Below are 57,671 nucleotides of genomic sequence, written 5' to 3'. Positions count from 1 at the left end.
TGGAAGAAGGCATCAAAGCTGCACAAAAAGACGCGGTTCAGTTTGCTCATTATGGCAAACCAGAAGCCGAACGGGAAGCAATGAAAGAAGCGGATCGTCTGACTAAGGAGTTTGATCAGCATCCGTTAGTAATCGCCTATCGTGAACAACTTTATGAAGCCAATGATCTGCTTCAGCATCTGACCACAATGATCCAAAAAGAAGTCAATGCAGCCTTAGAAGCAGATGAAGTTACAGGGGAGGGAGCGCAATAATGCCTCAAAAAACGAAGAACACACCAATGATGGAACAATATTTGGCGATCAAGGACCAATATAAAGACGCCTTTTTATTTTACCGATTAGGGGATTTTTATGAACTCTTCAACGAAGACGCGATCAAGGTTTCGCAGTTGTTAGAGCTGACCTTGACCAGTAGAAATCGGAATGCAGACGACCCGATCCCCATGTGCGGCGTACCGCATCATTCTGCTCAGGGCTATATCGACACCTTAGTCGAACAGGGCTACAAGGTTGCTATTTGTGAACAAATGGAAGACCCGAAGCAGGTAAAGGGCATGGTCAAACGGGAAGTTGTCCAATTGATCACACCAGGAACACTGATGGAAGGCAAAGGTATCGAAGCCAAAGCCAATAATTTTCTGACTGCTGTTACCCAAGTCAAAGACAAGTTCGGTTTTGCTTACGTTGATCTTTCAACCGGTGAATTAAAAACAGCGCTACTGCATGATGAAGAAGCCGTAATGAATGAAGCGACGGCTTTACAAACAAAAGAAATTGTTTTAGGCAGTGAAATCCCTGAAGGTTTGCAGAAAAATCTTGCGGAACGACTTGGCTTGGTCTTTTCAAGGCAGGAAACGATCGAGGACAATGCGGAATTCAGCTTTCTGACCGCCGATATCACAGATGAATTAGAAAAAGAAGCGACTGGCAAACTACTGACGTATTTATCTGTCACACAAAAACGCAGCTTAGGCCATATCCAAAAAGCAGAAGAATACCAGCCGGAGCATTTCTTGAAGCTGGACTATTTCTCAAAAACCAACTTGGAATTGACTCGTTCGATTCGAACAGGCAAAAAGCAGGGCACTCTTTTGTGGCTGTTGGATGAAACAAAAACCGCGATGGGCGGTCGATTATTGAAGCAATGGATTGATCGTCCATTGATCCAAAAGCGTCAGATCAACGCACGTCAAGCGATGGTTTCTTCCTTATTGAATGCTTATTTTGAACGGATGGATCTGAATGAATCCCTCACAAAGGTTTACGATCTGGAACGTTTAGCTGGTCGAGTGGCCTTTGGCAATGTCAATGGCCGTGATCTGATCCAATTGAAAACTTCTTTGATGCAGGTACCCCAGATCCGTCAGTTATTGACTGGCATCAACCAAGGCGAGTGGAATGATTTATTGGTGGATATGGAACCAATGGATGATTTAGTGGATTTGATTGAAAAAGCGATCAAGGACGAAGCGCCGCTGCAAATTACTGAAGGCAATGTCATTAAGGATGGCTACAACGAGCAGTTGGATCAGTACCGTGAGGCTATGACCAACGGGAAAACGTGGTTGGCAGAATTAGAAGCACGTGAACGTGAAGCTACTGGAATTAAAACACTAAAAGTCGGCTACAATCGCGTATTTGGTTATTACATTGAAATTACGAAATCCAATCTTGCTAACTTAGAAGAGGGCAAATATGAACGGAAACAGACTTTAACCAATGCGGAACGCTTTATTACGCCAGAATTGAAGAAATTAGAGACCTTGATTTTGGAAGCCGAAGAAAAATCTGTTGCGCTAGAATATAACCTCTTCCTAGAAGTTCGCAATGAAGTTAAAAAGGCCATTACCCGCTTGCAGAAACTTGCAAAAAGCTTGAGTGCGACAGATGTCTTGCAAAGCTTTGCGACTGTCAGTGAACGTTATCAGTATGTACAGCCGACGATGGAGGTTGGGACACATAACCTGCAAATCAAAGAAGGTCGCCATCCGGTCGTGGAAAAGGTTCTGGGACATCAGGAATATATTCCAAATAGTGTTCACATGAGTCCTGATGAGATGCTCCTGCTGATTACTGGACCGAATATGTCCGGTAAAAGCACCTACATGCGTCAGCTTGCTTTGACAGTAATTATGGCGCAAATGGGCTGTTTTGTTCCAGCGGAAAGTGCCGAACTGCCGATTTTCGATCAAATCTTTACCCGCATCGGTGCCAGCGATGACTTAATCGCCGGCCAATCGACATTTATGGTGGAAATGATGGAGGCCAATCAGGCACTGCGTCACGCGACACCAAACAGCTTGATTTTATTCGATGAATTAGGACGGGGAACAGCGACGTATGATGGGATGGCGTTAGCACAAGCGATTATTGAATATATCCATAAAAATGTGAAGGCCAAAACGCTATTTTCAACCCACTATCATGAGTTGACGGTGTTAGAAGAAAGCCTGCCTCAATTAAAAAATGTTCACGTTGGCGCGGTCGAGCAAAACGGCGAAGTCGTCTTCCTGCACAAGCTGATGGATGGACCCGCAGATAAAAGCTACGGGATTCATGTCGCGAAAATCGCTGGGATGCCCACCGATCTGCTTTCTCGCGCAGCGACGATTCTATCCGCTTTAGAATCTGATGCGCCTGTGCAAAAAAATGCGGAGATTGTTGAAGAAACCGAGCAGCTTTCGTTATTTAGCGAGGTGTCAACTGCTGAACTTGGTGTAGTCGACAGTATCAAGAAAGCCAATCTACTTGAAATGAACCCGATGGAAGCATTAAACTTCCTATACGAGTTACAAAAACGGATTTAAACAAGGGGGAATTCGATGGGAAAGATCCAAGAATTATCCGAACGCTTAGCCAATCAGATCGCCGCAGGAGAAGTCGTCGAACGTCCTGCCTCAGTCGTCAAAGAACTGGTTGAAAACGCAATCGATGCAAAAGCAACACAGATCGATATTTTGATCGAAGAAGCAGGCTTGAAAAAGATCCAGATCGTAGACAATGGCGAAGGCATCAATCAAGACGATGTTGAGAATGCCTTTAAACGTCATGCCACAAGTAAAATCCATAACCGCGATGATTTATTTCGCATTCGGACATTGGGGTTCCGCGGGGAAGCATTGCCGTCGATCGCCTCTGTGTCTGAGATGACTTTGGAGACTTCGACTGCTGATGAAACACAAGGGTCGTACCTTTTCTTAAAAGGCGGAAAAATTGAAGAACATCGTCCAGCTTCCTTACGGACAGGAACAAAAATCACCGTAGAAAACCTGTTTTTCAATACGCCTGCGCGTTTAAAATATGTGAAGTCGCTGCAAACGGAACTGTCGAATATTGGAGATATCGTCAATCGAATGGCCTTGAGCCATCCTAATATCGCCTTTCGTCTCGTCCATGACGGTCACAAGATGCTGAGCACCAGTGGTACAGGAGATTTAAAACAAACTCTGGCTGGTATCTATGGAGTAGCCACGGCGAAAAAAATGCTGAAGGTCGAAGCGAAAGATTTGGATTTCACGTTGAATGGCTACGTGTCGTTACCAGAAGTGACGCGTGCAAGTCGCAATTATTTATCGGTAATCATCAATGGTCGCTATATCAAAAACTATGCACTGAACAAAGCGATCATTAATGGTTATCAGTCAAAATTGATGGTGGGACGATATCCAATTGCGGTGCTTGAGATTACGATGGACCCGCTGTTAGTCGATGTAAATGTGCATCCAACCAAACAGGAAGTTCGTTTATCCAAAGAAAAAGAATTGATGGAGCTAATCAGCCGCGGAATTGCTGAAAGTCTGCGCCAGATCAATTTGATTCCTGATGTCGGTGAAAATCCCAGCTTCAAACGCAAGGTCGAAAAAATCCACACGGAACAAATGGACTTGCCATTAGAGGAGCAGCCGAAGAAAAAGAGTGATTTGAACTATGATCCTAAAACGGGAATTTTTTACGTCGAACCGAAACAATCAGAATCAGTTGAAACCCCGGTACCGCTAAAGGAAGAAATCGTTGAAAAAACGATGGCTGTTCCACTTGAAACCGAACAAGAGAAAACGGCGATCGTGGAAGAAACCCCGGAACCGCTGATTGAAGAAGAGGTCCCGACAGAAGAGCAAGTATATGAGGAAGCGGCTAATACCGACCATCCTGAATTTGATCTAAGTACCCAATCTGGTGAAAAAGTGATTGAACAGGCGATAACAAAGCTGGAGAACGAGCATCCCAAAGAACGATTCCCGATGCTGGAATATTTCGGTCAAATGCATGGTACCTATTTGTTTGCCCAAAGTAAAGACGGCTTATATATCATTGACCAGCACGCGGCGCAAGAGCGGATCAAATACGAATATTTCCGCGAAAAAATCGGCGACGTTTCTGATGATCTGCAGGAGTTGCTGGTGCCATTTGTTTTGGATTATCCCAACAACGATGCCATCAAGCTAAAAGAACAAACGGAGCTATTGCAGGAAGTCGGCATTTATTTAGAAGAGTTTGGCCCTAACAGCTTCATCGTGCGAGCGCATCCGACGTGGTATCCAGCCGGACAAGAGGAAAGCATCATTCGTGAAATGATCGATATGCTTTTAGTTACTGGTTCTGTCAGTGTCAAAAAATTCCGTGAAGCGACCGCCATCATGATGAGCTGCAAACGCTCGATCAAAGCCAACCATCACTTGAACGAAGCACAAGCGCGGGTCTTGTTGACGGATTTGGCTCAATGCGAGAATCCTTTCAACTGCCCCCATGGTCGTCCAGTATTGATTCATTTTAGCAACAGCGATATGGAGCATATGTTCAAACGAATTCAAGACCCACACTAGTCTAAAGAGGAGCAGATTTATGACCGTTATTTTAGCTTCGCAATCACCAAGAAGACAAGAATTACTCCACTGGCTGATGGCTGATTTCACCGTTCAACCGGCCGATATTGATGAAGAAGTCAAAGATCAGTACGCACCAAAGAATTATGTGATGGAGATGGCGCGGCAAAAAGCGGCAGTGGTCGCCGCTGAGCACCCAGAAGCATTAGTAATCGCCAGTGATACGGTGGTCGTACTGGGTGAACAAATCCTCGGCAAACCTAAGAGTCGAGAAGAAGCATTTGGTATGCTGGAAAGTATGAGCGGCGGCAACCATTTAGTCTATACCTCCGTGGTAATTCGTCAAGGAGACCAACTGGAGGAAAAACTAACTTCCGCTACTGTGACCTTTTATCCTTTGACCACTGGAGAAATTAATCGCTATCTCGATAGTGATGACTACAAAGACAAAGCTGGTGCATACGGTATCCAAAATGGTGCTGGCATCTTCGTTGAAAAGATCGAAGGCGACTATTACAGCATCGTCGGTTTTCCCGTTGGTGCGGTGAATCAGATGTTGAAGAAGTTTAGCTATTAGATAGAATGTAGGAGAACACCGGATTACGATCCGGTGTTCTTTACCTTTTCGCAGTAAAAGCACGCACTATGAGCATATTCTTCGTATCTTTTTCTCATCGGGTGTATGCTCAGCGTGTTCTAAGTAATCATGAAAGCGGGGAAGAACCATGGAGCAGGAAGAATTGAAAAAGAAACTTTCACCCATCGAATATGCAGTGACGCAGGAAAACGCGACAGAGCGTCCATTTTCTGGAAAATATGATGATTTCTATCAAAAAGGCATTTATGTTGATGTCGTCAGCGGTGAGCCCTTATTTTCTTCTACTGACAAATACGACGCCGGATGTGGTTGGCCAGCTTTTAGTCGTCCGATCGAAAAGCGTGGAGTGGCTGAAAAGGCAGACTTTTCTCATGGCATGCATCGAGTAGAGGTCCGCAGTAAAGAAGCCGATTCCCATCTAGGACACGTGTTTAACGATGGTCCGCAAGATCAAGGCGGTTTGCGTTATTGCATCAACTCCGCAGCATTGCGCTTTATTCCAGTCGAAGAGATGGAAGAAGCAGGCTACGGTCAATATAAGGAACTTGTTAAATAAAATGTGCCGAGAAATCGGCGCATTTTTTTGTATTTCTTCTTTTAGTGATTTTTTTAGTTTTTTCCTTTTCCATATTCAGTTGCAAATGATGTCCGCTTTTCAGAAAATGCATGTAATTTCAACAAAATTTGGAGAAAATAGCTATCTTTTTTCGCTATACTGGAACTATCCTGTTTTTAGAAAAGGCGATATTTGTGAAACTATTTAAAGAATTAAGTCTGTTATTTCTCTATTCTATTATTGGCGAAGGTCTGCGGATGTTTCTTCATTTACCAGTTCCGGGAAGTATCATCGGTATTATGCTCCTCTTTCTTTCCTTCCAAACCAAATTATTAAAGCCATCGGCAATTGAGGATACAGCAAACTTTCTGTTAAACCATTTGACGATTTTATTTGTACCAGCTGGTGTCGGTTTGATGCAATATTACGGAGCCATTAAATACACGTGGCCGATCCTGTTAGGCGCAGTTGTTTTGTGCTCTCTTGTCTCACTTGTAGCTGTCGGGAAAACAGCGGAATTTGTTGAAAGAATCAGCATGAAGAGCAAGGAAGAAAAGGCGCGACTGGTTGAAAAAGTTGGGAAACTGCGAGGTGAAGCGGATGATTTCAGCGCTGGCGAGTAACCCGCTTTTTGGATTAGCACTTACTTTGCTTATCTATCTAGCGATGGAAAAATTGTTGAGTAAGGTGAACATCCCTTTCATCAATCCTTTGATCGCAAGTGTGGTCATTATCATTATTTTGTTGAAATTCAGCGGAATCAGCTATCAGGAGTACAACATAGGCGGCAATTTATTTACCATGATGATTACACCGGCGACAGTGGCGTTAGCTTTGCCCCTTTACCAAAATTTCGATAAGCTTAAGAAATATTTTTTGCCGGTGATTTTAGGAACACTGGTGGGTGTGGTACTTAACTGTTTATTAAGTGTTGGAATCGGTCGCTTATTTTCATTGAAACAAGGGATTGTCGTTTCGTTATTGCCAAAATCAGTGACCACAGCGATCTCAGTTGATCTGTCTAGCCAGATGGGCGGCATTTCGCCAGTGACCTTAGCAATCGTTGTTTCGACGGGGATTTTCGGGGCTTTAGTTGGAACAAAGGTTTTTCAACTTTTCAATATTCAAAGTCCCGTGGCAAAAGGCATCGCTTTAGGCAGTACCTCTCACGCGATTGGTACCGGTCGAGCGATCGAGATTGGTGAACTAGAGGGCATTCTTGCTGGTTTATGTATTTGTGTCAATGGGTTAGTAACGGTGGCGCTGCTGCCGATTTTATTTCGTCTATTCGAAGGTCTTTAGTACCAGCTCCTTGCGCTCTTTTGCTAAAATGTAGCGTGAAGGAGTTTTTTTATGTATATCAAAGCGCTGGAATTACAACATTACGAAAAGGATGTATATCTTAGCGTCCGATTATTGGAAGTGATGGATGATGATCAGCTGTATAAGAAAAGTGAATTAGCTGAGATGCTTAAATTGGATGTTCGCAGTGTGCAGCGTCTGCTGACGGAACTGAGTAAACAGTATCACCGATTCACCGAAACAGAATTGCCACTATTTGAAAAAAAGGGAAACAGTTATCGTCTGTTGATTGCTGCTCAGACGATGGAAGAAAATCAATTTTTGGTCGATTTAATTCGTCATTCGTTAGCCTATCGCCTGCTTAATCTGTTAATTATCGAAAATATTCGAACAATCAAGGAGCTAAGTGATAAATTATACCGCAGCGAGTCTACGATCCGACGTAAATTAAAGGAACTAAGTAAAGAATTGTTGCCGTTGCAATTAACCATTCAACGAGGAGAGGTACTTTTCCAAGCACCGGAATCGGTTGTACGAATGTATCTATCGGTTTATTATTGGCGCTTGTTTCGTGGTAAAAATTGGCCCTTCACATTACTGCAGCATGAACCAATCAGAAAAATCAGTCGAGAGATCCAGCAATTTTTTCGAGTCGAGTTGAATCCTATTAAAGCACAGCGTTTGGAATATTTGGTAGCGGCTCACTTGCTGCGAGAGGTTCAGCAGCACGCATTAGAAAAGACTTCGAGCACTCAAAGCGTCTTAAATGATGACCCGCTCTTTAATGATTTTGCTCGCCAACTAAGACCCATTATGCCTATTTACTTTCGAAAGCAAGCCTCACTAGGAAATCTTTTTTTACATTTATTAACACGAGAGGAGTACTATCGTGTACCCACTATCGCAGAGAAAATCCATAGCTTATTGGCTAGACCGCCATTTTTGGTGTTTGAGGAAGTAGCAGCGATGGATCAGCTCTTGGAAAAGAAAATCAATGACCACGCGACTTGGAAAAAATTTCAAGCGTTACATGCGGAGAATTATTTGATCAGCGGGCATTTGTACCATCATTTATTTCCTATGATTCGCTTTAATATCAATGGAAAAGCTTTTTGGACGATGGTTACACGTCAACAGCCAAAGCTTGCAGCGTTTGTTTCTGAGCTTTTAGCGGATCAGGGTGGCAGTGAATCCATTTTATTCGGACGTTATCTATCGGTCTTGCGACGTTTACCGGAATTAACGATGCAGCCTGTGTTGAGGATTTTTCTCCAGACTGATCTGCCGGAATTTGAAGAAACGCTTTTGAAGGAAGATTTACACCAGTTTTTAGCAAATGATTTCCAAGTTGTATTTGCAAAAACATTGACTGACAGTGATGTTTGCCTAACGACCAGCCTGATTTATGAGGATGATGAGGTGCCAACTTTAACGATCACACAGGAATTGCATATGGCAGATTATTTTGCTCTATTAAGGTTATTACAAGGATTCGGCGGTAAGAGTTTTTAACCGCTGATTTTTGTGCTAGAATAATGAGAACATATGTGCAGTTTATCGGTAGCCTGCCGATACGAAAAAATAATGGAAACGAGCGGCAGTTTTTTGTCGAAAAGCAGTTTTCTTAACCAAAGAAAGGAACAATTATGTACGAGTATATTACGGGTCGTTTGACCTTCATCAGTCCCAGCTATGTGGTGTTGGATGTGAATGGGATCGGCTATCAAATCGCGATAGGCAATCCTTACCGCTACAGCAGCAAAATGGAGCAGTCCGTCACGATCTATGTGCAGCAGATCATTCGCGAGGATGCTCATTTATTATACGGTTTTGAAACGTTGGCCGAAAAAGAGCTGTTTTTACGTTTGTTGTCCGTTTCGGGAATTGGACCAAAAAGCGGATTGGCGATTATGGCAAATGAGGACCATCAGGGATTGATTCAAGCGATCGAAGCCGGTGATGTGACCTATTTAACGAAATTCCCAGGTGTCGGCAAGAAGACCGCACAGCAAATGGTCTTGGATCTCAAAGGTAAATTAACCGAATTAGTTGAAGATCCAATGTCGCTATTTTATGAAGGCAACGACGATACAGCACTTGCTGAAGCGATGGAAGCTTTGCAGGCGTTAGGCTACAGTCCGAAGGAAATCAAGAAGGTTGAAAAAGTACTGGAAAAAGAAAGTCTACAAAATACCGACGATTATTTACGGGCAGCATTGAAGTTAATGATGAAGAAGTAGTACCACTTCCGTCTCGTGGCTTTTGCACGATTAGTGGAATGGTATGCAAAAATCAACTTTATTACTGAGTTAGCTCTTAAATAAAGTATGATGCTTGTAGTATGTAATAAAGAAAATTGGAGGAAAAGTGATGGATGAAGAACGTTTACTCTCGCCTGATGCGGATGAGAGTGATAAAAGTTTAGAAAAATCGTTGCGTCCTCGTTATCTCGCACAATATATCGGACAAGATAAGGTCAAACAAGAGCTATCAATCTACATCGAAGCGGCTAAAAACCGTCAGGAAGCCTTAGATCATGTCTTGCTTTATGGACCTCCCGGTTTAGGGAAAACAACGATGGCGATGGTGATCGCCAATGAGATGGATGTGCAGATTCGCTCTACCAGCGGACCAGCGATCGAACGACCGGGTGATTTAGTTGCGATTTTGAATGAGTTGGAGCCTGGGGATGTCTTATTTATCGATGAGATTCACCGTTTGCCGCGGGTTGCCGAAGAAACACTGTATTCAGCGATGGAGGATTATTATGTGGATATCATGGTGGGGCAAGGTCCAACCGCTCATCCCGTACATTTTCCTTTGCCGCCTTTTACTTTAGTTGGCGCGACGACACGTGCAGGGATGTTGTCGGCGCCACTACGAGATCGATTTGGGATTATTTCTCATATGGAGTATTACGAAGAGGATGATTTGCGAGAAATCGTTCTGCGGTCAGCCGATATTTTTCAAACGGAGATTGTGGAAGAAGGAGCGATTGAGATCGCTCGTCGCTCACGGGGAACCCCGCGGATCGCCAATCGTTTGCTGAAACGGATTCGTGATTTTGCCCAGGTTCAATCAGATGGCGTAATTAATCGCACTGTTGCAGATCAGGCGTTAGGATTACTACAGGTGGATGAAGCAGGGTTAGATTATGTCGATCAGAAATTACTGAAGACGATGATCGAGCTTTATCATGGGGGACCGATCGGCTTAAGCACATTAGCAGTCAACATCGGTGAAGAACGTGAGACTGTAGAAGATATGTATGAACCCTATTTGATCCAGAAGGGGTTTATCAAACGGACACAACGGGGGCGCATGGCGACACCGTTAGCGTATGAACATTTCAATTATCCTTATCAAACATAGAAGGTGAAAAAATGGCGGAAGGAAAAGCAACCAAGGAAGCATTTGTCCAAGCCCTAGTTACTGCATGCCAAGAAAAAAATTATGATAAAATCACTGTTCAAGATATCAGTCAAAAGGCTAATCTGAACCGCCAAACATTTTATTATCATTTTAAAGACAAGGACGATCTGCTCCATTACGCGTATTATCAACGAGGACTGCAATATTTAATTTCTGAGGAGCTAGCATTGACGAATTGGGAAGAATCCGTTCTTAAAATGTTAAAAAAGATGCAGCTTTGTCATCAATTTTATTTGAATACCGTAAAGGCAAAGCCAGAAGTATTAACAAAAGAGTTCAATGAGCTGGCGCAGCGTCTATTTGTTCGTCTGTTCGATGAGGTTGATCGGGAAGGGGAGCTTTCCCCGACAGACAAAGAATTTTATGCTCGCTTTTTAGCCCACGGCTGTGGCGGTATTTTGACTGATTGGTTGTTAGCAGGGGCGAATCAGCCGCCGATTACTATTGCGGCACAGTTGTTTCGCTTTGCAAAGGATATCGAATTTTTTGCCTATCGCTTGTATGAAAAAGACTGGAATGAGCGTTAAGCTCAGTCCAGTCCATTGACGATGTGTTTGATTGATTCGTGTTTTTCGATAGCGATGGCATTGTTTGCCACGATCTCAGCCATCTGATCCCGAGCTTCTACGCTGGCGTTGCCAATGTGAGGCGTCAAGATGACATTGGACAATTTTTCCAAACCTTTAGTGACCTGTGGCTCGAACTCGTAGACATCCAAAGCTGCCCCGGCAATTTGATGATTTTTCAAGGCTTGAAGCAAGGCTGCTTCATCAATTAATGGACCGCGTGCTGCATTGATCAGGAAGGCAGTGTCTTTCATTTGCTCAAATGCTTCATTTGTCAGCAGATGATGGGTCTCTTCTGTTAACGGTGCATGCAGAGTCAAAACATCAGCCTGCTGAATTACCTCGGCTTGAGAAGCATAGGTTGCCTGCAATTTTTTCTCCAGCTCAGGAGTCAATGGTCGGCGCTGAGTATAGAGGATTTTCATCCCAAATGCGTTCATCATACGGGCTAAGGCTTGTCCGATTTGTCCCATGCCGATGATTCCTAATGTTTTATTCTTTAATTCATGGCCTAAGAAAAAGAGCGGTGCCCAGCCATCGAAGCCTTGATCGTGCATCAAGCGATCTCCTTCGACGATTCGACGAGATAAGCTGATAATCAAACCAGCTGTTAATTCTGCGGTTGCGTTGGTGGAGACCACGGGTGTATTTGTTACATAGATTTTTTTCTCCTTCGCATAGGCACTGTCGATATTGTTAAAGCCGGCCCCAAAATTGGCAATCAATTTCAATTCAGGTGCAGCATCAATGACTTCGCGATCCACCTGTGTTGATAGGGGACAAATCAATACTTCACAGTCAGAAATATTTTTGATAAGTTCCTTTTTTGAAATTAATCCGACGCCTTCATAGACTTGATAATCAAGTCCGGCTTTTTTTAATAAGTTTGTGCCAAGCTCTGGCAGTTTGGCGGAAAGATAAATTTTACTCATTTACAATCCCTCATTTCATTTCGATAAATTGACTATAGCACAGGAGGTATGACATGAAAAAGATTCTATTCGTTTGTATGGGAAATATTTGCCGCTCACCTATGGCAGAAGCAATTTTTCGCGATGCCTTTAAAACAAAACATGTGACTGATTTTGACGTTGATTCGGCAGCTACGAGTCGCTGGGAAGTGGGAAATCCACCTCATCCTGGAACACAAAAAATACTAGCGCAGCACCACATTTCGGCCAAAGGAATGCGTGCGCGTCAAGTGACGAAGGAAGATTTTTATGATACTGATTACATTATTGGGATGGATCAAGAAAATGTCAGTGACCTGCAAGCGATGGCGCCAGCAGGAACTGAAGACAAGATTTATCTTTATTTAGATCGTGTTCCGGGCTGCACAGGCGAAGGAATTCCCGATCCGTGGTATACAGGGAATTTTGAAGAAACCTATGATTTAATTCAGAAAGGTTTAAACGAATGGTTAACTTTTTTTGAAATGGATTAGATTCCTTGTTTTTTCGTTTGAATTTAAGTAAAATCAAACTACGTAACCATGCTCTTGATAGGAGGAAGCTGAATGACTAAAAACGAGAAGCCCAAGAAGAATTTAATCAAGCTGTTTTCAAATTCGTCGTATCGTTTCATCTCGGATTTTTTGAATGATTCTGCTGAAAAACGTGCTCAAGAGCAGGCCAATGAGAATATTTTTCTCAAACTGAAAATGGCATCTCTACAGAATAGTTTAGTAGTCATTCAAGTTCAGGATGAAAACAACGAAGAAAAATTTCAAACAATCTCTGGTTGGCTGCCTAAAGCGGTGACTAATGATTCTATCGTTATCCGTACTCAAGATAATCAATTGGTGATGTTGACGATTGATCGGATCAAAAAGGTGACGACCTTATCACCAAGTGGGGATCAAGAAAGTATTTCCCGATAAAAGTATTTTATGCATTTACGAGCAAACAGACATCTGTTATACTCTGGATGTACTAGAAAATAGAATAATACTGTCGCAAAGGGGAGCCCTCGGGCTGAGATTGAGATTACTCTAAACCCTAGTACCTGTTTCGGTTATTCGAGCGTAGGAATTGTGATGAAGTAAAGATATTTACTTCTCCTTTGTGGACTGTATGTTCAAAAGGAGGAGTTTTTTATGTATAAGACAAGAATTTTAGTGGAAGGAACAGTGGTGGCAGCCTTAGCGTTGGTATTATCTTTTATACCGACCACTATCGGCAGCAGCTTCACGATTTCACTGGGAATGATCCCACTGACATTGTTTGCTCTGCGCCGTGGGTTGAAGCCCGCGCTGATGGCAGCTTTCATTTGGGGAATCTTGCATTTTCCAGCGAGTCAGGTTGTTTATCTCAGCGTTGTTCAAGTATTAATCGAGTATCCAATCGCGTTTACCTTTGCCGGTTTTGCTGGATTATATGCGAAAAAGGTTCAAAAAGCTTTGAGTGAGCGGGATATGGGGAGCGTGCGAAGGAATATTGTTTTCGGAACCTTTATCGGAACAGGAGCACGATTTTTCTGGCATTTTATCGCTGGCGTGGTGTTTTGGGGAAGTTATGCTTTATGGGGAATGAATCCATGGATCTTTTCTCTTGTTATGAATGGAGTTAGCGGTTTAGCAACCGCCGTTGTGACGGCTATTGTCGCAGTTGTGGTCGCAGAAAAGGCACCGCAATTGTATTTGCCGAAGGACCGCCATTTAATTCAAAAACAAAGTCATTAATAGATAGCAAAAAAAAGCATTTGTCCTGTGTAGGCAAATGCTTTTTTATCGGAATGAAAAGACTGGATCATCATTCTCAATGTCTAGTGTCCAAAGCTGTTTGGCAGTGTCGTAAGTGATTTCCGCGATCTGTTGTTCCTTTTTGTAGTTTTTAGGACTGCGGCGCCAACCTTTTTCATCGGATAAGAATATTGGGATGCTGTAAACGCGATTTTTCATTTCAGATTGACTGAGGCAAAAAATTGCACCTTCTTGTAGGATCGGATATAATTCCTTCAACAGTTCGCCATCTAAGGGAGCAACTGAAGAGCCTTTGCGGAAAAAAGATCGGCGATCGTTAACTTTTTCTAAGACGATTCGAGTCAACTTACTAGCTAAGATACGATAGAATTCATCCAGGTAGCGATAATATACACGCATCGTTTCGTTTCCCAAATTAAAATAGACGAAATTATTTTGTAATTTATAAAAAAAGGGTGAATGCAGATGTGTTCGCATATGCCCAAAATATAGTAGTTCAGAAATTTCTAATGGAGTTAGTTCCTTCAACATTGCGTAATCATTAAAATCAATCCACTTAATTCCTTTTGAATGTGTGAATACCTTGTTGTTAAAAAATTGTTGGACTTGATCAGGACTATTAACGATTTTCAAACCTGTATGGGGCTCGTATTCTCCAGCTTCTGCGACTGGATCTAGCAATAACAAATGTTTCGGCTGATGAACGATTCCATCAACAAAATCGCTGGGTGAAAAACCTTTTGAGAGCACAGCATTACTTGTGGAATCAATATAAGCAAATAACGTTTCTGGCACAAATTTTCACCCTTTCTAATAGTCGTCACAATCATTTTAACTCAATAATAAAAAAAAAGCTCGTCAGACTGTAGACAAAAGACGTCTCGAACTCGTAATTTGAGTTTGAGACGTCTTTTTATCTGATTTCTTTCGAAATTTTGAACAAAAAAATAAAGGCTCCTTGCCTTTCCATAGCCAGGTGGCTAATTTCTTTAAATTCATTGCAGCAAACACTAGCATCGTATGCGTCGCGACTTTTTCCAAGCCTCGATACTTGGTCCAACGCATCCCATGCTTTTCTTTTGCATCCGCAAATATTCGTTCAATCGTTTGTTTCCGTTTTTTGTAAATTGATTTATTCAGATCCGTTAGGCGAAGATGTTCCACTTCATCCATCAGATCTCCCCAAACATGTCTCGTGATGACTCGTTGATGATTTTTACTTTTGGTACATTGGTTTAGCAGAGGACAGTTCACACATTCTTTTGGATTGGATTTGTATTCTCGGTACCCTTCTCGATTAACCGTTGAAAAAGCGAGCATTTGATCTTGCGGACAAATGTAACAATCATAATACTCGTCATAGAGAAACTCGTTTTTTGATAATAACCCCTTTTTCCCTTTGGGCCTTGAATAAGGCAAACAAGGTCGAAGATTCAAATGAGTCAAAAAGTGAACAAACTTAGGTGTCTTATACCCAGCATCAGCGACAACACAGTTGATTTCAGGAAAAAGTCTCTTCGATTGTTTGACGAGCTGAAAGGCGACTTGACTGTCATGAATATTTCCAGGAGTGATGATTGTGCTAAGAATAAATCCGTTGTCGTCGCATGAAGTATGGGCAGAATAAGCAAATTGTTTTTCTCGTTCGCCTTTGACGTAGTAGCCGCTTTCCGGATCAGCCTTACTTATTTTTCTTTCTTTCAGCTTCACTTCCTTTTCTAAGTCCAAAGTAAAAGGGCGTTTTCCGGCCTCTATTCGTTGACGATTGATCTCATCTTCTAATTCATCCTGATAGGCTTTCGCTTCATCATGGGTCATTTCTTTCGTAAACTTATGTTTATTGGCGTTAGCTTTGATGTGGGTAGAATCAAGATACAAATTATCCTCTGTTACAAAACCTGCTTTAACTGCTTGTTCTAAAATATAGGCAAAAATATCCTCAAACACCGTCGTTTCTCTAAATCGGCGGACATAATTCTTTCCAAAAGTTGAGAAATGGGGGATTTTCTCCTCGAAGGAATAGCCTAAAAACCAGCGGTAAGCGACATTGGTATCGACTTCCTTAATGGTTTGTCGCATGGAACGGATACCGAATAAATACTGAATAAACACCAATTTGATCAGAATCACTGGATCGATACTTGGGCGACCTAAATCGGAGTAAGTGGCTTCGACGATTGGATAAATAAATTCAAAATCAAGCGCGGCATCAATCTTTCGAACGAGATGATCTTGAGGAACTAGATCATCAATCGTAAGCATCGCAAATTGATTTCTACCATTCGTATTGTTTTTAGACATCATAACTATCACTCCTTGCATTCGTTTTCATAAATCTATTATAAAAGAAAAGACTGTAGACATCATCCATAAAATGGACTTTGTCTACAGTCTGAGCTCGTATCTTTTATTTTAAAATTTGATTACAAACCCCTTAATAACTGCAACATTAAAGCACCTTTTTAACATATAAAATCATTTTAATAAATAACGAATCTACCATCTGTTTATTTCATTTTTTTAAATTTTTTCTATTAAGTGAAAGTAGTATCACGAGATTTAATAGGGTATGATATGATTAGCGCAAGAATGCAGGAGGCATGTGATGAAGAAAAAAAGAAATTGGCTAATAAATATTTTTCTTTTCTTATTATTGTTAGTAGGCTTGGCTTTGATTTTTAACAATCAAATCAAATATTTTTTGATGCAATATAATGGTGAGCGGTATGCCGTAGCGAAAATGGATCGAAATGAAATTGATAAAAACATGGAAAAAGAAGCATCCTTTGATTTTGATGCGGTAGAACCGGCAAGCACTGAAGCGGTATTGCAGGCGCAATTAAGTAATAAACGCTTACCAGTGATCGGCGGAATTGCCATCCCATCAGTGGAGATTAACCTGCCGATTTTCAAGGGCTTATCTAATGAGGTGCTGCTTTACGGAGCAGGGACATTGTCTCCAGATCAAAAGCTTGGCGAAGGTAATTATGCCTTGGCGAGTCACCGAGCAGATCGTCCAGGATTGTTATTTACACCTCTTGAAAGCGTCAAAGAGGGCGATTTGATTTATTTGACTGATTTGCATAATATCTATACCTATAAGACGACGTTAAAAGTTCGAGTACAGCCGACAGAAGTAAAATATCTGGATGTGCAGCCAGATAAACAGCAGGTTACCTTGATAACCTGTGGTGAAATTGAAGGAGTTACTCGCATCATCGTTCAAGGAGATCTAGTAGCTATGACGCCAGTTGACAATGCTACTAATACGATGCGTAAGGCGTTCGAAATGGAACAGCGCACCTATTAAACACCTTGAATAGTTAGTTTGTGGAATAAACCTTTATCAGAAAGCTTCAAGGCTCGCCTTGAGGTTTTTTGTTACTAGAAAATTTCTGCTATACTGAAAGAAATATATGCCGTTAATTAACGATAAACAGAAGGGAGGACGCGATGGAGCTAAAGCGAATTTACATGTCGGATGTCTTAGCATTTTGGGGGAGATTCCAACAAATGCAGCTGCTCTTTCCATTTTATGCCTCTCATAGTCAAGGTCGGTCGGCTTTTTTAGCAGCTGTAAAACGCGGTGAAGGCTATTGGATACAATGCAAGTCACATTGGCTGCTGGTAGATAAAATGGATGAGAGTGATAGTTGGCGGATCAAAAATCTATTGATTTCAACAGAACTGAACTGGCAGACAGCTTTTGTGATGCTGGAAAATGCCGCACGCCAAAAGTTCAAACAGAAATTGCAGATAAAGATTGAAGCAAACCTGATTCTTCAACAGTGGCTGATTGCCCAAGGTTATCAACCGAATAACGGTGTTTGGCAAAAAGAAATGGTTTATCATACTGGACTTGTATTAGGTGGCGGCGGGGCACGCGGCGCTTATCAAATTGGCGTTTGGAAAGCATTATTGGAAAAGAACATTCAATTTGAAGTGATTACAGGAACCTCAGTCGGAGGATTAAATGGGGCACTGATTGCCCAAGGAGATTATAACCAAGCCTTAGCACTATGGGAGGAAATCGAGACCGATAAGGTATTAGACATTACCTTCAAGGAAGTGGAAGAGCTGGATTTTTCGGCGCAGGTGGATCAGCTGCGGACGTTTGTTCGAACCTCTTTACGGCAACGCGGCATTTCTTCAGAACCACTTAGGCGCTTATTGGAAGAGCGGCTGGATGTTCAGAGTATTCAAGAAGGTTGTCCTTTTTATATTGTCACGACTAAGGTTCCCGCTTTTCAAGAAGTGGTTGTTTCCCTTAACGAGTGCCGTGAAGAGGAGATAATTGATTGGTTGCTGGCATCCGCTTCCTTTTTCCCTATGATGACAATGGCTAAAATAAAGAATGAATTTTATGTGGATGGCGGCTACCGCAATAATTTGCCAGTGGATATCGCCTTGCAAAAACCGATAACGGAAGTGATCATAGTAGATGTTCATGGTCCGGGCTTGGACAAGAAGTATCGACTACCAAATGAGATTGCTGAACTGTCTTTGGTAAGTCCTTGGAGTTTGGGGGATTTATTGTTGTTTCAGAGTGCGCGTTCTTCGGAAAATATTGACTTGGGCTATTTGGAGACCAAACGAGCACTGGGCGAATTGCAGGGATATCGCTACTTTTTTAGTCGTAACGTAGATTTTGAAAGAATAACTAAGAAGTTTTTACGTTATCTCAAAACGGAAATCGCAGTCAATAGAGCTACTCTTTATCCAGAACTGAAAAAGTTTTTTCAACAAAATATCCCGATCGAATTGCTTAGTTTGGCATTCATGGAATTTTTTGCCTATTGGGTAAACGTTTCGCCAGTTCGTGTTTTTACGCCACAGGAGTTTATCGAGACTATCCTGCGGCAATTTGAGATGCCGATCAAATTGAATGCCAATTTTTCAGTACAAGAGCAAATTGAAGATTTTATTGAGAATCACAATATTTTTTCTACTTATTATCAAGTTTTACAAATTTATCAGCTACAAGGTTCTCTCGAGAAGTTTTATCGCCGTTGGCCGATACCTACCATGCTGGCAGTTTTTTTAAAATACATGCGAAATGGCTATCTTATTAATGATTTGTACAATGATAAGTAATTTTTAGTTATATATTAGGAGGAACTATAATGGCAGAGTTTAATTATGAAATCGTCGAAGAAATCGCGGTACTATCGGAAAATCCGAAGGGCTGGCGCAAGGAATTAAATTTGGTGAGCTGGAATGAACGGCCGCCGAAATTTGATTTACGGGACTGGGCTCCCAATCATGAAAAAATGGGCAAAGGTGTAACATTAAGTAATGAAGAATTTGCTGCCTTGAAGGAAACGCTAAATAAGATGTAACAAGAAGGGATCAGATAATATGAAGAGTATGACCGGTTATGGGCAAGCTGTGCAAACCAATGATGCTTATGAATTAACTATTGAACTAAAAAGCGTCAATAATCGTTTTTTAGATCTGCAGATTCGAATGCCCAAGGAATTAAACCCTTTTGAATCCCTAATTCGTAAGATCGCGAAGGAAAAAATCCAACGAGGACGCGTCGATGTATTCATTAACTTAACCCCGTTAAAAAGTGGAAACAAGCAGATTTCAGTTGATTGGCCGCTACTGCAGCAGTTGGTTACAGAGTTGCAAAATGGTGGAAAGGAACATTTTGGAATCGTTGATTTCCCGGTGGAGCAAGTCCTAGTTAAGGCGATGGAACAAAGTGATTTTGTGACGTTGATTGACCAGCCCACAGAAGAAGATACGTTGGAGGAATTAGTCCAAGCAGTAGCTAATGAAGCTTTTACTCAATTAGCAGCTAGTCGTGAATCTGAAGGGGCAGGTATTCAAAAAGTTTTAATAGACTATGGCAGTAAGGTCCAGGCTCTAGTAGTAGAGTTAAATGGATTTGTGGATGAATATGAAGCAGATTTTCAGCAACGATACCAAGCAAAATTAGAGGAATATTTGGGAAACACTGTCGACCAAGATCGCTTATTAACCGAACTGGCGATTTTATTGGAACGAGGCGATATTCATGAAGAATTGGATCGTTTGAGTATTCATATAGAAAAATTAGCGAAATTGTTACAAGCGACCGAACCTGTTGGTCGAGAGCTAGATTTCTTGTTGCAAGAAATGAATCGAGAAGTCAACACGATTGGTTCAAAATCCAGCCCGATCCAGATTAAGGATATTGTAGTTCAATTAAAAACGATTTTAGAAAAAATTCGAGAACAAATCCAAAATGTTGAATAGTTTTGAGGGATTCTATAAGAAATATGGAGCAGCTTAACGATGCCTCTTGAAATTTTCACAAAAAAAGTGCACAATAGGCGTTAGCGAAAAAGAGCATGAAAGGGCGTTAGTATGTCTGAACGAGGACTGTTGATTGTATTATCGGGACCTTCCGGAGTTGGAAAAGGAACGGTCAGAAAAGCCATTTTTGAAAGAGACGATAATGAGTTCGAATACTCCGTCTCAATGACCACCCGTCCAATGCGAAAAGGAGAAGTAGACGGCGTCGATTATTATTTCCGCACGAAAGAAGAATTTGAAGCGATGATCGAAGCGGGCGAGATGCTGGAATATGCTGAATATGTTGGAAATTATTATGGTACGCCCCTTACTTATGTAAACAAAACATTGGATGAAGGAAAAGATGTCTTTCTAGAGATCGAAGTCCAAGGTGCCCAGCAGGTAAAAGAAAAAGTACCAGATGGTGTCTTTATTTTCTTAACGCCGCCAGATCTGGCAGAATTAAAAGCGCGGATCGTTGGACGAGGTACCGATAGCCCTGAAGTGATCGAAGAACGGATGCGTGTTGCGCGCCAAGAAATCGAAATGATGGCCCTCTATGATTATGCGGTCGTCAATGATCAAGTACAAAATGCTGTCGATCGAATCAAGGATATCATCGTCAGTGAACATTACCGAGTTGACCGAGTGATTGGTAAATATATTAAAATGTTAAAGGAGATATAAGCTTATGATGTTAAAACCTTCAATTGATACGTTGTTAGACCATGTAAATTCAAAATATTCTTTAGTTATCTTAGCCAGCAAACGCGCCCATGAATTAGATGCAGGGGCGCAACCAACCTTAGATTCATTTGAATCAGTAAAAAGTGTTGGACAAGCCTTAGAAGAAATTGATGCTGGCACGGTCATTAATGATCCGCATCCAGAAATCAAACGGGAACGTTTAAAAATGGAAGAAGAAGAACGCCATTTGCAACGTGAACGCGATCAACGCGATCTAGAAGCACGGATTCGCAACGAACAAAACTAGGCAAAGATTCTTTTGCTGACGAAGCGTAAATGGGATTGTACCAAATAATTTGGCGCAGTCCCTTCTTTTTGTGTCAAAGTTTTCCTTACATAGTTTCATTAATTTAGGTGTTTATCGTTAAAATCGAGTACAATATTTAAGAATGGAGGCGGAAAGAATGAAATTAGCACAAGTGATCGTAGATGTACCGGCGATGCAAACAGATCAGCCATTTAGTTACTTGATCCCGCCTCAATTAGCGGTAGAAGTTGGAATGCGGGTAGAGGTCGGTTTCGGATCACGCCATGTTCAAGGATTTGTGGTTGGCTTTGAGACTGCATCTGAACCATTGCCTGACAATTTGAAACCGATTATCCGAGCGTTAGACTTAACTCCCGTTTTAAACAAAGAGTTATTGGCATTGGCGGATTACATGAAAGAGACGACCTTTGCTTTCAAAGTGACGTGCTTACAAACCATGCTGCCTAGCGTAATGAAGGCAGATTATCAAAAACGTTTGTTTCTTGTAACAGATGACGCTGCTGTCAGAGCAAAGTATTTTGGTGAAGCCGATTCCCTTACTTGGGAAGAAGCAGAAGCACAAGGCTGGTTAAAGGAACTAGCAATATTGCGTGAACAAGGTATCATTGAATTACGCTATGAAGTTCATACAAAAAACAAAGTAAAAACGGAACGCTATATTAAGCGAAATTTTGCGCTGGAAAATTTAGAGAGTTTAAAAGCCGAGTTACGGAAAAATTCCTATAAGCAAGAACAACTGTTAGATTTTTTAGCAGAGTTGGACGATGAAGAACTAATAGCTGTGAAACAAATGAAGGCGGAGGATTTTACATTAGCCAATCTGAACCAAGCTGAGAAAAAGGGCTGGCTGGAATTTGTAGCGATTGAGAAATACCGAGATCCTTATGCCGAAAGAGAAATTAGCCCAACTTCGCCACTAGATTTGAACGACGAACAAAGAACCGCTTATGAGGCGATCAGTCAAAAAAGCGCTAACCATGAACATCAGGTTTTCTTATTAGAGGGAGTAACTGGCAGCGGCAAGACAGAGGTCTACTTGCAGGTCATTCAAGATGTACTGGCAAATGGTCAGACAGCTATGATGCTGGTACCAGAGATTTCATTGACGCCGCAAATGGCAACACGCTTTAAGGCACGGTTCGGCAGTGAAGTAGCCGTTTTACATAGTGGTTTGTCGCAAGGAGAAAAATACGATGAATGGCGTAAGTTAGAACGTGGAGAAGCTCATGTGGTAGTGGGTGCTCGTTCAGCCATTTTTGCACCATTAGAAAATTTAGGTGTAATCATCATTGATGAAGAGCACGAGACTAGCTACAAACAAGATGAATCTCCCCGTTATCATGCGCGTGATCTAGCGATTTGGCGTGGGAAATACCATGATTGTCCAGTTGTTTTAGGGAGTGCAACCCCTTCTTTAGAATCTCGGGCGCGAGGGCAGAAGGGTGTTTATCAGTTATTAAAGCTGAATGAACGTGCAAATGCACACGCATCATTACCAGCCGTCGAAATTGTTGATATGCGTGAAGAAATGCAGCGACGATTGAACTCTTCCTTTTCTGAAAAGCTAGAGGAGAAACTACGTGACCGTTTAGCCAGAGGCGAACAAAGCGTACTGTTGCTGAATCGTCGCGGATACTCTTCATTTGTTATGTGTCGTGACTGCGGCTTCGTCTTGCCTTGTCCAAATTGTGATATCTCTTTGACCTTGCATATGGACACAAAGACAATGCGTTGTCATTATTGCGGACACGAGGAAGGAATTCCTCGTCGCTGTCCAGAGTGCGGAAAGGATAAGATTCGTTACTTTGGAACAGGTACAGAGAAGGTTCAAGAGGAATTAGAAGAGTTAATTCCAGAAGCGCGAGTTTTACGGATGGATGTGGATACGACTCGACGCAAAGGAGCCCATGAAAAGATATTGACGGCCTTCGGTGATCATGAAGCGGATATTTTATTAGGCACACAGATGATTGCAAAAGGATTGGATTTTCCGAACGTAACACTTGTTGGCGTATTGAATGCTGACACTGCCTTGAATCTGCCGGATTTCCGCTCTAGCGAACGAACGTTTCAATTGCTGACCCAGGTCAGCGGCAGAGCGGGGCGTGGAGAAAAGGCCGGGGAGGTCATTATCCAGACCTTTAATCCAGATCATTACACGATCCAACTTGCTCAACATCATGATTATGAAAGCTTTTTTCAACAAGAAATGCGAATTCGTCATCAGACGGATTATCCACCATACTATTACACAGTTAAAGTAACAGTCTCTCATCAAGAAGAGATGCGAGCTGCGCAAAAAGCTTTCCAATTAGCAGAACAATTGCGCAAACAGCTAAGCCCGCAAAGCATTCTTCTAGGACCGACACCAGGAGCAATCTTGCGGATTAAAAACCGCTATTATTATCAACTGATCATCAAATATAAAAATGAACCGAAACTACAAGCAACCTTAGAAGATATTTTACAGGTGAGTCAAAAAGATCAGCGTCAAGGTTTGTTGATCGCTATTGATAACGAACCTATGTATTTTATTTAAGGCAGGAAAGGAGCAATTTATGCGTTACCCTATTATTATTCACCCTGATGAACGCTTAAATAAAAAAGCAGAACCCATTGAATATATCACTGACGAGATTGTCAATTTGTTAGACGATATGTATGAGACAATGGTAGCTCACGATGGTATTGGGCTTGCAGCACCACAAATTGGTAAAAATCTGCGTCTTGCAGTGGTAGAAGTGGAAGAAGGAGACCGCTTTGATTTTATTAATCCTGAGATCATCGAGCACAAGGGAACTAATATTGATGTAGAGGGTTGCCTTTCAATTCCAGAGACATACGGAACTGTGGAACGAGCGGATGAAGTAACTGTTCGTTATTATGACCGCGAAGGCTCAGAGATGGAAGTTACAGCTTATGGATATTTAGCTAGAGCCTTTCAACACGAGATCGATCATTTAGATGGAAAATTGTTTATCAATCAAGTGATTGAAGTGATTAAACCAGAAGACTTAGAACGTTATATGGAGGAACATGTCAATGACTAAAATTGTATTTATGGGAACACCCGCTTTTTCAGTCCCTATTTTAGAAAGTTTGATTGAAGCCGGTTATGATGTAGCAGCAGTAGTCACACAGCCTGATCGACCGGTTGGACGAAAAAAGATTATCACCCCTACACCAGTAAAGGAAGCTGCGCTGAAGCATAATCTATTAGTTCTCCAGCCAGAAAAAATTAGTGGCTCGCCTGAAATGGAGAAGATTAAAGAATTGGCGCCTGACTTATTGATTACGGCCGCTTTTGGACAATTTTTACCGGAAAAATTATTACAAGTTCCCAAATTAGGCGCAATCAATGTTCATGCCTCATTACTACCGAAATATCGCGGCGGCGCACCAGTACATTATGCGATCATGGAAGGCGAAGCCGAAACGGGTGTAACCATCATGGAAATGATCAAAAAAATGGACGCTGGTGGAATTTTCAGCCAGCGAAAAATTGCTATCACAAAACAAGATGATGTGGGGACAATGTTTGAAAAACTTAGCCAAGTAGGTAAAGAGCTTTTGTTAGAGACCTTGCCGAAGATTATCTCTGGCGAATTGAAGCCTACACCACAAAATGAAGAGGAAGCAACGTTTTCTCCAAATATCAGTCGTGAACAAGAAGCGATTGATTGGAAAAAAACAGCAGAAGCAGTTGATAATCAGGTTCGTGGAATGCATCCATGGCCTGTGGCATTTACAACCTATGAAGGTGCACGCTGGAAGATTTTCCACGCTACTCCATTAGAAGAAACAACTACTGCTGCTCCAGGGACAATTGTTTCTCGCACCAAAAAAGCATTACATATCGCATGCGGTGAAGGAACGGTGCTAGCAATCGACGAGCTACAACCTGCCGGCAAAGCTAAACAATCGATCCAAGCCTTTTTAAATGGCAGCGGCCAAGCAATTGCTGAAGGGCAGCAGGTGGGCTAATGGCAAAGATTCCAAAGAAATTATTACGCTCCGTTCGTTTCACCGCTTTAGAAGCAATCGAGCGGATCAATCGTGGTGGCGCCTATTCGAATTTATTATTGAATGAACTGATTCAAAAGAACCAAGTCGACGGTAAAGATACAGCACTCTTGACAGAGCTTGTATACGGCACTGTTAGTCGCCAGCTGTTGTTAGCGTATAATATCGAACCTTTTATCAAAAAAGCAAAAAAAGTTGATCCATGGGTCAGAAGCTTATTGCAGTTATCTATCTATCAAATGCTTTATTTAGATCGCGTTCCCGACCATGCGATTATCAATGAGGCGGTGGAAATCGCTAAAGCTAAAGGGAATCCTGGTACAGGGAAATTCGTTAACGGCGTTTTACGCTCATTTCAACGCGAAGGAGCACCTTCGTTAGATCTGATCCAAGATCCAATTGAGCGATTAGCAACTGAAATCAGTTTGCCTAAGTTTCTGACAGAAAAATTTGTTGCAGAAATCGGAGAGAAAGAGACGCGTAAATTAGGCCTGTCTTTATTAGAACCTAGCCGTGTCAGCGCTCGGATTGATTTACGCTTTTTAACACGTGCAGAGGCGATCGAGGCTTTGGAAGAAGATGGTATTGAAGCACGTATCAGCGAATTATCGCCTTATGGCATTGTAGCGGATAAAGGCTTTTTAGCTGGTAGTGAATTGTTTCAAAATGGCTGGCTGACGATTCAAGATGAAAGCTCGATGCTTGTCGCTCAAGCAATGCAGATCAAACCAGGACAAAAAGTGTTGGATGCTTGCGCAGCTCCAGGGGGAAAGACCACTCATATTGCCGCATTATTACAAGATGAGGGGTCAGTGACAGCGCTGGATATTCATGAACACAAACTAAAGCTGGTTCGTGAAAATGCGGAGCGATTACGTGTAGCTGATACCGTCGTGACGAAAAAAATGGATGCTCGTGAAGCGGCAGAAACCTTCGAACCAGAAACTTTTGATCGTATCTTAGTGGACGCGCCTTGTTCAGGTTTAGGCTTGATGCGGCGGAAGCCAGATATCAAATACCAAAAACAACCACAAGATTTTGTTCAATTGCCTAAAATTCAACTAGAAATTTTAAAGAATTGCGCTCCCACATTGAAATCTGGTGGAATTATGGTATACAGTACATGTACGATTGCGAAAGAAGAAAACCAAATGGTAGTTGCTGAATTTTTAACAGCTCACCCAGAATTTGAAAAAATTGAACTAGATTTAGAGATGAAATTACAGCCAGCGGTTCATGAACAAATGTTGGTTTTATACCCAGAAATGTTTATGACAGACGGCTTCTTTATTTGTGCAATGCGAAAAAAATAGCTAAATGAGGTGGACAAAAAGATGGAGATTCAATTTCAATCAGACATCGGCAAGCGGCGCAATATGAATCAAGACTATGCAAATGTTTTTACCAATCAAGCAGGTATGTATTTAGCGATATTAGCCGATGGCATGGGCGGTCATTTGGCTGGCGATGTTGCTAGTAAAATGGCGGTTGACGGATTAGGTGCTGCTTGGTCGACCTCAACTATTGAGCAGCCTGAAGAAGCCGCTAAATGGTTTTCAGCTGAAATTCAAAATGTCAATGAAGCGATCTATCAAGAAGGGATTGCTCATCCTGAAATGCAAGGAATGGGAACAACAATCGTCAGTACAGCCTTGTTGGATGAAAAATTTGTATTGGCTCATGTCGGTGACAGTCGAGCCTATTTGATTCAAAATAATCAGTTGCAGCAATTGACAGATGATCATTCCTTGGTTAATGAGCTGCTGAAATCGGGAGAAATTACTGCAGAAATGGCGGCAATCCATCCGCAAAAGAATGTACTGACACGTTCGGTAGGAATTGCTGGCACGATCCAAACAGATATTTCAAAGCATCAGTGTCATCAGAACGATTATTTGTTGCTGTGCTCAGATGGCTTGACTAATATGGTTAGTGAAGAAAATATTTTAGCAATCGTGGAAAGTGATCAAACATTGGAAGCTAAGACGAAACAATTGATTAATGCGGCCAATGATGCTGGTGGTGCAGATAACATCACTGTCTTGCTGATCCATTTTGAAGGGGAGGCTCGTCCATGATCGAAATAGGCAAATTGGTCAATGGACGTTATAAAGTCATCGCCAATATCGGTAGCGGCGGTATGGCTAACGTCTTCTTGGCCCACGATTTGATTTTGGATCGTGATGTTGCCATCAAAATATTACGCTTCGATTTTCAAAATGATCAAACTGCGATTCGTCGTTTTCAACGGGAAGCTTTAGCAGCAACTGAAATGGTTCATCCCAATATCGTCGGTGTTTACGATGTGGACGAAGAAAGCGGTATGCAGTATTTGGTTATGGAATACGTGAAGGGAATGGATTTGAAACGCTATATTCAAATGCATCAGCACATTCCTTACGGCAAGATTGTAGATATCATGGAACAAATTCTATCTGCAGTGAGCCTAGCTCACGCACATGGAATTATCCATCGTGACTTGAAGCCCCAAAATATTTTGATGGATCAGGCAGGCGTGGTAAAAATCGCGGATTTTGGTATTGCGATCGCCTTATCTGAAACCTCTCTGACCCAAACCAATTCTATGTTAGGTTCTGTCCATTATCTATCACCAGAGCAAGCCCGCGGCAGTATGGCAACAAAGCAATCGGATATTTATGCTTTGGGGATTATTTTGTATGAGATGATCACCGGTAGTGTTCCTTTTGACGGTGAATCGGCCGTAACGATTGCACTGAAGCATTTTCAAGACGAAATGCCATCGGTAAAAGGCTTTGATCCTGAAGTGCCGCAAGCATTAGAGAACATTGTGATGCACGCAACTGCGAAGGAGCCGGCAGATCGTTATAAGACGGCCGAAGAAATGGCAGCGGATCTTTCAACTGCATTAACATCCGGTCGGGCAAATGAATTGCCGTGGCAACCAACGGTGATGCTGGATGAGACAAAAGTATTGACGCCAATTCAGCCAGAAGATATGCAGACTGAAAAACCTAAAGAAGAACAGCCTGCACCCGAAGAAAAGCCGAAAAAGAAAAAAGGTAAGAAGCGCTTTATTATCATTTTCTTATTGCTGATGTTGGGAATCGGCGGGGTTGTTGGGTATCTGCTAACCAGTTCCGCTGAAATATCGATTCCTCAAGTTGAGAATATGACTGAAGCAGAAGCGCGAACCGCGTTAAAGAATGCAAATTTGACCGTTGATAGTAAAACATCAGAAGTACCGAGCGATACGATAAAAAAGGGTCACGTTGTTAAGACAAGTCCTGAAGCGGGTACTATGATTAAAAAGAGTCGTTCTGTACGGTTATTTATCAGCTCAGGTACTAAGAAGGTTACGATAAAAAGCTATAAAGGTCAGACGATTGATGCTGCAACACAAGAGCTAGTGGAAATTGGTTTTTTAGAAAAAAATATTGTTTCTGAAAAAGTCAACGACGACACAGTTCCAGCAGGACAAATTCTGAGTCAAACCCCTCAAAGCGGGACCAAGCTTGATCCAAAAGAAGATGAGATTACTTTTAAGGTTTCAGACGGTCCTGAAAAAATAAAAATCGGTGATTATTCTCAAATGACCTATGATGAGGCTGAACAAAGCCTGTTGCAATTAGGGATTACAATAGATCAAATCAAACGGATAGATGAATATAGCGAGACAATTGAAGCTGGCGAGGTCATCAGTCAAGACCCTGTCAGTGGAACAGGATTGACTTCAAAAGACACAATTACTTTAAAAGTCAGTTCAGGATCAGAATATGCGGCACTAAATGACTTATCTGGTCAAGATAAAGCTACGGCGGAAAGTACAATTTCCAATTTAGGTTTAAAATATTCTGAGCAACAAGAATTTTCAGATGATGTTGAAAAGGGAAAAGTTATTCGAACAGATCCCGGAGCAGGTTCTATAAAGCTTGGCAGTAATGTAACAGTCTATGTTTCAAAGGGACCAGAAAATGAAGAGACAAGCTTTGATGTGACGATATCTGCTAAATTTACTGGTTCAGGTGATCAACAAGATACGATTACAGTGATGCTGAAAGATGCAAAAAACGCAACTTCAACACGAGCTTTAGACTTTAAATTAGACAAAAATACCCCCTCAATGGAACAGTCTGTCTCAGTAACGATTATCAAAGGAGAATCTGCCACCATTGAAGTCCAACGTAACGGTAATTCAGCAGTCACGAAAAATGTTCAAAAGGCTGAAACAATCTCAGTACCGTAGAAAAAACCTTTCCTAAATTCTTTAGGAAAGGTTTTTAGGTTATTTGTACTGAAATTAGATTTGAAGTATGCTACAATAAAGCTGAATTGTAAGATGATTTTAGAAATGTTTGTAAAGATAGTACACGGCTTGTAGATTGAATTAATTTTTCAAAAGAAAAAGGAGATGAGACGGATCGAAGGACAGATTCGTAAAGCCCTGAGTGGTTTTTATTATGTTGCTAGTGAAGGAGAAATTTACCAAACTCGCGCACGGGGAAACTTTCGTAAAAGAAAATTGACACCCTTAGTTGGGGATGAGGTTGTTTTTAGTAGCGAAGAAAATAGTGAAGGCTATATTCTTGAATTGCTACCAAGAAAAAATGATTTGGTTCGTCCACCAGTCGCTAACGTTGACCAAGGTGTGATTGTGACTAGCCTAGTGGAGCCCAATTTTTCTTACAATCTATTGGATCGTTTCCTAGTAACTTTGGAAAATAAGTATATTCATCCGATCATCTATTTGTCTAAGACGGATTTAGTCGCTGATGAAATGTTGGTTGATGAAATCCGTTCAGTTTATGAGCCGCTCGGTTATCCTGTAATTGATGGTGAACAAGATAAGCAAAAATTAACAAATTTATTTACAGATAAATTAACCGTTTTTATGGGACAATCAGGAGCTGGAAAGTCAACATTGTTGAATATTGTTTCGCCGGACTTGAATTTAGAGACAGGGGAAATATCTGATTCATTAGGTCGCGGACGCCATACTACTCGCCACGTCGAGCTGTTAGAGTTATTTGGTGGTTTGGTAGCCGATACTCCCGGATTCAGTTCGATTGATTTTTTAGAAATTACAGCTGATGAACTTCCAAAACAATTTCCAGAATTTCGTGAAGCTGCGCCGAATTGCCGTTTCCGTGAGTGTCGACACGTGAAGGAACCTGGCTGTGAAGTAAAGCATCGTTTAGAAGAAGGAACGATTGCACGGAGTCGTTACGATGATTATTTGCAGTTTCTACAAGAAATCGAAAAACGTCGACCTATCTACAAAAAAAATAAGTAGTTTTTAAAGGAAAATAAATACATTAAAAAGAAAAAGGATGTCAGTCCAACTTTTCGCAGTACGTTTTGTATAAAGGGGACCTTAAAAATATTAGTACGTTTCAATGTTGTAGGGCGCTAGTTGGATGATATACGGCTTGAAAATCAGACTTATTTTTTCTGAAAGGGAAAATAAATACATTAAAAAAGAAAAAGGAGTAAACGACTATGAAAATTGCCCCATCGATTTTAAGTGCGGATTTTGCACGCTTAGGTGAAGAAGTGAAAATGGTAGAAGATGCAGGTGTTGACTACATCCACATCGATGTGATGGATGGAAACTTTGTCCCAAATATTTCTTTTGGTCAAGTTGTGGTGAACGCATTGCGTCCAGTTACCAAATTACCGTTAGACGTCCATTTGATGATCGCTAATCCAGAAAATTATATCAATGATTTTGCAAAAGCCGGAGCGGATATTATTATGGCTCATGTAGAAGCTACACCGCATATTCATCGCGTGGTTCAAATGATCAAGGCTGCAGGTGTAAAACCAGGTGTTGTATTGAATCCAGGAACACCGGTAGAATCAATCAAGTACATTTTAAATGATGTAGATCAAATTCTAGTGATGACGGTCAATCCTGGTTTTGGTGGACAATCATTCATTGAGAGTCAAGTTGAAAAAATTGCAGAATTAGACCGGCTGCGCAAAGAGCATGGTTACCGTTATGAAATAGAGGTTGATGGTGGAATTCAGCCAGAATCAGCAAGAAAATGTGCAGAAGCTGGAGCAGATGTTTTTGTGGCAGGTTCATACATCTATGACGCGGAAAATCCAGAAGAAAAAATCAATGCACTGCGGACGGCTATCGAATAATGAAAACTTTACTTGTGGCAGGCGGTGATCCTAATCACTGGCCTGCTATTTCAAATGATTTTGATAAAATCATCGGAATTGATCGAGGGAATCTATACCTTTTGCGTCGAGGAATTATTCCTGATTTAGCGATTGGCGATTTCGATTCGTTAAATGATGCTGAAAAAAAGGAAGTGTTTAGCCAAGTTGCTGAAGTGCAAACCTCACCTGCTGAAAAGGATGATACAGATACACAATTGGCGTTAGTTCGTACCTTTGAACGATATCCTAAAGCGGATGTAACTTTAATTGGTGCGACAGGCGGACGTTTGGATCACTTATTAGCGAATTTGTGGTTAGGATTAGAACCACGGTTTGAACCTTTTTTGTCTCAGATCACCATAGCAGATAAAGGAAATACGGTAAATTACATTTCTTCAGGAAACCATGTTATTGAGAAAATTCCGTCTATGAAATATCTAGCTTTCTGTTGCTTGACTCCTGTAAGTAAATTGACTTTAAAGAATGTAAAATATGAACTTGACGTCGTTGATTTTCTACAGCCAACTAGCTTAGCTAGCAATGAGTTTTTAACAGGAAATGCTGAGGTAAGTTTTTCAACTGGTCTGATTGCTGTGATACAAAGTAAAGATATTTAATCGAGGAGTATTGAATCGTTTTTTGGGAACGAGTTCACTGCTTCTTTTTTTGTTTATGAGAGATACTAAAATTCTCTAAAATCAATCGCCCAAGCTTTTTAATCCCTTCATTTAGTGTTAAAATTTGTTCTATATTATAGCGTTCAGAGGTGCCTACGTGAGAAAGTTTAATCCGAATAAGAATATTATTATCATACTAATTGTTGTTATTATTATTGTAGCAACTGTATCGATTACTGCAGCAAATCGTGCGAAGGATAGTGATACAAATGTTGTTCAATCGACCATTAATGATACTATCAGCGTGGTTGATAAAGTTATTACTGCACCAGGACGTTGGCTTGGTAGCGGTGTAGCAGCTGTTTCCAATTTAATTAATACGTATGACGAAAATCAAAAACTAAAGAATGAAATTGATCAATACGATGAGGTGAAACAGCAGACAAAGAACCAAGCTCAAGAAATCGAACGTTTAAAAAATGAACTTGAGTTGAATCAAACGTTGACCAGTTATGAAAAAGTTACAGCTAATGTTATCACCCGTTCTCCTGATACTTGGCAAGATATGCTGATTGTTGATAAAGGCAGCAGTGACGGAGTTGAAGGGAATATGGCGGTTATGTCCAAAAAAGGTTTGATCGGTCGAGTAATGGAAGTGAATGCTCATTCCTCCAAAATTCAACTATTAACCTCTGATAATAAAAGCAGTAATCATTTTCCGGTAAGAATAAGTTCAGATAAAGGGAATTCATTTGGTGTTTTAAGTAAGTATGATGTAAAGGCGCAACAATTAATTGCGTCAGAAATTACAGGTGATCAAGATATTAAAGAAGGAGACGTCGTTCAGACTTCTGGGTTAGGTGGGAACTCACCAGCTGATTTAGCCATCGGTACGGTCGTAAAAGTGAAGCCAGACAGCTATGGGTTAAATCGTGAAGTTTACATCAAACCCTATGCACAAATGTATGATATTTCAGTCGTAACGATTATTCAAAGAATGGCGGGAGCGACAGAATGATTAGTAGAACAACTCTAAAATATATTACCCCGTTCTTATTATTTTTCTTATTTTTAATAGATGCCCATGTCACACGAATTATCGCAGCTTGGACAGACAATATCTATGTTGCAAACGCACATTTAGCGCTGTTGGTCCTTTTGATTGTCTCTCGTGTTGTTAACGAGCGTTTTTTATTAGGAACTTCTTTAGTCTTGGGGACATTGTATGATCTGTATTATATTGGCGTTGTTGGAATCTATGCTGTGATTTTCCCGTTACTAGTCATGGTATTTTATTTTTTTAAAAAAACCATTCAGCAAAATATTTTAACGCTCTTTTTTACTGTTGTAATCAGTGTAACGCTCTTTGAATTAATCAGTTTATTATTGCAATCTGTTTTCGGACTAACAGGGGTCAGCAGCGATTTTTTTGTTCCGCGATATTTAGGCCCAACGTTGCTTTTTAATATTCTAACATTTGTAATTTTAATCTTTCCATTAGAAAAAATATTGATTGGGCCACCCGAAGAAGAGCTTGGTATATAAGGGATAATCCGATTATTTTAATAAACAAAAAAAACAGAAGAAATTTTCTTCTGTTTTTTTGTAGACAAAATTTGTAACTAAAAAATAGTGAATTGAAATGTTTTTGTAACAAAGCTATTATCTGCATGACATACAGCTGTGGTAAACTCATGAATGTGTTAGAAAAAAGTCTAATAAAAATCAAAACTTTAAAATTAAACTTAAAAAATAGTCGGAGGACATAAGAGTGAAAAAAAGTTTGTTATCAGCATTAATGGTATGTTCAGTAACATTAAGCGCATTAGCAGCTCCAGCCGCAGCTTCTGCCGATGAATTTGATAGTAAAATTGCAGATCAGGATGCGAAAATTTCAAGTTTACAAAACCAACAAACCGATGCGCAGTCACAAATTAGTGCATTAGAAGGTGAAGTTGCTTCAATTAACGATAAGGCTCAAGGCCTATTAAACGAACAAGAATCTCTAAGACAAAAATCTCAAGAATTACAAAAGCAAATCGAAACGTTAGATAAACGTATTGAAAAACGCTCCGAGGCAATCAAAGAGCAAGCGCGTGATACACAAGTTAAACAATCTTCAGGTACAAATGTTATTGATGTAGTATTGAATGCTGAATCATTCACTGATGCTGTTAGCCGTGTTCAAGCAATGACAACGATCGTTAAAGCAAATAACGATTTAGTTGAACAACAAAAAGCGGACAAAGCAGAAGTTGAACAAAAACAAGCTGAAAATAAAAAACAACAAGAGCAGATTGCTGCTAACCAAGCGACTTTAGAAAGTCAAAAAGGTGATTTGATCGCTAAGCAAGCTGATTTAAATGTTCAAACAACAACATTAGCTGCTGAACAAGCAACAGCTGAGAGCGACAAAGCAAGTTTGAAAGAAAAACAAGAAGCGGCTATCAAAGAACAACAACGTGTTCAAGAAGAAGCTCGTAAAGCTGCGGAAGCACAAGAAGCTGCTAAGAAAGCAGAAGCTGAAGCACAAGAAAAAGCAGATGCAGATGCTAAAGCGGTAGCTGATCGTAAAGCGCAAGAAGAAGCTGCGGCTAGCACGACTACAACTGAAAGTTCTAGTTCTACTGTAGAATCTTCTTCAACTGAGCAAACTCAATCAAGCACAGTGGATTCTTCAGCGACAGAATCTTCAAATGAAGATAATTTCCAAGGCGGCGGAGCAACACCAACAACGCCTTCTGAGTCTGATACAGGAAATACAAATTCAAATAATCAAGGCTCGACTTCATCAACAACGAATAACCAAACGCCATCAACACCTGCACCGACGCCTACACCAACACCAACTCCAGCACCATCTGGAAATGGTTCAGGCGTAGTTGCGGAAGCTATGAAATATATTGGTACGCCATATGTGTGGGGTGGAAAAACACCTGCAGGATTCGACTGCTCTGGCTTTACTTCATACGTGTTCCGTCAAGCTACTGGACGCGAAATCGGTGGCTGGACAGTACCTCAAGAATCAGCTGGAACTCGTATCTCAGTTGGCGAAGCACAAGCGGGAGATTTATACTTCTGGGGTAGCCCTGGTGGAACGTATCATGTTGCCATTGCAATGGGCGGTGGACAATACATCCACGCACCACAACCAGGTGAAACAGTTACAGTAAGTTCTGTAAGTTACTATGCGCCAAGCTTTGCGGTTCGTATGTAAGCTAATTTAATTAATCGTGACCGGTACGAATTTCGTACCGGTTTTTTTAATGGAGGAAATGCAATGCAAAAACAATTGAAAAATGGAAATTTTTATTTAGGTATTGCTGTTTTGATGATGCTGGTTCTATTTATTAGTTCTTCAATGACCTATCAACAGCAAAGCCAAGTTGGTCTAATTCAAAGAGTATTAGTGAACGAACCGCTAAAAGGCTTTTTTAGCAAGATTTCTTTTGACTATGCAGGTAGTGAGGTAAGTATTTCAGCAAAGGGTTATGTTAAGTTTGTTGAATTTTTTATTCGTAAAGGTGCACACTTTATGACTTATTTTATTTTAGGTGGCAGCTTATATTTAGGATTATCCCCGAAATTAAAGCAAAAATCATCAGTCTTAGGTCTGTATTTCGCATGGATGGCTGCAACTGGTTATGCCGCAACAGATGAATTTCATCAAATGCTGAATGGTGGACGAACACCATTATTTCAGGATGTTATGTTAGATTCTTTTGGGGCACTGACTGCTTGTCTAATTATTATTGTTTATCAGACGATTCGTAAAAAGCGCTAATAGTGTTTATTCTTGACGGAAAGTAGTTTCAGGTAGACAATAATAGAGACCAAAAATATGGGAGGAATGTACCATGTCAGGACATAGTAAATGGCATAATATTCAAGGGCGTAAAAATGCTCAAGATGCGAAAAGAGGAAAAATCTTTCAAAAAATGTCGCGGGAAATCTATATGGCTGCTAAAGCTGGAGGACCTGACCCAAGTACAAATCCCGCACTTCGCTTGGTGATAGACAAGGCGAAATCTGCTAACATGCCTAATGACAATGTTGACCGTGCGATCAAAAAAGCGACATCAGCAGGCGAAGGTGAACATTATGATGAGATTACGTATGAAGGTTATGGGCCCGGTGGTGTCGCAATATTAGTTCATGCTTTAACCGATAATCGTAATCGAACAGCAACGAATGTACGTGTTGCGTTTACTCGAAATGGTGGGAATTTGGGAGAAACTGGTTCAGTGAACTATATGTTTGATCGAAAGGGATATATCGCTATTGAGCGTGAGGGCTTATCTGTGGATGAGGACACAATGCTTGAAGATGTATTAGAAGCTGGAGCAGAAGATCTAGAGACTTCACCAGAAGTCTTTGAAATATATACTGCAGCGGAAGATTTTGCCAGTGTGCGGGATCACTTAGAAGAGGATGGATTTACTCTGGCACAGGCAGAATTGACGATGATCCCTCAAACCACAGTTGCATTAAATGAAGAGCAACAAGAAAAGTTAGATCGTTTAGTTGAGAAGTTGGAAGATGATGACGATGTTTCAGAAGTGTTCACTTCAGCAGGATAATTATAAACTCAGCGAATCATCTAGCTTTGATTATTAGAGCTAATATTACAATTGAGCCGAATAAAAAAACCAGCGAAATTCTCGCTGGTTTTTCGTTTCTAAAATACTAATACTGGTGTACCGACTTCCACCATGTCGAAGAGTCTAGACATTACATCAGGCGGGGTGTTCACGCAACCATGGGAGCCGCGAGTTTTCCAAAGTTCCCCGCCATATTCAGGCTGCCAATCTGAATCGTGAAGGCCGACCCCGGTCCAATCAATCGGCATCCAGTATTTTACTGGACTTGCATAATCTGTTCCGTCATCATTTTTTCCCTTTAAGGTTTTGTTGGTCTCTTTTGACCAAACATAATTGACACCCGGAGGCGTTGGAGAACTTGGTTTTCCGCTGACAATATCTGTCTCTAAAGCAACTTTGCCATCTTTGTAATACCACATATGTTGATTTTGCAAATCTACTTCAATATACGTTTTATCTATTAGAGGTTTGTCAGCTGTTGTTGCACCAGTAACGATTGGTGAGCGAGTAAAATCTTTACCTTCTAAGATTTGTTTCGTTAAAGCTACAACTTCTGCTGAAGTGTTAATAGTCCAGCTGTAAGTACCTGCCGGAACAGAAACCTTTCCGCGGCGAGTACTATTGAATTCAGTTGGTTTTGAACTGGTATTATATTTTTCACCTAAACTAGTAACATAGGCGGTAACTTTTTCTTGGTCTAGCGACATTGTACCATTGTCATCAATTAACCAGCTGTTGATATCTGCTGTAGGGATTTGGAAATTTTCTCCATTGATGTTGTAGTTCGCTTTGATTTTTGCTACAGCATTCATTTTGTCCATCGTTTTTTTCAACTCAGGATCATCTTTAGTGATAGTAGGTTTAGTTAGATAATTATCGAAATCAATATCATGTTTCCCGTTTTTCGCTGCCTCTTTGAAAGCGTCAACGGCAGCGTCAATATCGATTGTATTTCCTTGTTTTTCTGGGGTTATCTCAAAACCTTCATTTGTCCGAGTAACCTTTGCATTTTCTGTAGCTGTTCGAGTTGTGTTTGTTTGAGTTAGTTCTGCTCGGACTGCTTCACCGACGGCATTCAATTTTGTTTCGTCCAAGGTATTGCCGTCAACATCCTTTTTCTCAGCTGCGGAGACTAATTGCATGCCCCAGCTAAAAGGATTTTGTTTTTTCTGCAATGCTTTTAAACCGGGCAGATAATCATTTTGCCAGCCTAAATCTTTGCGATTGATTTCTTTCCAATTTTCGTTGTTAATCTTAATTAGGAAAGGTGAGTCCGATAGCTCACGGGTAATCTTTCGATTGGCTTCACTTACCGTAAGATTATTGATTTTTACTCCATTAACTACCGTATTTGGGAGAAACCTTTGAGCATAATATGTACTGCGAATAGTGTATCCGCCAACCAAAACTACCAATAAACCTAAAACAACAATTACACCGATCCGTGTTCGGCTACGAGAATTTCTTTTTTCATTTCTTGTCATCGAAATAACTCCTCATGGCTTTTTTGTATTTGGTCTTCATTAATCATCAAAGCAATTTTATCTATATAATAGCTACTAATTTTAAATGATATACCGAGTATAAATATACCACAGAATAGCCGAAATACGAGTGATTTGTCTTGAAACGTTAGCAAATATTAAAAAAACCGCAAAGAATATGAGGATTCTTTGCGGTAGTGAAAAGTCTATTTTCCTTCAGCTTCAAGATCAGCGAAAGCTTTGTCCATAACTTCTTTAAGTTGGGAAGCAGAAGCATCCATACGATCTTTTTCAGCATCACTTAATGGAATCTCGATAATATTTTGGATTCCTTTAGCATTGATAACTGCCGGAGCACCGATATAAATATCATTTTGTCCGTATTGTCCTTCTAAATAAACAGATAGTGGGAATACAGCACTTTCGTCATTTAAGATTGCACGAGTGATACGAGCCAAAGCAACAGCGATTCCGTAGAATGTTGCGCCTTTTTTCTCAATGATTTCATAAGCAGCGTCACGTACACCGAAGAACAAGTTAACTAATTCTTCTTCATCAACTTCTGGGTTGTCTTTGACCCATTCGTAAATTTGCAAGCCAGCAACGTTAGCGTGTGACCAAACTGGGAATTCTGAATCACCGTGTTCACCTAAGATATATGCATGGACGTTACGTGCATCAACGTCTACTAGTTCTGCAATTGCTTGACGGAAGCGAGCTGTATCTAAAGATGTACCAGATCCGATAACGCGTTCTTTAGGGAAACCTGAGAATTTCCAAGTAGAGTAAGTTAGGATATCTACAGGGTTTGCTGCTACTAAGAAAATTCCGTCAAAACCAGAAGCAACAACTTGTTCTACAATACTTTTGTTGATGCGTAGGTTTTTACCAACTAAATCCAAACGAGTTTCGCCTGGTTTTTGTGGTGCACCAGCGGTAATGACAACTAGGTCAGCATCGTGACAATCTTCATAAGAAGCAGAATAAATTTTCTTAGGTGACGTAAAGGCTAATGCGTGTGATAAGTCGATAGCGTCTCCTTGTGTACGGTTGGTATCGATATCGATAATACCGATTTCTTGAGCGATATTTTGATTGACAAGAGCGAAGGCATAACTTGATCCTACTGCGCCGTCTCCGATTAACATTACTTTTTGATGGGTTTTACTAGCTGCTGTTGCAGTCATGTGTACCAATCCCTTCTAATATTTGTTTTTCCAGAGGAATGATAACACTAATTAATGAAACTTGTCACGTATTTTACTCATTAATAATACAGTTATTTTAGCTGTTTCAGAAGAAAACGCTTCATGTGTTAATAGCTCAAGAAGCTGGTACTATTAACTTTTTTCAAAAATAACAGAAACTTATAAGAGACTTAAAGCGCTGAAAACGGTCACTACAGGTTAGTTTGTGTTATACTGTATAAAGAAAAATTTGGACTGGGTAGTCATTTGACTATCCAGCATTTTGTCATGCAGATGAAAAGTGACATTCCTTTGCTACAAGAAGGAATTACATATCTAAAAGAACGAGGCGAAACAATATGAAAATGATCGTAGGTTTGGGAAATCCAGGAAAAAAATATGAAAATACAAAACACAACGTTGGTTTTATGGTTGTGGATCGATTGGCGACGGAGCATGGTGCAGTTTTCAAAAAGAATGCTTTTGAAGCAGAAGTGACTGATTATTTCGTAGATGGGGAGAAAGTATTGTTGGTAAAACCAATGACCTTTATGAATGAATCCGGTCGAGCAGTTGGTCCGTTAATGACCTATTTCGGCGTCTATCTAGAGGAATTAGTTGTCATAGCAGATGACTTGGATATGGATCTTGGCAAACTGCGCTTGAGACAAAAAGGCAGTGCGGGTGGGCATAACGGATTAAAAAGTATCATCTCACATATTGGGACGCAAGAGTTCAATCGGATCAAGATTGGTATCGGTCGTCCAAATGGAAAAACAGTGGTAAATCATGTATTGAGCACATTTGGAAAAGAAGATGAAATGACAATCGCGGATAGTGTTGCTCGTGCGGCTGATGCAGCGGATGATTTTGTTATAGGTAATGATTTTTTAAAAACGATGAATCGGTTTAATTAAAGCTGATTCTTTTTCAACGTTATTCAGAATTTTGAAGATTAGAAGTAGATAAGGAGTAAGAAAATGAATTTGATTGAAATTATAAATCAGTTGCCACTAGTAAAAGAATGGCAGTCTAATTTAGAAGAAAAAGCAAAGCGGCAATTGCTGATTGGACTTTCAGGTTCGGCGAAAGCTTTGGTAATGGCTGCTACACATCAGGCGGAAGAAAAACAAACAGTAGTAGTTGTTCCGAATCTCTATTACAGTAATCAACTTGCTGATGAGCTACGGCAGATTGTCGAGGATGTTCATTTATTCCCAGTGGATGAGGTGCTTTCAGCTGAGATGGCCTTTGCGTCACCAGAAGCACGCGCTGAGCGTGTTTCTACTTTACAGGCTCTATCACAAGGAGAAAATGGAATATACGTTGTGCCTGCTGCTGCTCTACGTAAATATCTACCTTCAATCGAGACATGGAGAGAAAACCAATTACACTGGAAAATTGGCAGTGAGGTTGATTTAGAGAACTTAGCGCAGCGTTTAGTATTGATGGGATATGAACGTCAAACAATGGTTGGTAAACCTGGTGAATTCAGCATGCGAGGAAGTATTATTGATATTTATCCCTTAACGACAGAATATCCTGTTCGGGTAGAGCTATTCGATGTTGAAATTGATTCATTACGTTATTTTGAACCAGAGACTCAACGTTCGGTAGAGAATCTAAATGAGGTATGGATTACACCAACGACTGATCTAGTTTTTTCTGCACACGATTTGGCACAAGGGGCTTTAAAAGTAAACCAGCTCTTGCAAAATCGTTTGGCCGTCACTAAAGATAAAGAAGATTACAATTTCTTAAATGACTATTTTGGACAATTAATTGCTTCTTGGGAAGACGGTATTCCGACAGAGCAAGCTAAGTATTACACAGATTTATTATACGAGGAAAAAATTTCACTACTGGATCATTTTGCCAAAGATGCACAGCTATTTGTCGACGATTATCCTCGTATGATGGAAGCACAACGCGAAATGGAGCGGGAAGAGGCCGAATGGCATACGCAAAAGATTGAAGAATTGCGTGTTTTTTCTGATCAAACTTTTGGTATGAATGCTCATGACCTAATCAAAAAGAGTAAGTTAGTGACTAGCTTCTTTTCGTTATTTCAAAAAGGGATGGGGAATTTACGCTTTGAAGCGATCCATAATTTCCAATACCGATCAATGCAGCAATTTTTTGGACAAATGCCGTTATTAAAAACAGAAGTTGACCGTTGGCAAAAGCAAGAACAAACGGTATTATTCCTTGTATCTGACCAAGAACGGCAAGAAAAGCTGACTCAGGAATTTCATGATGTGGAAATCAAAGCAGTTCAAACGACTCCTGATCAATTATTGATTGGTCAGACCCAGATTGTTACAGGTAGCTTGACGAATGGATTTGAATTACCGCAGGACAAATTAGTTGTAGTAACAGAACGTGAAATCTTTCAAAAAGTCACAAAAAAGAGGGCTCGAAGACAGACAATCTCCAATGCAGAACGCCTAAAGAGTTATAATGAATTAAAAGCCGGAGACTATGTTGTTCATGCCAATCACGGTATCGGTAAATACATTGGGATGGAGACGATTGAGATCGATGGAGTCCATCAAGACTACATGTCAATTGTATACCAAAAAGATGATAAACTATTCATTCCAGTGACCCAATTGAACCTAATTCAAAAATATGTCTCTTCTGAGGCGAAACCGCCGAAGATTAATAAATTAGGCGGTAGTGAATGGTCGAAAACCAAGAGTAAAGTATCGAAAAAAATCGAAGATATCGCAGATGATTTGATTGAGCTTTACGCTAAACGTGAAGCAGAACGTGGCTATGCCTTTGGTCCGGATGATGAATATCAAAAAGAGTTTGAAGACGCCTTTCCATATAGTGAAACAGATGACCAGCTGCGTAGCACTGCTGAGATCAAACACGACATGGAAAAAGCTCGCCCAATGGATCGCTTATTAGTTGGGGATGTCGGTTTCGGTAAGACCGAAGTAGCATTACGCGCAGCCTTTAAAGCAATCAAGGAAAACAAACAAGTTGCGTTTCTTGTACCAACGACGATTCTGGCTCAGCAGCATTTTGATACAATGACGGAACGGTTCGAGAATTTTCCCGTTAATGTAGCGATGCTGAGTCGCTTCCGTACAAAAAAACAACAGAATGAAACAATCGAACAAATCCGTACAGGACAAATCGATATCGTGGTGGGAACTCATCGGCTTTTATCACAGGATTTGCAGTTTGCTGATTTAGGCTTGTTGATTATTGACGAAGAGCAGCGTTTTGGGGTAAAACACAAAGAACGGTTGAAACAGCTGCGATCACAAGTTGATGTGTTAACGTTGACGGCGACACCGATTCCTCGAACATTGCATATGTCGATGTTGGGTGTGCGTGATCTGTCCGTAATCGAAACGCCGCCAGAAAATCGTTATCCGATCCAAACATATGTAATGGAGACGAATCCTGGCGCAATCCGCGAAGCAATCGAACGTGAAATGGCACGTGGTGGACAAGCGTTTTATCTCTATAATCGAGTAGAGACAATTGAACGGAAAGTGGAAGAACTGCAAATGTTAGTTCCTGACGCAAAAATAGGATTTGCTCATGGGCAAATGACAGAAGTTCAATTGGAGAATACATTGATGGATTTCATTGATGGACAATACGACATATTAGTTACTACAACGATTATTGAGACAGGTGTCGACATTCCAAATGTTAACACATTGTTTGTTGAGAATGCCGATTATATGGGGCTGTCAACATTATATCAATTACGTGGAAGGGTTGGTCGAAGCAACCGTATTGCCTATGCCTACTTTATGTATGAGCCACAAAAAATCTTGAATGAAGTCAGTGAAAAACGGCTCCAAGCAATTAAAGACTTCACTGAATTAGGTTCGGGTTTTAAAATTGCGATGCGCGATTTATCAATTCGTGGCGCCGGAAATCTTTTAGGAGCGCAGCAGCATGGCTTCATTGATGCGGTCGGATTTGATATGTATTCACAAATGTTGTCTGAAGCAGTCGACCGTAAGCAAGGGAAAAATACCCAGGTTGAACGTACTTCCGTCGAAATCAACTTAGGGATTGATGCCTATATTCCGGGAACTTATATCGAAGATGAACGACAAAAAATTGAAATTTATAAACGGATTCGTGAGTTAGAAAGTATAGAGATGCTAGACGAGGTAGAAGCTGATTTAGTGGACCGTTTCGGAGATTATCCAGATGAAGTAGCGAACTTGTTAAACATCGGACAAATCAAGATGGACGGTGATCGTGCGCTAGTTGAAAGTATCCAAAAACGTCAGCAGCAGATTATCTTTACTTTAAGCAAGGTTGGGACGAAAGCATATAAAGTTGAACAGCTATTCGAAGCATTGAGCGCTACGAAGATGAAAGCAACTTTAGGCGTTGAAAAGGATCATATGGTCATAAAACTAGTAGTTGAAAAAACGATGGACGAAGCGATTTGGCTAAGAGAGATCAGCAAATTTGTTCGTGCATTACGAGAACAAAAATACAAAGAATAGGTGGTGGAGGCACTGGCGAATAAAGAAATGCGAGTGATGATGCAGGGGGCCTTTGTCTTAACTGCCGCATCTTTTGTAGCAAAATTATTGAGCGCTATTTATCGTGTACCCTATCAAAACTTTGCGGGTGATGAAGGCTTTTATGTGTATCAGCAGGTTTATCCAATTTATGGTATTGCCATGACTTTGGCGTTGTCAGGTTTGCCACAGTTTATTTCAAAATATGTAGCAGAGCAAAAAGAACCTAGAGAACAGCGTCGAGCACTGGAAGAGCTGTTTCCTTTGATCAGTGCTTTTGGTTTAATCTTGTGGGCGTTGTTTTTTTTCTCGTCTCAACCATTAGCAAATTGGATGGGAGACAGAAATTTAGCGCCCTTGATTCAAGTGGTGTCCTTTACTTTTATTATTATGCCTTTCCTCTCGATTACTCGAGGAGAATTTCAGGGAAAATTATTAATGGTGCCGACAGCTGTATCACAAGTGTTGGAGCAATTGATCCGTGTTTGTGTGATCGTAGTTGCTGCTTGGTCATTTAAGCAATTTGGCTGGGATGTTTACTACACGGGAAAAGTAGCGATGTCTGGTGCTTTGGTTGGCGGAATTGCGGCAGTTCTAGTTTTGTGGTATTACCGAAGAAAGGTTTTAGGAACGAGTCTTTTACGAAGAGTACCGGTTTTTGGCACAAAGATGATAACGCTAGGAAAACGATTAGTACTTGAGGGAGGCTTGATGACGATCTACAGCGGTCTATTGATTTTATTTCAATTGATCGACTCCTTTACCGTAAAAAAAGCCTTAGTTGATTTTGGACTAAGCGAACATGGTGCAAAGTTAGCAAAAGGAATTTATGATCGGGGTCAGCCGTTGGTTCAATTAGGTTTAGTGATAGCCTTAGCCTTGAGTTCTAGTTTTTTACCATTACTTACGCGGTATTTGATTAGTCGGGATCGTGGAATGTTTGTGAAAACGAGTCAGATTTTTTTGCGTTTGACTTGTGCGATTGGTGCAGCAGCCTCGATCGGGTTAGCTATGCTGCTTCCTTATGTGAATTATGCGCTATTCAAAGATTATCAAGGGAATAGTCCTCTAGTCCTGTTTGTTTTTGCGATTTTTTTGATGGCAATGGTACAGGCTTATCAAAGTATTGCACAAAGTCAAAACGAATATCGTAGTTCACTACAGGCGGCAGGAGCTGGACTATTAATAAAAATGGTAACCACGGGAGGGCTGACAAAACAATTTGGTACAGTTGGAGCCAGCCTGTCGACATTATTAGGATTAGCGGTAGCTTTACTTATCTTGCATTTAGCCTGTGATCATGAAATACGGAATTATGGGACTCAGCGTCATTTTATGCGAAAACTTTTTATTTGTTTAACTGGCATGGTAGTAGTGCTCTTATGTTATTATGGCGGTATCAACATTATTTTTGGAATGGTCTATAAAAGGAGTTTGGCATTAGTGGCTGCTGTTTTTGGTGTACTGATAGGAGGGAGCGCTTTTCTAATCCTTGCTATCCACTTACGTTTATTAACCATTCGAGAATGGCTGATGTTGCCATTTGGAAGTAAATTATTGAGAATAAATTGGAAAAGGAGATAATTTATGCGATTAGATAAATTTTTAAAAATTTCAAGAATCATCAAACGTCGTACAGTGGCGAAAGAAGTTGCTGATAAAGGGCGAATCCAAGTAAATGGAAAATTAGCAAAATCTTCAACAGATGTAAAAGTTGGTGATGAACTGCGTATACAATTTGGGAATAAAATTCTAGAGGTCGCTGTAGAAGAACTGCATGAATCAACAAAAAAAGATGACGCAGCTAAAATGTACCGTATCATTAGTGAGACACGTGTAGAAAATAACGGAAATTAGGGGTAATTCAAATAGACAATTATAACTTGAGTTGATATAATAGTAAAGAATTTCATGTAAGGAGCGAGCAGTAATGAATGAAAACGAGACGCAAAAAATTGCTTCGTTAGATACGCCATATGCAAAAGAGCAATATCTTAAATTTCAAAAGCAACATCGTCAATTGATTTTTAAACGTCGTCGTTTAGCAGCTTTAATAGCTATTGCTGCCTTTGTCGCTATTGTCATGGGAGTTCAAATCTTTAATGAGCAACGTCATTTAAGTGAACTAAATGAGATTAAAGTCAAAACTGTTGCTGAGTCTGCCAAAGTGGATGACCGAGTCGCTGACTTGCGGCAAGACGTAAAGCTCTTGAAAGATGATAACTATGTGGCTAAGCTAGCCCGTAGTCGTTTCTATTATTCAAAAGATGGTGAATTAATTTTTGTTTTACCAGATTCAGCAAATACATCTAATAAAGATAAACAAACTGCTGATGAAGTTGTTAAATCCGAAACTGCTAAATAAATTTCGTTGCAGTTTTAAATAAATTGGAAAAAAATTAGGAGGAACAATTTTTTTATGTCAATCGAAGTAGGAGCTAAGCTGCAAGGAAAAGTATCAGGGATCACCAATTTTGGTGCCTTTATTGACTTGGGAGAGGGCAAAACGGGCTTAGTCCATATCAGTGAAATATCTAATGGTTTCGTAAAAGACATTCATGATGTATTAACTGTCGGCGATGAAGTAACAGTGAAAGTGACTTCAGTCGGAGACGACGGTAAAGTTGGTCTTTCGATTCGCAAAGCCCAAGATCAGCCACAGCCAGAAAAGAAACCTTTTAAACGTGAGTTTCGTGATAATAATCGCTCAAAACCTGCGCCTAAGGGCAAACCACAAAATAGCGGCAAACAGGACTTCGATTCATTGATGAGTTCCTTTTTAAAGGATAGCGATGATCGCTTGTCATCGATCAAACGTAATACTGAAGGAAAACGCGGTGGTCGCGGAGGCCGCCGTAGTTAAAATAAAGGAAGGTTGTGACAGAAGTGCTCAGCTATAAGAAATTTCGGTATATTTCCTAAGAAGCTACTTCTGGAACAACGTGTGTTCGGAAAAAGGAGCTGTGACAAGACTTTTGTCACAGCTCCTTTTTTTAAAGGAAAAGAGATTCTATTGATTACTTGGCGATAAAATCGATACAAGTGAAGTTCATAATGAATTAATAATTGGAAAGTATGATTAGAGAATATATGATAGAAATTGAGTATTCTTATAAATCAAGGAGTTTGACATGAAACAAGACTTTTTTCGTAAAAATCCTGAATTAACTGCTGATAAAAAGATACTACTAGCAGTTTCTACAGGCGTTGACTCAATGGTTCTTTTGCATCTATTGCAGCGGCAAGGACTGACTATCGGTGTAGCTCACGTGGATCATCAATTGCGCACTGAATCGAAGGTTGAAGCGGATTTTTTACATGATTATTGCCGAAAACAAGACATACCTTTTTATTTAAAAATTTGGAAAAAACCTGCTAAGAAAAATGTTGAGGCTGCTGCCCGTAGTCTACGTTATGCTTTTTTTAAGGAAATTATGGAGCAGGAAAACTATGATCTAGTTCTTACTGCTCATCATGGAGACGATCAGCTAGAGACACTTTTAATGCGTTTGACGCGTGGCGGTTCGTTTACAGGTCATAGCGGAATCGTGCGCCAGCAAACATTCGGTAATGGAATATTGCTGCGTCCACTGTTGTCCTTCTCGAAAGAGACGCTTTATGAATATGCTGAAGAGAAGAATTTGACTTATTTTGAAGATGCTACGAATATTTCACAAGACTACTTTCGAAATCGAATCCGTCAAAATATCGTACCAGAGTTAAAAAAAGAAAATCCGCAAATATTAGCGAATGCTCAACAGTTCCATCAGCAATTGCTCTGGGCAGATCAGTTAATTACAGAGGCGCTAAAAGAAAATTTAAGAAATATCGAATACGATGGACAGAGGTGGTTTTTTTCAGCTGATACGCTTCCCACGGATACGGGTGCTCGTTATTATTTTCTGTCGATATTTTTTCAGCAGAAGGCTCTACAAACGAATCTAGTCGTCTCACAGCGACAATTGTTTTTACTGCTAGACCAAATCCAGCGTCCTGTCAGTCAATGGGTCATAGATTTAGGGGAGGGCTGGCAATTTTCTCGTAGATACCAACATTTCTATTTGGAAAAGAAGATAATTGTCCATCAGAAAAAATATTTTTTGGGAGAAAACGAACGCTTTTTCTTATCCGACAATGAAACGATTGCATTAAGCAGAAGTGATACAGTCGCGAATAAAGGTGTATACCAAGTTCCGTTACCACTCACAGTTAAACTCCCTCTAACGATCCGTCGTCGCCAAGATGGTGATCGAATCCGTTTGACTGAAACATTAACAAAACGCATTAGCCGTTATTTTATTGATAAAAAAACTCCGATGGATATCCGTGATCAAGCATGGGTGGTGGAAGATTCTGCTGGAGAAATTGTAGCGCTTTTGCCTTTTGTCAATTCCTATTTGAGTATTGCAACTGAAACTGATAGAATACACTACATACTTGACTATACGCTTCAAGTAGCGAAATGAAAGGAGTTTCTACATGCTAGCAAAAGATATTGAAAAAGTATTGATTACTAGAGAAGATATTCAAAAACGCTGTGTCGAATTAGGCGTACAATTAACAGCAGATTATACCGATAAAAATCCATTGGTAGTTGGTATTTTAAAAGGAGCCATACCTTTTATGGCTGACATCGTTCGTGAAATTGATGCTCATTTAGAATTGGATTTTATGGATGTTTCAAGTTACGGGAATCAGACAGTTTCTTCGGGCGAGGTAAAAATCATCAAGGACTTAGACACCAATGTGGAAGGTCGCGATTTATTAATTGTAGAAGATATTATTGATAGTGGTCGAACACTTGGCTATTTAGTTGATCTATTTAAATATCGGAAAGCTAAATCAGTGAAAATTGTCACATTGTTGGATAAACCAGAAGGACGCGTGGTGGATATCCATGCTGATTATGTTGGTTTTGATGTGCCTAATGAATTCGTCGTTGGCTATGGTTTAGACTATGCTGAAGCATATCGGAACCTGCCATATGTAGGTGTATTGAAGCCGGAAATTTATCAATCAAATTAGTGACCGAAAAAATCACAGTATGATATACTTAAAAGGTCAAAATTGATAAAACTTTTTTAACAAGCTAATAAGCTAACAAGTGCGAGGAGGACGCAGATGAACAAAAACAATAAGGGAGTAAAAAATGCTCTCTATTATATTCTCGTCATCTTGGCTATGGTCATGGTTGTTTATTTCCTTTTTGGAGATAACAAATCAGCTTCGCCAGATATCGAGTATTCAACCTTTACGGAACAGATTCAAGATGGCAAAATCAAGAACATCAAGATTCAGCCTGCTGGTGGTGTCTATAAAATCACTGGTGAGTATAAGGCAAAACAGGAAGTTGCTAATTCCGGCGGCTTGAGCATTATTGGGGGAGGAACAGAGTCAAAAACGACACATTTCTCAACCATTGTTTTGCCAAATGATTCAACTCTGAGTCAGGTCAATGACCTAGCAAAAGAAAATAAAGTTAAAATAACGATTGAGGAAGAATCAAGCAGCGGTATGTGGGTTACTTTATTAGTAAGCTTCTTGCCTATCTTGATTATGATATTCTTCTTCTACATGATGCTAGGACAACAAGGCGGCGGTGGCGGCGGCAATGGCCGTGTCATGAACTTTGGTAAATCAAAAGCTAAAGAAGCTGACAAAAAAGCTAATCGTGTACGTTTCTCTGACGTAGCCGGCGCTGAAGAAGAAAAACAAGAATTAGTCGAAGTTGTGGAATTCTTAAAAGATCCACGTCGTTTCGTCGAATTAGGTGCCCGTATTCCAGCTGGTGTACTACTTGAAGGACCTCCCGGGACTGGTAAAACATTGCTTGCTAAAGCCGTAGCTGGTGAAGCAGGTGTGCCGTTCTATTCAATTTCAGGGTCAGATTTCGTGGAAATGTTTGTTGGGGTCGGAGCTTCTCGTGTTCGTGACTTATTCGAAACAGCTAAGAAAAATGCGCCAGCGATTATCTTCATCGATGAAATTGATGCTGTCGGTCGTCAACGTGGTGCAGGCATGGGCGGCGGTCACGACGAACGTGAACAAACGCTGAACCAGTTACTTGTTGAAATGGATGGATTCGATGGAAATGAAGGTGTGATCGTCATTGCTGCAACCAACCGTTCTGATGTGTTGGACCCAGCGTTATTACGTCCAGGCCGTTTTGACCGTCAAATCTTAGTTGGTCGCCCAGATGTTAAAGGCCGTGAAGCGATTCTTAGAGTGCACGCTCGTAACAAACCTTTGGCAGACGATGTTGATTTGAAAGTTGTTGCGCAACAAACGCCAGGCTTTGCCGGCGCGGATTTAGAAAATGTCTTGAATGAAGCTGCTTTAGTTGCTGCTCGTCGTAATAAGAAAAAAATTGACGCTTCAGACGTGGATGAAGCAGAAGATCGCGTTATCGCAGGACCTGCTAAGAAAGACCGCGTCATCAGTAAACGTGAACGCGAGATGGTTGCCTACCATGAAGCCGGTCATACGATTATTGGTATGGTCTTAAACCGTGCTCGTGTGGTGCATAAAGTAACGATTATTCCTCGTGGACGTGCTGGCGGATATATGATTGCCTTACCAAAAGAAGATCAAATGTTGATGTCGAAAGACGATATGTTTGAGCAAATCGTTGGGTTACTAGGTGGTCGTACAGCAGAAGAAATCGTCTTTAATGCTCAAACAACTGGAGCATCAAATGACTTCGAACAAGCTACTGGATTAGCTCGAAGCATGGTAACTGAATACGGAATGAGCGAGAAGCTTGGACCGGTTCAATACGAAGGAAATCATCAAGTCTTTGTTGGTCGTGACTATGGTCAAACAAAAGCTTATTCTGAACAAGTTGCTTTTGAGATTGATGAAGAAGTTCGAAATATCTTGATGGCGGCACATGATAAAGCTCGCGAAATCATTGAGACACATCGTGAACAGCATAAATTGATTGCTGAAAAATTATTGGAATTCGAGACACTGGATGCCAAAGCAATCAAATCATTGTTTGAAACAGGCGAAATGCCTGCAGGTTCTGATAGTCTTTATCCAAGTGAAAAAACTCAAGCTCAAACATTTGAAGAAGCAAAACGTGCTTTGGAAGAAAAAGATGCTGAAAAACAGGCTGAAGATAAAGCAAATGAACATAAAGATTCAGATGATAAAATCGAACCAGAAGATACAAACGATAATCAAGAGTAAAATAAAGCGAAACGGCATGTCCTTAGGATATGCCGTTTGTTTTTTATTTGTCAGAATCGTATAGGAAATTTAAAGAGGAATATCGAATAAAGCAGATTGTTAATGTTAATATAGGAGGATGATAAAGATGGAAGGATCTATTCGTATATGCAAAATTAAAGATTTGCTCGAATTACAAAAAATCAGTACAGAAACGTTCAGTGATACTTTTGCTGAGCAAAATGATTCAGATAATCTTGAGGAGTATTTGATTGAAGCGTATCATTTAGAAAAATTAAAAAAGGAAATGATGAATTCAAATTCACGTTTCTTTTTTATCTATTTAGATAATCAACTTGCTGGATATTTAAAATTGAATATCGATTTAGCGCAAACTGAGAAGATAGATCGGAATGGACTAGAGGTCGAACGGATTTATATCCGTAAAGAATACAAGCGTCAGGGTTTAGGTCGACAATTATTAGAGTTTGCTATTGAACTTGCTACTAAAGAGAGACGTAAACTTATCTGGCTAGGTGTATGGGAAGAGAATGAGAATGCGTTGCGTTTTTATCAAATGTTTGGTTTTAGAAAAATTGGGACACATAATTTTTATATCGGAATAGATAAGCAAACGGATTTAATTATGGTGAAAGAACTTGGTAGAACGGTTAAGAATGATGTGAGTTGTTAAAGCTGCGACTTATTGAATAGGTTTGAATATAGAACACAAGGCTACGAAAATGAGAGGCTAGTTATAGACTTGCAAATTATTAGGGGATTTGTGTAAAAATATCTGTTGCTCAAAACTACATTTAGCTAACGCTTTGATTGAAAAATATTGTTAAACTTTCCATATGACGTCGTACGAAGAAGTTGAAAAAAGCTTGAACACCTAGTATGATGCAATCACGAGTAAAAACAAGGAATAATATAAAATATTAAGGAGCAAATAGATTGAGTGACTATTTAGTGAAAACATTAGCCTATGAGGGATTTGTAAGAGCGTACGCTGTTAATGCAACAGAAACCATCGCTGAGGCGCAGCGTCGTCATGATACATGGAATACGTCTTCTGCAGCCCTAGGACGTACGATGATTGGGGCTTTAATGCTAGGCGCAACGTTAAAAGGCGAAGATAAAATGACTGTAAAAATAGAAGGCAATGGACCGGCAGGAGCTATCGTTGTAGATAGTAATGGAAAAGGCGAGGTAAAAGGCTATATCAAAAATCCACATATCAGCTTACCTTTGAATGAAGTCGGTAAGATCGATGTGCGTGGAGCAGTTGGAACAGAAGGTATGTTTACGGTCATTAAAGATTTGGGATTGAAAGAACCATTTTCTGGTCAGACACCGATTGTTTCTGGCGAGATTGGGGAAGATTTTACCTATTATTTAGCTGTATCAGAACAAATTCCATCAGCGGTTGGTGTTTCTGTTCTAGTTGATACGGATGATTCTATCAAAACGGCTGGCGGTTTCATGATCCAAATTATGCCGGGAGCCAGTGATGAGATTATTGATCAAATTGAGGCGCGACTTAAAGAAACAGCCCGTATTTCGACCTTGTTAGATGAAGGTCAGACGCCAGAAGAAATTCTGCAGAAGTTATTAGCAACAGATGATGTAGAATTTTTAGAAACCATGTCTGTTCAATTTAAATGTGATTGTTCAAAAGAAAAATTTGCATCAGCGATTATTACACTAGGAGCGGAGCAAATTCAAGAATTGATTGATCAAGATCATGGTGCAGAAGCGGTCTGTGCTTTTTGTAACAACAAATATGAATATAGCGAAGCAGACCTTTATGAATTGAAACACGAAATTTTGGGGGAATAGCAGTGAAACCATTGAACGGTACATGGAAAATCGGCAATGTGGAAATTCCAAATCGGGTTGTTGTGGCTCCTATGGCTGGAATAACAAATGCTGCTTTTCGGGTAACGGTGAAGGAATTTGGTGCTGGATTAGTTGTTTGTGAAATGATCAGTGATCAAGGAATTCATTTTAGAAATAAAAAAACCTTAGAGATGCTTTATGTTGATGAGGGTGAGCATCCACTAAGTGTACAGATTTTCGGTGGTAGTAAGGAGACACTAGTAGAGGCTGCACGATTTGTCCAAGAGAATACAGAAGCAGATATCATCGATATTAATATGGGGTGTCCAGTGAATAAAGTCATCAAAGCAGAAGCGGGAGCTAAATGGTTGTTGGATCCTAATAAGGTCTATGAAATGGTAGAGGCTGTTTCCTCCGCTGTGGATATCCCCGTAACAGTCAAAATGCGCATTGGTTGGGATGAGCAACATGTTTTTGCCGTTGAAAACGCCTTGGCCGCTCAAAGTGCGGGTGCATCAGCGCTTGCGATGCATGGCAGAACACGAGTTCAAATGTATGAAGGCAAAGCAGATTGGAATGTGTTAAAACAAGTTGCTGATCAATTAACAATCCCCTTTATGGGAAATGGCGATGTTCGTACCCCAGAGGATGCAAAACGAATGATCGAGGAAGTCGGTGTTGATGCAGTGATGATTGGCCGTGCTGCATTAGGAAACCCCTGGATGATTCATCAAACGCAGCATTATTTAGAAACGGGAGAATTGATCCCCGAACCAAGTGCTCGAGAAAAAATTGAAACAGCCAAGCTTCATTTAGAACGATTGATAAATTTAAAAGGTGAAAAAATCGCTTGTCGCGAATTTCGCCAACATGCTAGTTACTATCTAAAAGGAATTTCACGATCTGCCAAAACAAAAGTAGCGATTAATCAAACAGAAGACAAACAAGTCATCTACGATTTACTTGATCGACTTGTCGAAAAGACTGAAACAAAAGCAAAAATTAGCTAAACTTCAAGCCGAATGAGGAATTCGGCTTGATTTTTTGCCTATTCATTGGCATTATAAGTAAGAGTAATTACATACTGAGGAGGAACATTCGTGACTGAGGAACAAACAAATTTGACAGAAATGAACGATCAGATGCGTGTTCGCCGCGAAAAAATGGAAAATCTTCGTGAAGAGGGTATTGACCCATTTGGCGCACGCTTCGAACGCACGACAAATTCAAAAGAATTGCATGAAACTTACGATGAAAATACTAAAGAAGAGCTATTAGAAAAGCAATTAACGGCAAGCGTTGCTGGTCGAATGATGACCAAACGGGGGAAAGGTAAAGTTGGATTTGCTCATTTGCAAGACCGCGAAGGCCAAATTCAAATTTATGTTCGTAAAGACGAAGTTGGGGAAGAGTCTTATGCGATCTTTAAAAAGGGTGATTTAGGTGATTTCTTTGGTGTAACTGGTGAAATCATGAAGACTGATACAGGAGAAGTATCAATCAAAGCGAAAGAAATTACTTTACTATCAAAAGCATTGCGCCCGTTACCAGAAAAATATCATGGGTTAACAAACGTTGAACAACGTTATCGTCAACGTTACTTAGATTTGATCAGTAATCGTGAAAGCTTTGATCGATTCACTAAACGCAGTCAAATCATTAGTCAAATCCGTCGTTATCTAGATGGTTTAGGGTATATTGAAGTAGAAACACCAGTTTTGCATAATGAAGCTGGCGGAGCGACTGCTCGTCCATTTATCACACATCACAATGCTTTAGATATGGATTTATACCTGCGTATTGCCCTTGAGTTGCATTTAAAACGTCTAATTGTTGGTGGAATGGAAAAAGTCTATGAAATCGGCCGTGTCTTCCGTAATGAAGGAATTGATACTACCCATAATCCAGAATTTACGATGATGGAAGTTTATACTGCGTATCATGATTATTTAGACGTGATGAATCTAACAGAAGGAATTATCCGTGATGTTGCAAAAAATGTTCTGGGTACAACAACACTTTCTTATGATGAGCAAAGTATTGATCTAGGCTCTGACTTTAAACGTATTCATATGGTTGATGCTATCAAAGAACAAACTGGGGTCGATTTCTGGCCTGAAATGACAGTTGAAGAAGCTCGTTCATTAGCAAAAGAGCACAATGTTGAAATCAATGATAATATGGAAGTTGGACATATTATCAATGAGTTTTTTGAAACATTTGTTGAAGAAACACTACAACAACCAACTTTTGTTTATGGTCATCCAGTAGAAGTATCTCCACTTGCCAAGAAAAATACGGAAGATGGACGTTTTACTGATCGTTTCGAACTATTTATAGTAGGGCGTGAGTTCGCTAACGCCTTCACCGAATTAAACGATCCAATTGATCAACGAGAACGTTTTGAATCACAAGAGAAAGAACGTGAGCAAGGAAACGATGAAGCACATGGTGTGGATGAAGATTTCTTAGAAGCGTTAGAATATGGTATGCCGCCTACTGGTGGGTTGGGAATCGGGATTGATCGACTGGTCATGTTGTTGACAGATGTTCAGTCAATTCGTGATGTTTTATTGTTCCCGACTATGCGTTAAAAATAAATTTTCAAAGACGTTCAGTTATGCTGAGCGTCTTTTTATGGCTCTTCGTCAATGAGTGTTGGTGAAGAAATTCAATAGAATAATCGAGATACTCACACGGCTAGACAGCTATTTTGTCTAGCCGTGTTGTTGTTCTGGCTTTAGTTAGTTGGGTAGTGTTCTTAGTTTTCTTGAAATATTTTCCTCGATATAAAAAGATTCGTTCTCGGTAGTTTTGAAAGTTTCTAAAGCCATAGGCAATTCGTTTTAGTACTTTGATATGGTTGTTCAAACATTCTATAGGGCCGTTGGAATAGGGAACTCGCAACGCTCGTTTGATTTCTGTTCGATATTTCTTGAAGGTCGTGAACACTGGTTGGTAGTGCTCTGGCAACTCCTTGTAGTCTTCTTTTAGGAGCGCGACGAATTCAGGAACATCTTGTCTTCTGATAGCGGAAAGAAAAACCTGGTAGACTTCGTAGCCTCGCTTTAAGGAGTCATCATAATATAATAGCCGATCGACTATCTCCGCTTCTGTCAGATGATCTCGAAATGACGGACGCCAGTAGCGATGCTGACCATTCAATTCCCACGCATTCTTTTGAAGTAGTCTCCAGTATTTCTTTAAGTGCTTCGACCGACGATCCCCTTTTTTAAAGGTCTTCATTACTTGAATTCGGTGGTTGGTAAAGGCCCGACCGATGTGTTGGCTAATATGAAAGCGATCGGCGACGATTCTGGCATTCGGAAAACACTCTTTCACCAATGTGCGATAGGGTGTATAGAAATCTGAAACCACTAGACGTACTTGTTCACGGACTTTTCTAGGGTAGCGCAAGAAATAGTCGCGTAAAGGATTGAGTTGCCGATTTTCCACAATATCAATCAGTTGATGGGTCTTGCCGTCCATCATGACAAAGCTCATGGCTCCCGAGACGTTTTTCACCGATTTGAATTCATCGAAACACACCACTTCTGGTAACGGCTGGTTCAAAGAAACGGTTTTAGGCCGAAGGCTGCGAAGTATTCGAATGACAGTGGTCGGAGAAATGTGCTTCATACGTGCGATCAAAGACATAGAAAGTGGTTCGCTTAATAGCTCAAGAATGGCTTGTTTGACTCTGCGAGCAATGGAGCAGCGACGATCACTAACTGAATCTTCTGCTAAAAAAGTCTTTCCACAGTGTTTACATTTGAAGCGCTGTTTGTTAATCCGAAGAATGGTCTTGTAGTTACTGACATCATTCAATAAGATGGATACTTTTTTCCAGCCCCATTTAATGATCGTTTGCTCATTTTCATAGTGGCAATGAAAGCATTCCTCTGGTTGATAGGTCAATGTGCCATCAAAAACAAAACATGTTTCGTCATTGATGCGCTCTTTGCGAAAGGCATCTTCATGAAAGGTAAGATTTAGGTCTAGAATATCTAGTAACTCTTTGGTAAACTCTGAATAGGACATCTTGAAACACTCCTTTGAATGGTTTTCGTCGACTTTATTCTAAAGGATTTCAAGGTGTCTGTTTGCGTTTATTAGAAAAAAGAAAAAGTATTGGCAACAGAAGGCGTCACCAACACTAGATATTATAGAGCCCTTTTTATAATCTTAAAAAGAATTATTAGAAAATGATGTAACTCTTCAATTCTAAAATGCGGCCTATCTTTTTGTGAAAAGGGAATTTTCAATTAGTTTTCATGTTATTTGCGAACATTTACACTAGCAATGAGTAACAATGGTCAGGAATGAAAAAAAGTTGAAAAAAATCAGTATTTTTGATTGACCGAAGAGGATTATGTTGGTATATTATTTTATGTTCCAAAGCGAGCGTATACCGCTCAAAAAAAACTTGAAAATTGTTATTGACAGATGACTGACTTTCAGTTATTCTATCAAAGTCGCATAAAGCGATGGCAACAACTTCTTCGAAAAAAACTTCAAAAAAGTTATTGACATCAAAACGGCAATCTGTTATGATTTAAAAGTTGCTGAAACAAAGCGGCAAACAATGTAGACCTTTGAAAACTGAACGAATAAAACAAACCAAATGTGTAGGGCGCTTCTATTATATAGAAGCAAACAACATAGCAAGCAATATGCTAGCAAGTCAATTAATACAATTGAGCTTAACAGTCGCAAGACTGTTTCAAACACTTTTTATGAGAGTTTGATCCTGGCTCAGGACGAACGCTGGCGGCGTGCCTAATACATGCAAGTCGAACGCTTTTTCTT

At 40.4% G+C, this 57,671-nt stretch carries 53 protein-coding genes, 1 rRNA gene and 1 riboswitch (1 of these 55 running past the window's edge); of the genes, 48 read left to right on the top strand and 6 right to left on the bottom strand.

Going from position 1 to position 57,671, the window contains the following annotated elements:
* The 11 genes from OMU_RS19625 to OMU_RS19570 all read left to right on the top strand — a co-directional run.
* A protein-coding gene (locus OMU_RS19625; protein WP_016181602.1) for a YlbF family regulator crosses the window boundary here: on the top strand, positions 1-254 show its 3' portion. The gene continues 133 nt to the left of window position 1, outside the view; the window shows 254 of its 387 coding nt (coding positions 134-387); the start codon falls outside the window, past its left edge; it ends in the stop codon at positions 252-254.
* Positions 254-2,809, top strand: coding sequence for a DNA mismatch repair protein MutS (gene mutS, locus OMU_RS19620; protein ID WP_016181601.1), 2,556 nt, complete (start codon positions 254-256; stop codon positions 2,807-2,809). Before OMU_RS19625 ends, mutS begins: the two co-directional genes overlap by 1 nt.
* A 15-nt stretch (positions 2,810-2,824) precedes the next feature.
* Positions 2,825-4,825 (top strand): DNA mismatch repair endonuclease MutL, encoded by a 2,001-nt coding sequence (gene mutL, locus OMU_RS19615; RefSeq protein ID WP_016181600.1) that lies wholly within the window; start codon positions 2,825-2,827, stop codon positions 4,823-4,825.
* A gap of 19 nt (positions 4,826-4,844) precedes the next feature.
* A complete protein-coding gene (locus tag OMU_RS19610; RefSeq protein WP_016181599.1) occupies positions 4,845-5,402 on the top strand; it encodes a Maf family protein in 558 nt (185 codons plus the stop codon).
* 148 nt (positions 5,403-5,550) lie between these two features.
* Positions 5,551-5,979 (top strand): peptide-methionine (R)-S-oxide reductase MsrB, encoded by a 429-nt coding sequence (msrB, locus tag OMU_RS19605; protein WP_016181598.1) that lies wholly within the window; start codon positions 5,551-5,553, stop codon positions 5,977-5,979.
* Between the two features lie 194 nt (positions 5,980-6,173).
* A complete protein-coding gene (locus OMU_RS19595; RefSeq protein ID WP_016181597.1) occupies positions 6,174-6,602 on the top strand; it encodes a CidA/LrgA family protein in 429 nt (142 codons plus the stop codon).
* The gene (locus tag OMU_RS19590) at positions 6,583-7,281 is read left to right on the top strand and encodes an LrgB family protein (protein ID WP_370447997.1); all 699 of its coding nucleotides are present in this window, start codon (positions 6,583-6,585) and stop codon (positions 7,279-7,281) included. The genes OMU_RS19595 and OMU_RS19590 overlap by 20 nt, the downstream gene beginning before the upstream one ends.
* Before the next feature lie 51 nt (positions 7,282-7,332).
* On the top strand, positions 7,333-8,793 hold the full coding sequence (locus OMU_RS19585) for a helix-turn-helix domain-containing protein (RefSeq protein ID WP_016181595.1): 1,461 nt from the start codon (positions 7,333-7,335) through the stop codon (positions 8,791-8,793).
* 134 nt (positions 8,794-8,927) lie between these two features.
* On the top strand, positions 8,928-9,521 hold the full coding sequence (gene ruvA / locus OMU_RS19580; protein WP_016181594.1) for a Holliday junction branch migration protein RuvA: 594 nt from the start codon (positions 8,928-8,930) through the stop codon (positions 9,519-9,521).
* A 130-nt stretch (positions 9,522-9,651) separates the two neighbouring features.
* Positions 9,652-10,653, top strand: a complete 1,002-nt coding sequence (ruvB, locus tag OMU_RS19575; RefSeq protein WP_016181593.1) for a Holliday junction branch migration DNA helicase RuvB — start codon at positions 9,652-9,654, stop codon at positions 10,651-10,653.
* An 11-nt stretch (positions 10,654-10,664) separates the two neighbouring features.
* Positions 10,665-11,240, top strand: coding sequence for a TetR/AcrR family transcriptional regulator C-terminal domain-containing protein (locus OMU_RS19570; RefSeq protein WP_016181592.1), 576 nt, complete (start codon positions 10,665-10,667; stop codon positions 11,238-11,240).
* A 2-nt stretch (positions 11,241-11,242) separates the two neighbouring features.
* On the opposite strand, the gene OMU_RS19565 is transcribed toward OMU_RS19570, so the two are convergent.
* A complete protein-coding gene (locus tag OMU_RS19565; protein ID WP_016181591.1) occupies positions 11,243-12,211 on the bottom strand; it encodes a 2-hydroxyacid dehydrogenase family protein in 969 nt (322 codons plus the stop codon).
* A 53-nt stretch (positions 12,212-12,264) separates the two neighbouring features.
* Here OMU_RS19565 and OMU_RS19560 point away from each other — a divergent pair, with 53 nt between their 5' ends.
* The 3 genes from OMU_RS19560 (at position 12,265) to thiT (ending at position 13,959) form a co-directional block, all read left to right on the top strand.
* The gene (locus OMU_RS19560) at positions 12,265-12,723 is read left to right on the top strand and encodes a low molecular weight protein-tyrosine-phosphatase (protein WP_016181590.1); all 459 of its coding nucleotides are present in this window, start codon (positions 12,265-12,267) and stop codon (positions 12,721-12,723) included.
* A gap of 72 nt (positions 12,724-12,795) precedes the next feature.
* Complete coding sequence (locus tag OMU_RS19555; RefSeq protein WP_016181589.1) at positions 12,796-13,158, top strand: hypothetical protein; 363 nt, start codon at positions 12,796-12,798, stop codon at positions 13,156-13,158.
* A gap of 69 nt (positions 13,159-13,227) precedes the next feature.
* Positions 13,228-13,326, top strand: a riboswitch (TPP riboswitch).
* A 48-nt stretch (positions 13,327-13,374) separates the two neighbouring features.
* The gene (thiT, locus tag OMU_RS19550) at positions 13,375-13,959 is read left to right on the top strand and encodes an energy-coupled thiamine transporter ThiT (RefSeq protein WP_016181588.1); all 585 of its coding nucleotides are present in this window, start codon (positions 13,375-13,377) and stop codon (positions 13,957-13,959) included.
* A 45-nt stretch (positions 13,960-14,004) separates the two neighbouring features.
* Here the strand turns inward: thiT and OMU_RS19545 are convergent, their stop codons facing one another.
* Complete coding sequence (locus OMU_RS19545; RefSeq protein WP_016181587.1) at positions 14,005-14,775, bottom strand: hypothetical protein; 771 nt, start codon at positions 14,773-14,775, stop codon at positions 14,005-14,007.
* A 63-nt stretch (positions 14,776-14,838) separates the two neighbouring features.
* Positions 14,839-16,284, bottom strand: a complete 1,446-nt coding sequence (locus OMU_RS19540) for an IS1182 family transposase (RefSeq protein ID WP_016181586.1) — start codon at positions 16,282-16,284, stop codon at positions 14,839-14,841.
* Between the two features lie 301 nt (positions 16,285-16,585).
* Here OMU_RS19540 and OMU_RS19535 point away from each other — a divergent pair, with 301 nt between their 5' ends.
* The 20 genes from OMU_RS19535 to OMU_RS19440 all read left to right on the top strand — a co-directional run bounded on the left by OMU_RS19535 (position 16,586) and on the right by OMU_RS19440 (position 36,647).
* Entirely contained in the window at positions 16,586-17,290 is a 705-nt protein-coding gene (locus tag OMU_RS19535) for a class A sortase (RefSeq protein ID WP_016181585.1), read from the top strand.
* A 143-nt stretch (positions 17,291-17,433) separates the two neighbouring features.
* Complete coding sequence (locus OMU_RS19530; RefSeq protein ID WP_016181584.1) at positions 17,434-19,074, top strand: patatin-like phospholipase family protein; 1,641 nt, start codon at positions 17,434-17,436, stop codon at positions 19,072-19,074.
* A gap of 29 nt (positions 19,075-19,103) precedes the next feature.
* Positions 19,104-19,319, top strand: a complete 216-nt coding sequence (locus OMU_RS19525) for a YdbC family protein (RefSeq protein ID WP_016181583.1) — start codon at positions 19,104-19,106, stop codon at positions 19,317-19,319.
* 19 nt (positions 19,320-19,338) lie between these two features.
* Complete coding sequence (locus tag OMU_RS19520) at positions 19,339-20,223, top strand: YicC/YloC family endoribonuclease (protein ID WP_016181582.1); 885 nt, start codon at positions 19,339-19,341, stop codon at positions 20,221-20,223.
* 111 nt (positions 20,224-20,334) lie between these two features.
* On the top strand, positions 20,335-20,949 hold the full coding sequence (gmk, locus tag OMU_RS19515) for a guanylate kinase (protein WP_016181581.1): 615 nt from the start codon (positions 20,335-20,337) through the stop codon (positions 20,947-20,949).
* Between the two features lie 4 nt (positions 20,950-20,953).
* Complete coding sequence (rpoZ, locus tag OMU_RS19510) at positions 20,954-21,256, top strand: DNA-directed RNA polymerase subunit omega (RefSeq protein ID WP_010745310.1); 303 nt, start codon at positions 20,954-20,956, stop codon at positions 21,254-21,256.
* A gap of 157 nt (positions 21,257-21,413) precedes the next feature.
* Positions 21,414-23,816, top strand: a complete 2,403-nt coding sequence (priA, locus tag OMU_RS19505; RefSeq protein WP_016181580.1) for a primosomal protein N' — start codon at positions 21,414-21,416, stop codon at positions 23,814-23,816.
* A gap of 19 nt (positions 23,817-23,835) precedes the next feature.
* Positions 23,836-24,327 (top strand): peptide deformylase, encoded by a 492-nt coding sequence (def, locus tag OMU_RS19500; protein ID WP_016181579.1) that lies wholly within the window; start codon positions 23,836-23,838, stop codon positions 24,325-24,327.
* Positions 24,320-25,261: a methionyl-tRNA formyltransferase gene (fmt, locus tag OMU_RS19495; RefSeq protein ID WP_016181578.1), complete on the top strand. Its 942-nt coding sequence runs from the start codon at positions 24,320-24,322 to the stop codon at positions 25,259-25,261. The genes def and fmt overlap by 8 nt, the downstream gene beginning before the upstream one ends.
* Complete coding sequence (gene rsmB / locus OMU_RS19490) at positions 25,261-26,613, top strand: 16S rRNA (cytosine(967)-C(5))-methyltransferase RsmB (RefSeq protein WP_016181577.1); 1,353 nt, start codon at positions 25,261-25,263, stop codon at positions 26,611-26,613. Before fmt ends, rsmB begins: the two co-directional genes overlap by 1 nt.
* 21 nt (positions 26,614-26,634) lie before the next feature.
* A complete protein-coding gene (locus OMU_RS19485; protein ID WP_016181576.1) occupies positions 26,635-27,378 on the top strand; it encodes a Stp1/IreP family PP2C-type Ser/Thr phosphatase in 744 nt (247 codons plus the stop codon).
* Positions 27,375-29,525 (top strand): Stk1 family PASTA domain-containing Ser/Thr kinase, encoded by a 2,151-nt coding sequence (pknB, locus tag OMU_RS19480; protein ID WP_016181575.1) that lies wholly within the window; start codon positions 27,375-27,377, stop codon positions 29,523-29,525. Before OMU_RS19485 ends, pknB begins: the two co-directional genes overlap by 4 nt.
* 165 nt (positions 29,526-29,690) lie before the next feature.
* Entirely contained in the window at positions 29,691-30,572 is an 882-nt protein-coding gene (gene rsgA, locus OMU_RS19475; protein ID WP_016181574.1) for a ribosome small subunit-dependent GTPase A, read from the top strand.
* 206 nt (positions 30,573-30,778) lie between these two features.
* Complete coding sequence (gene rpe, locus OMU_RS19470; RefSeq protein WP_016181573.1) at positions 30,779-31,429, top strand: ribulose-phosphate 3-epimerase; 651 nt, start codon at positions 30,779-30,781, stop codon at positions 31,427-31,429.
* Positions 31,429-32,067: a thiamine diphosphokinase gene (locus tag OMU_RS19465; protein WP_016181572.1), complete on the top strand. Its 639-nt coding sequence runs from the start codon at positions 31,429-31,431 to the stop codon at positions 32,065-32,067. Before rpe ends, OMU_RS19465 begins: the two co-directional genes overlap by 1 nt.
* A gap of 157 nt (positions 32,068-32,224) precedes the next feature.
* Positions 32,225-33,085: a rod shape-determining protein MreC gene (gene mreC, locus OMU_RS19460; protein WP_016181571.1), complete on the top strand. Its 861-nt coding sequence runs from the start codon at positions 32,225-32,227 to the stop codon at positions 33,083-33,085.
* A complete protein-coding gene (gene mreD, locus OMU_RS19455) occupies positions 33,082-33,612 on the top strand; it encodes a rod shape-determining protein MreD (RefSeq protein WP_016181570.1) in 531 nt (176 codons plus the stop codon). The genes mreC and mreD overlap by 4 nt, the downstream gene beginning before the upstream one ends.
* Positions 33,613-33,838: 226 nt before the next feature.
* The gene (locus OMU_RS19450) at positions 33,839-35,284 is read left to right on the top strand and encodes a C40 family peptidase (protein ID WP_016181569.1); all 1,446 of its coding nucleotides are present in this window, start codon (positions 33,839-33,841) and stop codon (positions 35,282-35,284) included.
* 63 nt (positions 35,285-35,347) lie between these two features.
* The gene (locus OMU_RS19445) at positions 35,348-35,851 is read left to right on the top strand and encodes a VanZ family protein (RefSeq protein WP_016181568.1); all 504 of its coding nucleotides are present in this window, start codon (positions 35,348-35,350) and stop codon (positions 35,849-35,851) included.
* A gap of 73 nt (positions 35,852-35,924) precedes the next feature.
* The gene (locus tag OMU_RS19440; RefSeq protein ID WP_016181567.1) at positions 35,925-36,647 is read left to right on the top strand and encodes a YebC/PmpR family DNA-binding transcriptional regulator; all 723 of its coding nucleotides are present in this window, start codon (positions 35,925-35,927) and stop codon (positions 36,645-36,647) included.
* A gap of 98 nt (positions 36,648-36,745) precedes the next feature.
* Here OMU_RS19440 and OMU_RS19435 read toward each other — a convergent pair whose 3' ends face one another.
* Both OMU_RS19435 and OMU_RS19430 read right to left on the bottom strand, forming a co-directional pair.
* Complete coding sequence (locus OMU_RS19435) at positions 36,746-38,152, bottom strand: L,D-transpeptidase family protein (protein ID WP_016181566.1); 1,407 nt, start codon at positions 38,150-38,152, stop codon at positions 36,746-36,748.
* A 206-nt stretch (positions 38,153-38,358) separates the two neighbouring features.
* Entirely contained in the window at positions 38,359-39,339 is a 981-nt protein-coding gene (locus OMU_RS19430; protein WP_016181565.1) for an L-lactate dehydrogenase, read from the bottom strand.
* Positions 39,340-39,698: 359 nt separating this feature from the next.
* Here OMU_RS19430 and pth point away from each other — a divergent pair, with 359 nt between their 5' ends.
* The 13 genes from pth to lysS all read left to right on the top strand — a co-directional run bounded on the left by pth (position 39,699) and on the right by lysS (position 55,456).
* Positions 39,699-40,256: an aminoacyl-tRNA hydrolase gene (pth, locus tag OMU_RS19425; protein WP_016181564.1), complete on the top strand. Its 558-nt coding sequence runs from the start codon at positions 39,699-39,701 to the stop codon at positions 40,254-40,256.
* Between the two features lie 63 nt (positions 40,257-40,319).
* Entirely contained in the window at positions 40,320-43,832 is a 3,513-nt protein-coding gene (gene mfd / locus OMU_RS19420) for a transcription-repair coupling factor (RefSeq protein WP_016181563.1), read from the top strand.
* A 39-nt stretch (positions 43,833-43,871) separates the two neighbouring features.
* Positions 43,872-45,434, top strand: a complete 1,563-nt coding sequence (locus OMU_RS19415; protein ID WP_016181562.1) for a putative polysaccharide biosynthesis protein — start codon at positions 43,872-43,874, stop codon at positions 45,432-45,434.
* A gap of 3 nt (positions 45,435-45,437) precedes the next feature.
* Positions 45,438-45,707 carry an RNA-binding S4 domain-containing protein gene (locus tag OMU_RS19410; protein ID WP_016181561.1) on the top strand — a complete coding sequence of 90 codons (270 nt, stop codon included), beginning with the start codon at positions 45,438-45,440 and terminating at the stop codon, positions 45,705-45,707.
* Positions 45,708-45,780: 73 nt separating this feature from the next.
* Positions 45,781-46,215, top strand: coding sequence for an FtsB family cell division protein (locus tag OMU_RS19405; protein WP_016181560.1), 435 nt, complete (start codon positions 45,781-45,783; stop codon positions 46,213-46,215).
* Positions 46,216-46,269: 54 nt separating this feature from the next.
* Positions 46,270-46,713 (top strand): S1 domain-containing RNA-binding protein, encoded by a 444-nt coding sequence (locus OMU_RS19400; protein WP_016181559.1) that lies wholly within the window; start codon positions 46,270-46,272, stop codon positions 46,711-46,713.
* Between the two features lie 268 nt (positions 46,714-46,981).
* Positions 46,982-48,316, top strand: a complete 1,335-nt coding sequence (gene tilS / locus OMU_RS19395; RefSeq protein ID WP_016181558.1) for a tRNA lysidine(34) synthetase TilS — start codon at positions 46,982-46,984, stop codon at positions 48,314-48,316.
* Between the two features lie 13 nt (positions 48,317-48,329).
* Entirely contained in the window at positions 48,330-48,875 is a 546-nt protein-coding gene (hpt, locus tag OMU_RS19390) for a hypoxanthine phosphoribosyltransferase (protein WP_016181557.1), read from the top strand.
* A gap of 96 nt (positions 48,876-48,971) precedes the next feature.
* Positions 48,972-51,041, top strand: a complete 2,070-nt coding sequence (gene ftsH / locus OMU_RS19385; protein ID WP_016181556.1) for an ATP-dependent zinc metalloprotease FtsH — start codon at positions 48,972-48,974, stop codon at positions 51,039-51,041.
* 127 nt (positions 51,042-51,168) lie between these two features.
* Positions 51,169-51,714 carry a GNAT family N-acetyltransferase gene (locus tag OMU_RS19380; RefSeq protein ID WP_016181555.1) on the top strand — a complete coding sequence of 182 codons (546 nt, stop codon included), beginning with the start codon at positions 51,169-51,171 and terminating at the stop codon, positions 51,712-51,714.
* A gap of 263 nt (positions 51,715-51,977) precedes the next feature.
* The gene (hslO, locus tag OMU_RS19375; RefSeq protein ID WP_016181554.1) at positions 51,978-52,862 is read left to right on the top strand and encodes an Hsp33 family molecular chaperone HslO; all 885 of its coding nucleotides are present in this window, start codon (positions 51,978-51,980) and stop codon (positions 52,860-52,862) included.
* A gap of 11 nt (positions 52,863-52,873) precedes the next feature.
* Positions 52,874-53,872 (top strand): tRNA dihydrouridine synthase DusB, encoded by a 999-nt coding sequence (gene dusB, locus OMU_RS19370; protein ID WP_102872749.1) that lies wholly within the window; start codon positions 52,874-52,876, stop codon positions 53,870-53,872.
* A gap of 120 nt (positions 53,873-53,992) precedes the next feature.
* A complete protein-coding gene (lysS, locus tag OMU_RS19365) occupies positions 53,993-55,456 on the top strand; it encodes a lysine--tRNA ligase (protein ID WP_102872750.1) in 1,464 nt (487 codons plus the stop codon).
* 106 nt (positions 55,457-55,562) lie between these two features.
* On the opposite strand, the gene OMU_RS19360 is transcribed toward lysS, so the two are convergent.
* On the bottom strand, positions 55,563-56,903 hold the full coding sequence (locus OMU_RS19360) for an ISL3 family transposase (RefSeq protein ID WP_016179001.1): 1,341 nt from the start codon (positions 56,901-56,903) through the stop codon (positions 55,563-55,565).
* Between the two features lie 691 nt (positions 56,904-57,594).
* On the opposite strand from OMU_RS19360, the gene OMU_RS19355 reads away from it, so the two are divergent.
* Positions 57,595-57,671: ribosomal RNA gene (locus tag OMU_RS19355) — 16S ribosomal RNA — on the top strand; the annotation flags it as partial.

The sequence above is a fragment of the Enterococcus avium ATCC 14025 genome (assembly GCF_000406965.1).
GTDB lineage: Bacteria > Bacillota > Bacilli > Lactobacillales > Enterococcaceae > Enterococcus_A > Enterococcus_A avium.
The sequence above is the reverse complement of the archived record's forward strand: the minus strand, read 5'-3'. Positions and strand labels throughout refer to the sequence as shown.

What these genes read in the sequence shown, in the direction of transcription:
- OMU_RS19525 (WP_016181583.1), top strand. Translation starts at nt 19,104, where the DNA reads ATGGCAGAGTTTAATTATGAAATCGTCGAAGAAATCGCGGTACTATCG.
- OMU_RS19485 (WP_016181576.1), top strand. Translation starts at nt 26,635, where the DNA reads ATGGAGATTCAATTTCAATCAGACATCGGCAAGCGGCGCAATATGAAT.
- rpoZ (WP_010745310.1), top strand. Translation starts at nt 20,954, where the DNA reads ATGATGTTAAAACCTTCAATTGATACGTTGTTAGACCATGTAAATTCA.
- ruvB (WP_016181593.1), top strand. Translation starts at nt 9,652, where the DNA reads ATGGATGAAGAACGTTTACTCTCGCCTGATGCGGATGAGAGTGATAAA.
- OMU_RS19400 (WP_016181559.1), top strand. Translation starts at nt 46,270, where the DNA reads ATGTCAATCGAAGTAGGAGCTAAGCTGCAAGGAAAAGTATCAGGGATC.
- OMU_RS19520 (WP_016181582.1), top strand. Translation starts at nt 19,339, where the DNA reads ATGAAGAGTATGACCGGTTATGGGCAAGCTGTGCAAACCAATGATGCT.
- OMU_RS19430 (WP_016181565.1), bottom strand. Translation starts at nt 39,339, where the DNA reads ATGACTGCAACAGCAGCTAGTAAAACCCATCAAAAAGTAATGTTAATC.
- thiT (WP_016181588.1), top strand. Translation starts at nt 13,375, where the DNA reads ATGTATAAGACAAGAATTTTAGTGGAAGGAACAGTGGTGGCAGCCTTA.
- OMU_RS19360 (WP_016179001.1), bottom strand. Translation starts at nt 56,903, where the DNA reads ATGTCCTATTCAGAGTTTACCAAAGAGTTACTAGATATTCTAGACCTA.
- pth (WP_016181564.1), top strand. Translation starts at nt 39,699, where the DNA reads ATGAAAATGATCGTAGGTTTGGGAAATCCAGGAAAAAAATATGAAAAT.
- hpt (WP_016181557.1), top strand. Translation starts at nt 48,330, where the DNA reads ATGCTAGCAAAAGATATTGAAAAAGTATTGATTACTAGAGAAGATATT.
- lysS (WP_102872750.1), top strand. Translation starts at nt 53,993, where the DNA reads ATGAACGATCAGATGCGTGTTCGCCGCGAAAAAATGGAAAATCTTCGT.
- mreD (WP_016181570.1), top strand. Translation starts at nt 33,082, where the DNA reads ATGATTAGTAGAACAACTCTAAAATATATTACCCCGTTCTTATTATTT.
- mutS (WP_016181601.1), top strand. Translation starts at nt 254, where the DNA reads ATGCCTCAAAAAACGAAGAACACACCAATGATGGAACAATATTTGGCG.
- mfd (WP_016181563.1), top strand. Translation starts at nt 40,320, where the DNA reads ATGAATTTGATTGAAATTATAAATCAGTTGCCACTAGTAAAAGAATGG.
- OMU_RS19570 (WP_016181592.1), top strand. Translation starts at nt 10,665, where the DNA reads ATGGCGGAAGGAAAAGCAACCAAGGAAGCATTTGTCCAAGCCCTAGTT.
- msrB (WP_016181598.1), top strand. Translation starts at nt 5,551, where the DNA reads ATGGAGCAGGAAGAATTGAAAAAGAAACTTTCACCCATCGAATATGCA.
- rsmB (WP_016181577.1), top strand. Translation starts at nt 25,261, where the DNA reads ATGGCAAAGATTCCAAAGAAATTATTACGCTCCGTTCGTTTCACCGCT.
- priA (WP_016181580.1), top strand. Translation starts at nt 21,414, where the DNA reads ATGAAATTAGCACAAGTGATCGTAGATGTACCGGCGATGCAAACAGAT.
- fmt (WP_016181578.1), top strand. Translation starts at nt 24,320, where the DNA reads ATGACTAAAATTGTATTTATGGGAACACCCGCTTTTTCAGTCCCTATT.
- OMU_RS19530 (WP_016181584.1), top strand. Translation starts at nt 17,434, where the DNA reads ATGGAGCTAAAGCGAATTTACATGTCGGATGTCTTAGCATTTTGGGGG.
- ruvA (WP_016181594.1), top strand. Translation starts at nt 8,928, where the DNA reads ATGTACGAGTATATTACGGGTCGTTTGACCTTCATCAGTCCCAGCTAT.
- OMU_RS19610 (WP_016181599.1), top strand. Translation starts at nt 4,845, where the DNA reads ATGACCGTTATTTTAGCTTCGCAATCACCAAGAAGACAAGAATTACTC.
- OMU_RS19565 (WP_016181591.1), bottom strand. Translation starts at nt 12,211, where the DNA reads ATGAGTAAAATTTATCTTTCCGCCAAACTGCCAGAGCTTGGCACAAAC.
- OMU_RS19415 (WP_016181562.1), top strand. Translation starts at nt 43,872, where the DNA reads ATGCAGGGGGCCTTTGTCTTAACTGCCGCATCTTTTGTAGCAAAATTA.
- OMU_RS19555 (WP_016181589.1), top strand. Translation starts at nt 12,796, where the DNA reads ATGACTAAAAACGAGAAGCCCAAGAAGAATTTAATCAAGCTGTTTTCA.
- def (WP_016181579.1), top strand. Translation starts at nt 23,836, where the DNA reads ATGCGTTACCCTATTATTATTCACCCTGATGAACGCTTAAATAAAAAA.
- OMU_RS19560 (WP_016181590.1), top strand. Translation starts at nt 12,265, where the DNA reads ATGAAAAAGATTCTATTCGTTTGTATGGGAAATATTTGCCGCTCACCT.
- OMU_RS19440 (WP_016181567.1), top strand. Translation starts at nt 35,925, where the DNA reads ATGTCAGGACATAGTAAATGGCATAATATTCAAGGGCGTAAAAATGCT.
- ftsH (WP_016181556.1), top strand. Translation starts at nt 48,972, where the DNA reads ATGAACAAAAACAATAAGGGAGTAAAAAATGCTCTCTATTATATTCTC.
- mutL (WP_016181600.1), top strand. Translation starts at nt 2,825, where the DNA reads ATGGGAAAGATCCAAGAATTATCCGAACGCTTAGCCAATCAGATCGCC.
- pknB (WP_016181575.1), top strand. Translation starts at nt 27,375, where the DNA reads ATGATCGAAATAGGCAAATTGGTCAATGGACGTTATAAAGTCATCGCC.
- OMU_RS19465 (WP_016181572.1), top strand. Translation starts at nt 31,429, where the DNA reads ATGAAAACTTTACTTGTGGCAGGCGGTGATCCTAATCACTGGCCTGCT.
- OMU_RS19380 (WP_016181555.1), top strand. Translation starts at nt 51,169, where the DNA reads ATGGAAGGATCTATTCGTATATGCAAAATTAAAGATTTGCTCGAATTA.
- OMU_RS19535 (WP_016181585.1), top strand. Translation starts at nt 16,586, where the DNA reads ATGAAGAAAAAAAGAAATTGGCTAATAAATATTTTTCTTTTCTTATTA.
- OMU_RS19410 (WP_016181561.1), top strand. Translation starts at nt 45,438, where the DNA reads ATGCGATTAGATAAATTTTTAAAAATTTCAAGAATCATCAAACGTCGT.
- OMU_RS19540 (WP_016181586.1), bottom strand. Translation starts at nt 16,284, where the DNA reads ATGATGTCTAAAAACAATACGAATGGTAGAAATCAATTTGCGATGCTT.
- rpe (WP_016181573.1), top strand. Translation starts at nt 30,779, where the DNA reads ATGAAAATTGCCCCATCGATTTTAAGTGCGGATTTTGCACGCTTAGGT.
- tilS (WP_016181558.1), top strand. Translation starts at nt 46,982, where the DNA reads ATGAAACAAGACTTTTTTCGTAAAAATCCTGAATTAACTGCTGATAAA.
- OMU_RS19405 (WP_016181560.1), top strand. Translation starts at nt 45,781, where the DNA reads ATGAATGAAAACGAGACGCAAAAAATTGCTTCGTTAGATACGCCATAT.
- gmk (WP_016181581.1), top strand. Translation starts at nt 20,335, where the DNA reads ATGTCTGAACGAGGACTGTTGATTGTATTATCGGGACCTTCCGGAGTT.
- rsgA (WP_016181574.1), top strand. Translation starts at nt 29,691, where the DNA reads ATGAGACGGATCGAAGGACAGATTCGTAAAGCCCTGAGTGGTTTTTAT.
- OMU_RS19585 (WP_016181595.1), top strand. Translation starts at nt 7,333, where the DNA reads ATGTATATCAAAGCGCTGGAATTACAACATTACGAAAAGGATGTATAT.
- OMU_RS19435 (WP_016181566.1), bottom strand. Translation starts at nt 38,152, where the DNA reads ATGACAAGAAATGAAAAAAGAAATTCTCGTAGCCGAACACGGATCGGT.
- OMU_RS19445 (WP_016181568.1), top strand. Translation starts at nt 35,348, where the DNA reads ATGCAAAAACAATTGAAAAATGGAAATTTTTATTTAGGTATTGCTGTT.